The organism is Belnapia sp. F-4-1 (assembly GCF_000802185.1).
Taxonomy (GTDB): domain Bacteria; phylum Pseudomonadota; class Alphaproteobacteria; order Acetobacterales; family Acetobacteraceae; genus Belnapia.
In genome coordinates this window covers 5,327,053-5,381,014 of sequence record NZ_KN676113.1, presented here as the reverse complement: position 1 = coordinate 5,381,014, position 53,962 = coordinate 5,327,053, and the positions used below count along the sequence as shown (strand labels likewise).

The window sequence follows — 53,962 nt, the reverse complement described above, 5'->3', positions numbered from 1 at the left end:
TGCTTCGCTTGACTCATCCAGCCGCACCGCGTAGGTAGCCCGCCCTTGGCAAGGCCGGGCGCTGTGGCGCCGGACAGCCAGGAAACTTTGGTCCACAACGCTGCGCGTCCGGCACCGCGACCTTTGAGGTTGCTCAGGCCGGGTGCCGGTCAGGGCGCCCGCCGGCGAGCTACAGGCTCCGCCCGTGCGGGCTTCTGGCTTTGCGTGGCTGCGGGGCCCAGGACGGTACACGAAGGGGCGTCATGCCGACGATCAACCAGCTCATCGCCCAGGGGCGGGAGCCGAACGCGAAGCGGAACAAGGTTCCGGCGCTGCAGGGCTGCCCGCAGAAGCGTGGCGTTTGCACGCGCGTCTACACCACCACGCCTAAGAAGCCGAACTCGGCGCTTCGTAAGGTGGCCAAGGTGCGCCTGACGAATGGCTACGAGGTGGTGAGCTACATCCCCGGCGAGGGCCATAACCTGCAGGAGCACTCCGTGGTGCTCATCCGCGGCGGCCGCGTGAAGGATCTTCCGGGCGTCCGCTACCACATTCTCCGCGGCGTCCTGGATACGCAGGGCCTGCCGAAGCGTCGCCAGCGCCGGTCGCTGTACGGCGCGAAGCGTCCGAAGTAGGAGAGGCCGAGGCATGTCTCGCCGTCATAGCGCGCAGAAGCGCGAAGTCCTGCCGGATCCCAAGTTTGGCGATCTCGTGCTCAGCCGTTTCATGAACGTCCTGATGTACGACGGCAAGAAGAGCACCGCCGAGCGTATCGTCTACGCTGCCATGGACACGTTAAAGCGGCGCGTTGGCCCCAATGGGGACCCGCTGCGCATGTTCCATGAGGCCATGGACAACGTGAAGCCGGCCGTCGAGGTCCGCAGCCGCCGCGTTGGTGGCGCGACCTACCAGGTGCCGGTTGAGGTTCGCCCCGAGCGCCGACAGGCGCTGGCGATCCGCTGGCTGATCGAATCCGCGCGCAAGCGCGGCGAGAATACGATGGAGGAGCGCCTTTCCGGCGAGCTGATGGACGCGGCGAACAACCGCGGCACGGCCGTCAAGAAGCGCGAAGACACGCACCGGATGGCGGAGGCGAACAAAGCCTTCAGCCATTACCGCTGGTAATCCGGACCCGATCGAGGAACGACGACGATGGCGAAGGCGAAGTTTGAGCGGAACAAGCCGCACTGCAACATTGGGACGATCGGGCACGTCGACCATGGCAAGACGTCGCTGACGGCGGCGATCACCAAGGTTCTGGCGGAGACGGGCGGCGCGACGTTCACGGCCTATGACCAGATCGACAAGGCGCCGGAGGAGCGGGCCCGCGGCATCACGATCTCGACCGCGCATGTCGAGTACGAGACGTCCAACCGGCACTACGCGCATGTGGACTGCCCTGGCCACGCCGACTACGTGAAGAACATGATCACGGGCGCGGCGCAGATGGACGGCGCGATCCTGGTGGTGTCGGCGGCCGACGGCCCGATGCCGCAGACCCGCGAGCACATCCTGCTGGCCCGCCAGGTGGGCGTGCCTGCCCTGGTGGTGTTCCTGAACAAGATGGACCTGGCGGACCCCGACCTGGTCGAGCTGGTGGAGATGGAGGTGCGCGAGCTCCTCAGCAGCTACCAGTTCCCGGGCGACGACATCCCGATCATCAAGGGCTCGGCGGTGGCGGCCCTCGAGGACAAGACGCCCGAGATCGGCAAGAACGCCGTGCTCGAGCTGATGGCGGCGGTGGACAGCTACATCCCGCAGCCGGAGCGTCCGAAGGACATGCCGTTCCTGATGCCGATCGAGGACGTGTTCTCGATCTCGGGTCGCGGCACGGTGGTGACGGGTCGCGTTGAGCGCGGCATCGTCAAGGTCGGCGAGGAAGTCGAGATCGTCGGGCTGAAAAACACGGTGAAGACGACGGTGACGGGCGTCGAGATGTTCCGCAAGCTGCTGGACAGCGGCGAGGCGGGCGACAACATCGGCGCGCTGCTGCGCGGCACCAAGCGCGAGGACGTGGAGCGCGGGCAGGTGCTGGCGAAGCCCGGCTCGATCACGCCGCACACCGGCTTCAAGGCCGAGGCCTACATCCTGACCAAGGAGGAGGGCGGGCGCCACACGCCGTTCTTCACCAACTACCGGCCGCAGTTCTACTTCCGGACCACCGACGTGACCGGGATCGTGAAGCTGCCGGAAGGCGTCGAGATGGTGATGCCGGGCGACAACGTGACGATGGATGTTGAGCTGATCGCGCCCATCGCCATGGACCAGGGGCTCCGCTTCGCCATCCGCGAGGGCGGCCGCACCGTCGGCGCCGGCGTCGTCGCAAGCATCGTGAAGTAAGCCTTAGGCTCAGTCGAGGATCGGTCCGCTCACCATGGACAGCCAGAATATCCGCATCCGCCTCAAGGCGTTCGATCATCGCGTGCTCGATGGCAGCACGCGGGAGATCGTGAATACCGCGAAGCGGACGGGCGCCCGTGTACGCGGCCCGATTCCGCTGCCGACGGAGATCGAGCGTTTCACCGTCAACCGCTCGCCGCACGTCGACAAGAAGTCGCGTGAGCAGTTCGAGATCCGCACGCATCGCCGCCTGCTCGATATCGTCGACCCCACCCCGCAGACCGTGGACGCGCTGATGAAGCTCGACCTCGCCGCGGGCGTGGATGTCGAGATCAAGCTCTAAGGCCAGGGGAGACTATAGCCATGGCCGCCAAGACCGGCCGCACCGGCCTGATCGCCAAGAAGCTGGGCATGACCCGGATCTTCAACGACGATGGCAGCACGGTCCCCGTGACCGTCCTGCATCTCGACGAGGTGCGTGTGATCGCCCGCCGCAGCGCTGAGAAGGATGGCTATGACGCCGTCCAGCTCGGCATCGGCCGCGCGAAGCCCAAGAATGTCACCAAGGCCAATCGTGGCCACTTCGCCAAGGCTGGCGTCGAGGCACCGAAGAAGCTGGTCGAATTCCGTGTCGGTGCCGATGCGGCGCTCGAGCCGGGTGCGCGGCTGAGCCCCGCCCATTTCGTGAAGGGCCAGGTTGTCGACGTCACCGGCGTTTCGAAGGGCAAGGGCTTCGCCGGCGCCATGAAGCGCTGGAACTTCGCCGGCCTCGAGGCTTCGCACGGTGTGTCGATCAGCCATCGTTCGCATGGCTCGACCGGCAACCGGCAGGATCCGGGCAAGACCTTCAAGAACAAGAAGATGGCAGGCCATCTGGGTGTTGAGCGCATCACCACCCAAAACCTCGAGATCGCGGGTGTCGATCTCGACAAGGGTCTGTTGCTGATCAAGGGCGCGGTGCCCGGGTCCAAGGGTGGCTATGTGCTGGTGCGGGACGCGGTGAAGCGTGCGCGCCATGCCGAGGCTCCCTTCCCGACGGCCGCGGCGTAAGGACCAAGTACGATGCAGGTTCCGGTCATCACGCTGGATAACGGCACGGCAGGCGAGATCGAGCTGCCGGAGGCGCTGTTCGCAGCGCAGCCACGCGCCGATATCATGGCGCGGGTCGTTCACTGGCAGCTCGCCAAGCGGCGGGCGGGTACGCACAAGGTGAAGGGGATGGGTGAAGTCTCCGGCACCACCAAGAAGCCGTATCGGCAGAAGGGTACTGGCAACGCCCGTCAGGGCTCGCTGCGCGCGCCGCAGTTCCGTACTGGTGGCGTGGTGCATGGCCCGGTCGTCCGCGACCATGGCTATTCGCTGAACAAGAAGGTCCGTCGTCTCGGCCTCATCAGCGCGCTCAGCCAGAAGGCAGCCGAAGGCAAACTGGTGGTGCTCGACACTGCCGCTGCCGGCGAGGCAAAGACGGCCGTGCTGGCGAAGCAGCTCAAGGCGCTCGGCTGGACCAGCGCGCTCGTCGTGGACGCGCAGGTGGATGAGGGTTTCGGCCGCGGCATCCGCAACCTGCCGCACATGCACGTGTTGCCGACGATCGGCGCCAATGTGTACGACATCCTGAACCACGACGTCCTCGCGGTGACCCGCGCCGGCGTTGCGGCGCTGACGGAGCGGCTGGCATGAGCGAGACTCAGGAGAAGAAGCCGCTCCTCTCGCGGGAGCGCATGTACCAGACCATCCTCGCCCCGGTGGTGACGGAGAAGGCGACGCTGCTGACCGAGCAGGGGCAGGTCGTCTTCAAGGTGCCGCTCGAGGCGACGAAGCCGGAGATCAAGGCCTCGGTCGAGACGCTGTTCGGCGTGAAGGTGCTCGCGGTCAACACCCTCGTGGTGAAGGGCAAGACGAAGCGCTTCCGCAACCGTCCGGGCCAGCGCTCCGACTGGAAGAAGGCCATCGTGCGCCTGGCTGAGGGCCAGACCATCGATCTGACGACGGGGCTCGCCTAAGCCATGGCGCTCAAGAATTTCAATCCGATCACGCCGAGCCTCCGCGGCACCATCCTGATCAAGCGGGATGAGCTGTGGAAGGGCAAGCCGCTCAAGCAGCTGACCGAGGGCAAGTCGCATTCCGGCGGCCGCAACAACCACGGCCGCACCACCGTTCGGTTCCGGGGCGGCGGGCACAAGCAGAGCTATCGTATCGTCGACTTCAAGCGGCGGACGAAGCTTGGCGTGCCCGCGACCGTCGAGCGGCTGGAGTATGACCCGAACCGTACCGCCTTCATCGCGCTGGTGAAGTACCAGGATGGCGAGCTCGCCTACATCCTGGCGCCGCAGCGCCTGAAGGCCGGCGACCAAGTCGTCGCCGCCGAGCGGGCCGACATCAAGCCGGGCAACGCGATGCCGCTCGGCTCCATCCCCGTCGGCACCATCGTGCACAATGTCGAGCTGAAGCCAGGCGCCGGTGGCAAGATCGCGCGTTCGGCCGGCACTTATGTGCAGCTGGTCGGCAAGGATGCCGGCTATGCGCAGATCAAGCTGATGTCGGGCGAGCTCCGCACCGTCCGGGCCGAGTGCATGGCGACGGTGGGTGCGGTGTCCAACCCGGACAACTCCAACCAGCAGATCGGCAAGGCCGGTCGCTCCCGCTGGCTGGGCCGCCGTCCGCATAACCGCGGCGTGGTGATGAACCCGGTCGACCACCCGCATGGTGGTGGCGAGGGCCGCACCAGCGGTGGCCGTCATCCGGTTACTCCCTGGGGCAAGCCGACCAAGGGCGCGAAGACGCGTAACAACAAGCGGACGGACCGGCTCATTGTCCGCCGCCGCACCGCGACGAAGGGCTGAGGGCGATGCCGCGCAGCGTATGGAAGGGGCCGTTCGTGGACGGCTTCCTGCTCAACAAGGCGGAGGCCGCACGGGCTTCGACGCGCAACGAGATCATCAAGATCTGGTCGCGCCGCAGCACGATCCTGCCGCAGTTCGTCGGCCTGACCTTCGGCGTCTACAACGGGAAGAAGTTCATCCCGGTGCAGGTCTCGGAGAACATGGTGGGACACAAATTCGGCGAGTTCTCGCCGACGCGCACCTTCACCGGGCATTCGTCCGACAAGAAGGCGAAGCGGGGCTGATCCGATGAGCAAGCCGAAGCACGAACGCGGTCTCCCCGAGACCGAAGCGCAGGCCATTCTGCGGAATATCCGCGTCAGCCCGCGCAAGCTCAACCTGGTCGCCGGCCTGATTCGCGGTCGGCGCGCGCAGGATGCTATTGCGACGCTCGCTTTCAGCAAGCGCCGCATCGCCCAGACCGTAAAGAAGACGCTAGAGAGCGCGATCGCCAATGCCGAGAACAACCACCAGCTGGATGTCGACCAGCTCGTGGTGTCCCGTGCCGAGGTCGGCCGCTCGCAGGTGATGAAGCGCTTCTCCGCCCGCGGCCGTGGCCGCGCGGCCCGCGTCGAGAAGTGGTTCAGCCATCTGAAGATTGTGGTCGCCGAACAGCCGGCCGCGGCACCGGCCCAGCAGGAGGCCGCGTAACATGGGTCATAAAGTCAATCCGATCGGCTTCCGGCTCGGCATCAACCGTACCTGGGACAGCCGCTGGTTCGCCGACGCCGACTACTCCCGGCTGCTGCATGAGGACCTGAAGCTGCGCGACACGCTGCGCACGCGCCTCAAGGGCGCCGGCGTCAGCCGCGTGGTGATCGAGCGTCCGGCGAAGAAGCCGCGCGTCACGATCCATGCGGCTCGTCCGGGCGTCGTCATCGGCAAGAAGGGCGCCGATATCGAGGTGCTGCGCAAGGACTTGGCTCGCCTCGCCGGGGCCGAGGTTGCGCTGAACATCGTCGAAATCCGCAAGCCCGAGATCGACGCGACGCTGGTCGCCGAGAGCATTGCGCAACAGCTCGAGCGCCGCGTCGCCTTCCGTCGTGCCATGAAGCGTGCGGTGCAGTCGGCCATGCGCCTCGGTGCCGGCGGAATCCGGATCAACTGCTCCGGTCGCCTCGGCGGCGCCGAGATCGCCCGAATGGAATGGTACCGCGAGGGCCGCGTGCCGCTGCATACGCTGCGCGCTGATCTCGACTTCGGCACCGCCACCGCCAAGACCACCTATGGTACCTGCGGCGTGAAGGTCTGGATCTTCAAGGGTGAGATCCTGGCTCATGACCCGATGGCGCAGGACAAGCGCGCCGCCGAGCAGGCGCCGCAGCGCTGAGGGATGATGTGAGATGCTGCAGCCCAAGCGCACCAAGTTCCGCAAGGCCCACAAGGGCCGCATCAAGGGTCTCGCCAAGGGTGGATTCTCGCTGAGCTTCGGCGGGTTCGGCCTGAAGGCGCTGGAGCCGGAGCGGGTCACCGCCCGGCAGATCGAGGCCGCCCGTCGCGCCATCACCCGCGCGATGAAGCGCCAGGGCCGGGTCTGGATCCGCATCTTCCCGGATGTGCCGGTTTCGACCAAGCCTGCCGAAGTCCGCATGGGCTCCGGCAAGGGCGCGCCGGAGTACTGGGTGGCCCGCATCAAGCCGGGCCGCATGATGTTCGAGATCGACGGCGTGTCCATCGAGACGGCGCGCGAGGCGCTGACCCTCGGCGCGGCGAAGCTGCCGATCCGGACCAAGATCGTGTCGCGCCTCGGCGCGGCGGAGGCGTAAGACCATGACCAAGATCGCGGATATCCGCGCCAAGACCCCGGACGAGCTGAGCACTCAGCTCCTCGACCTGCGGAAGGAGCAGTTCAACCTGCGCTTTCAGCGGGCGACCGGGCAGCTCGAGGCGACCGGCCGCATCAAGTTGGTGCGGCGCGACATCGCCCGCATCAAATTCGTCCTGTCCGAGCGTCGCCGCTCGGCAGCTTCTCAACCCAAGGCTTAAGGGGAGACCGGCGGCTATGCCGAAGCGCGTCCTCACGGGCCGGGTGGTCAGCGACAAGATGGACAAGACGGTCACCGTCCTTGTCGAGCGTCGCGTGATGCATCCGCTCTACAAGAAGTTCATCCGGCGTTCGAAGAAGTACGCCGCTCATGACGAGGCCAATCTCTGTAAGGAAGGCGACCTCGTGCAGATCGAAGAATGCCCGCCGCTGTCCAAGCGGAAGGCCTGGATGGTGGTGCTCCGCAACGGTAACCCGTTGGCGGCCACGACCGAGGCGGTGTCGGCATGATCGGCGTTGAAGCCAACCTCGACGTCGCCGACAACTCCGGTGCGCGTCGCGTCCAGTGCATCAAGGTGCTCGGCGGCTCGAAGCGGAAGACGGCCTCGGTCGGTGACGTTATCGTCGTCTCGGTCAAGGAAGCCATTCCGCGCGCCAAGGTGAAGAAGGGTGAGGTGCACCGCGCCGTCATCGTCCGTACCGCTTATCCGGTGCGGCGCATCGATGGCACTGCAATCCGTTTCGACAATAACGCTGCGGTGCTCATCAACAAGCAGGGCGAGCCGATCGGCACCCGCATCTTCGGCCCGGTCGTGCGCGAGCTGCGGGCGCGGAAGTACATGAAGATCATCTCTCTGGCGCCGGAGGTCCTCTGACCATGGCGGCGAAGATCAAGAAGGGTGACCGGGTCCAGGTGCTGACCGGGCGCGACAAGGGCAAGCGCGGCGAGGTCATCGCCGTGATGCCGACCGAGAAGCGCGCCCTGGTTCAGGGCGTGAACGTGGTGAAGCGCCACCAGAAGCCGCAGGGCATGAACCAGCCTGGCGGCATCCAGGAGAAGGAGGCGCCGATCCATCTCTCCAACCTGGCGCTCCTCGACCCTAAGTCCGGCAAGCCGGCCCGCGTCGGGTTTCGCGTGCTGGAGGACGGGAAGAAGGTGCGGGTGGCGAGGCCTTCGGGCGAGGTGCTTGACGCATGAGCGATTCGAAGAAGGGCGGCGCCAAGAAGGGCGCCCCGGCCAACGCCAAGAAGCCGGAGGCCAACCGCGAGGAAGGCAGCCGCACCGTGACGACCGTCGCCGCGAAGCCAGGCAAGTCCGCCGCTTCTCCGGCCGAGCGCACGCGCCTTGCGACCTTCTATGCCGAGGTCGTCCGGCAGCGCTTGGTCGACGAGTTCGGCTACAAGAACCCGATGGAAGTGCCGAAGCTCGAGAAGATCGTCATCAACATGGGCGTCGGCGAAGCCGCGGCCGATGGCAAGAAGCTCGATGCCGCGGTGGCTGACCTGACGGCCATCGCCGGCCAGCGGCCGGTGCGGACCAAGGCGAAGAAGGCGATCGCCGGCTTCAAGATCCGCGAAGGCCAGCAGATCGGTTGCAAGGTGACGCTGCGCAAGGCGCGGATGTACGAGTTCCTCGACCGGCTCGTCACCATCGCTCTGCCGCGCGTTCGGGATTTCCGTGGCCTTCCGGGCACCAAGGGCTTCGACGGCCGTGGTAATTTCGCCATGGGCCTGAAGGAGCAGATCGTTTTCCCCGAGATCAACTACGATCGCGTGGACACGGTCCGGGGCATGGACATCCAGTTCGTCACCACGGCGAAGACCGACAAGGAAGCGAAGGCGCTGCTCAAGGCGTTCCAGCTTCCCTTCCAGAACTGATCTTGGAAAACCGCCCGGCGAGCCGGGCAGGTTCCGGAGGATAGAACCGTATGGCCAAGACTTCGGCAGTCGAGAAGAACAAGCGTCGGGCGAAGCTCTCGTCGACGCATGCTGCCAAGCGCGCGGCGCTGAAGGGTATCGTCATGGATCGCACCCTGCCGGTCGAGGACCGGTTCGATGCGACCCTGAAGCTCGCCCAACTGCCGCGCAACGGCGCCAAGGTGCGCGTGCGCCTGCGCTGCGAGCTGACCGGCCGCCCGCGCGGCAATTATCGCAAGTTCAAGCTCAGCCGGAACATGCTGCGGGAGCTCGCCAATACCGGCCAGTTGCCCGGCGTGACCAAGGCAAGCTGGTAAGGGAGCGGGGATATGTCTCTGTCCGATCCGCTCGGGGATCTGCTCACCCGTATCCGCAACGCCCAGCGGGCCCGGCAGACGCGCTGCGTCGCCCCGGCCAGCCGGCTGCGGACCGATGTGCTCGAGGTGCTGAAGCGTGAAGGCTACATCCGCGCCTGGCGGGTGGAGCAGGAGCGCCCTGGCGTCAGCCGCATCGAGATCGAGCTGAAGTATTCCGAAGGCGAGCCCGCCATCAAGGAGATCACCCGCGTCTCCAAGCCTGGCCGGCGCGTTTATTCGAAGATCAAGGAACTGCCGAAGTTCTACAACGGGCTCGGCATCTCCATCCTCTCCACGCCCCGTGGCGTGATGAGCGATACCGAGGCCCGCACCGCCAATGTTGGCGGTGAAGTCCTCTGCCGCGTGTTCTAAGGGAGGGATACAGCATGTCGCGCGTCGGCAAATATCCCGTCCCGGTCCCGAGCGGCGTCCAGGTGGCGTTGCAGGGCCGGACCGTGGTGGCCAAGGGCCGGAATGGCGAGCTGAAGCTCGACCTGACGGATGAAGTGGATGTGGAGATCGCGGACAACCAGGTGGCGGTGAAGCCGCGCCGGGACGATCGCCGCAGCCGCACCATGTGGGGCACCACCCGCAGCCTGATCAACAGCATGGTGACAGGCGTCTCCACCGGCTTCACCAAGTCGATGGAGATCAACGGCACCGGCTACCGCGCCGCGGTGCAAGGCAAGGATCTGGTACTGAACCTCGGCTACAGCCATGAGGTCCGCTACCCGATCCCCGAGGGCATCAAGATCACCTGCGAACGCCCGACGGCCGTGAAGGTCGAAGGCGCGGACAAGCGTCAGGTCGGTCAGGTTGCCGCTGAGATCCGCGCTTGGCGTGGTCCTGAGCCTTACAAGGGCAAGGGCGTGCGCTACACCGATGAGCAGATCCTCCGGAAGGAGGGTAAGAAGAAGTAATGGCCGACAAGCTCGCATTGCAGACGCGCCGGCGTTCCCGGCTGCGCTACCAGCTGAAGCTCAAGAGCGGCGGCCGTCCACGGCTTTCCGTCTTCCGCTCGGGCAAGCACATCTATGCCCAGGTGATCGACGACGCCCAGGGCCGCACCCTCGCTGCTGCGTCTTCCATCGAGAAGCCGATGCGCGAGTCGCTGAAGACTGGCGCCGACAAGGACGCCGCGACCCAGGTCGGGAAGCTGGTGGCCGAGCGTGCTCGTGCCGCCGGGGTCGACAAGGTCGTCTTCGACCGCGGGCCTTACCTGTATCATGGCCGGGTCAAGGCCCTGGCCGACGCCGCCCGCGAGGGCGGGCTGTCGTTCTGAGGATCGCATAGATGGCACGTACCCCTCATAGCGGTAGCGGCGGCGAGCATGGCGGCGAGGGCGGCGATCGCCGTCGTGGCCGTGGCCGTGGCCGCGAGAACGAGAACCGCCAGGAGCGCCAGGATGGCGATGAGCTGAAGGACAAGCTCGTCACCATCAACCGCGTCGCCAAGGTGGTGAAGGGTGGCCGCCGGTTCAGCTTCGCTGCGCTGGTCGTGGTGGGCGACCAGAAGGGCCGCGTCGGCTGGGGTGCCGGCAAGGCCCGCGAGGTACCGGAGGCGATCCGCAAGGCGACCGAGCAGGCGAAGCGGACCATGATCCGCGTGCCGATGCGCGAAGGCCGGACCCTGCACCACGACGTCATCGGCGAGTTCGGCGCTGGCCGGGTGATCCTGCGGGCGGCGCCCGCCGGTACCGGCATCATCGCCGGCGGCCCGATGCGCGCGATCTTCGAGACGCTGGGCATGGGCGATGTCGTGGCCAAGTGCCTCGGCTCGACCAATCCGCACAACATGATCAAGGCCACCTTCTCGGCCCTGACCCGCAGCACGAGCCCGCGTGCCGTCGCCTCCCGGCGCGGCAAGAAGGTTTCGGACCTGCTCGGGCCGCGCAAGGACCAGGCCCCGGCCGAGACCTCGGCCGCGGAGGCTCCGAATGTCTGAGACCAAGAAGACCGTGAAGGTGACCCAGACCGGGTCGCCGATCGGGCGCAAGCCGGGCCAGCGCGAGACGCTGATCGGCCTCGGCCTCAACAAGATGCACCGTTCGCGGGAGCTGGAGGACACTCCGGCGGTTCGCGGCATGATCCGCAAGGTGGCCCACCTCATCAAGGTGGAAGGCTGAGCGGGGAGCAAGACCCATGAAACTGAACGAGCTGCGCGACAATGACGGCGCGCGCTACAAGTCGAAGCGGCTTGGCCGCGGCATCGGCTCCGGCAAGGGCAAGACCTCCGGCAAGGGCGTGAAGGGCCAGAAGGCGCGCGAGGGCGTGTCGCTGAACGGCTTCGAGGGCGGCCAGCTGCCGATCTACCGGCGCCTGCCGAAGCGGGGCTTCGTCAACATCTTCCGCAAGGAGTATGCCCCGCTCAATCTCGGCCGCCTCGAGCAGGCGATCGCCGAGGGCAAGCTGCCGGGCGACCAGCCGATCGATGAGGCGGCGCTGCGCGCGGCCGGCATCGTCCGCACCGGGGCGAAGCTCGCCGGCGTGCGGCTGCTCGGCCATGGCACGCTGAGCCGGGCGGTGACCATCACCGTCTCCGGCGCCTCGGCCAGCGCGGTCGCGGCGGTGCAGGCGGCGGGTGGCACGATCACCCTGCTGAACCCGCCCGCCGCTACCGAAGAGGCCCCCGCGGAGGCGTGACGCTTGCGGCCCGCCGGGCCGCTCGCTACCTAAGTACAGGTTCGTGGCTGCGGCGCCACGGCCGGGGGGCTTCCCCTCGGTTGTTGGCGCCGCTGTCGTGAGGAGGGTTTAGGATCCATGGCCTCCGCAGCGGAGCAGCTTGCGGCCAATCTCAATCTCGGGGTGCTGTCGAAGGCGACCGAGTTGAAGCGGCGCCTCTGGTTCACCTTGGGCGCGCTTCTGGTCTATCGCCTCGGCACCTATGTGCCGGTCCCCGGCGTCGATGCCGGCGTGATGGGCGAGATCCTGCGCCAGCATGGTGGCGGGATCCTCGGCATGTTCGACATGTTCACGGGCGGCGCCCTGGGGCGCATGACGGTCTTCGCCCTCAACATCATGCCCTACATCTCGGCGAGCATCATCATCCAGCTGATGACGGCTGCCATCCCCTCGCTCGAGACCCTGAAGAAGGAAGGCGAGTCGGGTCGGAAGAAGATCAACCAGTACACCCGCTACCTCACCGTTCTGATCGCCATCTTCCAAGCCTATGGCATCGCCGTCGGGCTTGAGAGCATGCGCGGCAATTTCGGGCCGGCGGTGGGCGATCCAGGCGCGTTCTTCCGGGTCTCCTGCGTCATCACCCTGGTCGGCGGGACGATGTTCCTGATGTGGCTGGGCGAGCAGATCACCGCGCGCGGCGTCGGCAACGGCATCTCGCTCATCATCTTCGCCGGCATCGTGGCGAACCTGCCTCATGCACTGGTCTCGCTGCTGGAGCTTGGCCGTACCGGCGCCCTCTCGACCATCTTCATCATCGTCTTTATCGCCATCGCGCTCGCGGTGATCGCGCTCGTGGTCTTCGTCGAGCGGGCCCAGCGCCGCATTCCAGTGCAGTACCCGAAGCGCCAGGTCGGCAACCGCATGTTCGGCGGCGAGAACACCCACCTGCCGCTGAAGCTGAATACCGCCGGCGTCATCCCGCCGATCTTCGCGTCCTCCTTGCTGTTGCTGCCCGCGACCATCGCCGGATTCGCGGCTGACCCGGCTTCCGATGGCTGGCTCAGCACCATCAGCGGGGCGCTGGCCCACGGGCAGCCGCTCTACATGGCGCTCTACGTAGCCCTCATCATCTTCTTCGCCTTCTTCTATACGGCTGTAGTCTTCAACCCGGTGGAGACGGCGGACAACCTGAAGAAGTATGGCGGCTTCGTGCCGGGCATCCGGCCTGGCCAGCACACGGCCGACTATTTCGACCGGGTGCTGACGCGCCTGACTGCCGTCGGTGCCCTCTATCTCTGCCTGGTCTGCATTCTGCCCGAGTTGCTGATCAGCCATTACGGCGTGCCTTTCTACTTCGGCGGCACCTCGTTGCTGATCATCGTGTCGGTGACGATGGACACGGTGGCCCAGGTGCAGTCCCATCTCTTCGCGCACCAGTATGAAGGCCTGATCCGCAAGGCCCGTCTGGGTGGCCGCGGCGCACCGCGGCCGCGTTGAGGCAAGGGGAGGGGGGACACGCCATGAATTTGATCCTGCTGGGCCCGCCCGGGGCAGGGAAGGGAACCCAGGCCAAGCGCCTGGAGGACCGCCACGGGCTGAAGCAGATCTCGACGGGCGACATGCTGCGCGCCGAGGTGCGCTCGGGCAGCGAGGTCGGCCTGCAGGCCAAGGCGATCATGGAGCGGGGCGAGCTGGTCCCGGATGCCATCATCATCGCCATGCTGGCTGGCCGGGTCGCTCAGCCGGATGTCGCCCAGGGCTTCATCCTGGACGGCTTCCCCCGCACCGTCCCGCAAGCGGAGGCGCTCGATTTGATGCTGAAGGAGAAGGCCATGCCTCTCCACCACGTCATCGAGCTCCAGGTCGACGACGTGGCCCTGGTGGACCGCATCTCCGGCCGCTTCACCTGCGCCAAGTGCGGCGAGGGCTACCACGACCAGTTCAAGCCGGTAGCCAAGGCCGGCGTCTGCGATGTCTGCGGCAGCACGGAGTTCACCCGGCGGGCCGACGACAAGGCTGAGCTGGTCGCGGCCCGGCTCGAGGCCTATCACCGCCAGACGGCGCCCCTGTTGCCCTATTACGCTGCTCAAGGCGTGCTGCGGGTTGTGGACGGCATGGCGGAGATGAGCGAGGTCGCCCGGCAGATCGAGGCGATCCTCGGGGAGAAGGGTTGACGGCGAGGGGGCTCTCGGTATAGTCCGCGCCTCTCGCGGTCAGAGGCAGCCCCTGGGCCTGGGTCCAGGGTACTCCCGGCTGCGTTTCGCCGTTGGCATTTTGGGTTGATCATATCGTCGGACGGGGGTTCCCCATCTGGCGGGAGCAGGAGCGACAGGCTCCAGGAGCTGAGCAGTGGCGCGCATCGCCGGAGTGAACATCCCCACGAACAAGCGTGTGCAGATCTCGCTGCGCTACATCTATGGCATCGGCCCGAAGAACGCGGCCGAGATCTGCGGGAAGCTCAGCATCCCCGAGGACCGTCGGGTGAACCAGCTGACGGACGAGGAAATCCTCCGCATCCGCGAGCTGATCGACCGTGAGTACCGCGTGGAGGGCGACCTCCGCCGTGAAGTCGCGATGAACATCAAGCGGCTCATGGACATGGCCTGCTACCGTGGCCTGCGTCATCGCCGGGGCCTGCCGGTCCGTGGCCAGCGCACCCACACCAATGCCCGCACGCGCAAGGGCAAGGCCGTGGCCATCGCCGGCAAGAAGAAGGTGACGAAGTAGTATGGCCCGCGAACCCCGTGGCGGCGCCCGCACGCCGCGCAAGAAGGAACGGAAGAACATCTCTTCCGGCGTGGCCCATGTGCTCGCCAGCTTCAACAACACCATCGTGACGATCACGGATGCCCAGGGCAACGCGATCGCATGGTCCTCTTCCGGCAGCCAGGGTTTCAAGGGCAGCCGGAAGTCCACCCCGTACGCGGCGCAGGTCGCTGCCGAGGATGCCGGCCGCAAGGCCCGCGAGCACGGGATGGAGCAGCTGGAGATCATGGTGAGCGGTCCCGGTTCGGGCCGCGAGTCGGCGCTTCGCGCCCTGCAGGCGGTCGGCTTCTACGTCACCGCCATCCGGGACGTGACGCCCATCCCGCATAATGGTTGCCGCCCGCGCAAGCGCCGCCGCGTCTGAGACGCGTCGCGGTGGCCGCGTCCAGGGCGCGGCTGCCTGTTCTTGCTGAGGCTGGCTTAGGAGACTGTTCGTGATCGAGAGGAACTGGCGGTCGCTCATCCGGCCCGAGAAGCTGGGCGTCGAGGTCGGCGCCGACCCGGAGCGTAGCGCGACCATCGTCGCCGAGCCGCTGGAGCGTGGCTTCGGCATGACGCTCGGCAATGCGATCCGCCGCGTGCTGCTGTCCTCCCTCCAGGGGGCTGCGGTCACGGCGATCCGCATCGACGGCGTCCTGCATGAGTTCAGCAGCATTCAGGGCGTCCGCGAGGATGTCACGGATATCGTGCTGAACGTGAAGCAGCTTGCCATCCGGATGCAGGGCGAGGGGCCGAAGCGCCTCCAGCTCACTGCGACCGGCCCGGGCGAGGTGACTGCCGGCCAGATCCAGACCACGGGCGATATCGAGATCGCCAATCCCGATCTCGTCATCTGCACCCTCGACGACGGCGCCCGCCTGTCGATGGAGCTGACGGTCGGCACCGGCAAGGGCTATGTCCCGGCGGCGATGAACCGCCCGGAAGATGCGCCGATCGGCCTCATCCCCGTGGACGCCATCTACTCGCCCGTCCGCCGCGTCGCCTATCGCGTCGAGCCGACCCGCGTCGGCCAGGTGACCGACTACGACAAGCTGGTGATGAACCTCGAAACCGACGGCACCGTCGCCCCTGAGGACGCCGTGGCGCTCGCCGCCCGAATCCTGCAGGACCAGCTGCAGCTCTTCATCAACTTCGACGAGCCGCGCGAGCGCAAGGTGGAGGAGGAGCGGGACGACCTGCCCTTCAACCGCAACCTGCTCCGCAAGGTGGACGAGCTGGAGCTTTCCGTCCGCTCGGCGAACTGCCTGAAGAACGACAACATCGTCTATATCGGCGACCTCGTGCAGAAGACCGAGCAGGAAATGCTCCGCACGCCGAATTTCGGCCGCAAGTCGCTGAACGAGATCAAGGAAGTCCTGGCCTCGATGGGCCTCGGGCTCGGCCTCACCGTCACCGGCTGGCCGCCCGAGAACATCGAAGAGCTGGCGAAGAAACTCGAAGAGCCGTTCTGAGTCCGGCGGAGTAGGAAGCCCATACCATGCGACACGGGATTGCCGGCCGGAAGCTCGGCGTCACCTCCACCCATCGTCTTGCCATGTTTCGCAACATGGCGACGAGCCTGCTGAAGCACGAGCAGATCACCACCACGCTGCCCAAGGCGAAGGAGCTGCGCCCCTATGTGGAGCGCATCATCACCCTCGGGAAGCGCGGCGGCCTGCATGCGCGCCGCCAGGCTTATGCGCAGATCATGGACCAGAAGGTGGTGGACAAGCTCTTCACCACCATCGCGGAGCGCTACAAGGCTCGCAACGGCGGCTACACCCGCGTGCTGAAGGCCGGCATCCGCTACGGCGACGCCGCCAGCATGGCGGTGATCGAGCTGGTCGACCGCGATCCGACGGCCAAGGGCCAGGATAGCGGCCCCAAGCCGGAGCGCCCCGAGGCCGATCAGGCCGAGGCGGGCTGAGAGACGGAAGGGCGGCGGGGCAACCTGCCGCCCTTTTTCATGGCGCCTCCCGGGTCATTACCAGCTCCCCATGCGGGAGGTCGGGCAGCGCCTGCGCCGCCACCGCCTCCAGCGCCCCACCCCGCGCCACCCGCCAGAAGCGGAAGCCCAGTTCGCCCCCGAGCCAGCCGATCAGCGCGGGCAGGTCGCTTCGCACCGCCATCATGGGTGCGGACCATTCGGTGACGACCCGCAGCCCCGGCGAGCGTGCCATCAGCCCTGCCGCTCCGCGCAGGACCTGCGGCTCCGAGCCTTCCGCATCCATCCGCAGCAGGTCGAGCGAGGGCAGGTCGTCCAGCGCCGCGTCCAGCGTCACCGCCGGCACGGTCACGCGCTGGGAGTAATTCGGTGCCTCGCCCTCGAAGGCGAGATGCCCGCTGCCGATATGGTCCGGGTCGCTGCTGAAGCTGACCTCCCCCGGCACGTCCAGCGCCGCCACCGGATGCAGCGTCACCCGGTCCCCGAAGCCGTTCACCGCGATCGTCGCCCGCAGCAGCGGCAGCACCGCCGGATTGGCCTCGAAGCTGTGAACCAGCCCCTCCGGTCCTACCGCCTCCGCCATGGTCAGGGTGTGGTAGCCCATATTGGCCCCGACCTCCGCTACCCGGTCCCCGCGGCGCAGCAGCCGGCCTAGCACCGCCTCCACATCCATCTCCCAGGTGCCATGGACGGCGATATGCGGCGTGAGGCCGAGGTCGCGCGTATCGAGGTAGATCATCTGCCCGCGATGCGTCAGCGCCAGCGCCCGGTTTCCGCCAAGATAGCAGTAGGGCTGCGCGGGCCGGACCGGGGGAGGGGGCAGGGGCACGTTCCTTACCCGAAATCGGCGCAGCACCGTCTGCAAACTCAATGCCATGCCAGATCGAACCTCAGGGAACGCCGCAATCTCCCATCCCCGCCCGCCGCCGCACAAGCCTTGCCTGCCGCCTGGCCGCGGCGGACACTCCCTGCCGGGCCAGGACCCGCGGGAGGAAGGATACATGCGCCATTGGCTGTTAGCCGGCATCGTCGCTGCAAGCGTGGGCGCCGGGCAGGCTTCGGCGCAACTCCTGCTCTCGGCGAACGACAACAAGATGGTCCTGCACAACGGCGTCGCCCGCACCCTCCGCGAGGCCCCGCCCGACACCCTGACGGTCATCGACCTTGCCTCCGGCGCACCGCGCATCCGCGCTGAGATCGCCGTCCCCGCCAGCGTCGTCGGCCCGCCCGTCTCCGTCGCCATCACGTCCGACGAGCGCCTGGCCCTCGTCACCAACAACCAGCAGCGCGACCCGGCCGACCCGGCACGCCTCATCGCCGGCAACACCATGGCCGTGGTGGACCTCACCGCCTCGCCGCCCCGCCTCGTGGCGACGCTGCCGACCGGCGCGGCGCCTGCGGGCGTCTCCATCAACCGCGCCGGCACCCTCGCCCTCGTCGCCAACCGCGCTGAGGGCACGGTCGGCGTCTTCCGCATCGCCCATGGCCATGTGACCGCCATCGGCAAGGTGGATATCGGCCCGGTCTCCTCCGAGGTCTCGCATGTCGCCTTCACCCCGGACGGCCGCCGCGCCCTCGTCACCCGCAACGGCGACCATCAGGTCAACGTCCTGCAGATCGAGGGCGAGCGGGTGGTGAAGCTCGACCGCGACATCACCACCGGCGTCCGCCCCTATGGCCTCGCGGTCACCTCCGACGGCCGCTACGCCACCGTTGCCAATATCGGTCGCGGCAGCGGTGATGCCGACACCGTCAGCCTCATCGACCTGACCCGCGAGCCCTATCGCATCGTCGATACGGTGAGCGTGGGCCAGACGCCGGAAGGCATCCAGACCGGGCCGGATCCGCGCCTCGTCGCGGTCACGGTAATGAACGGCTCCAACAAGCCCCCCGGCTCGCCTTTCGGGGGGCCGGGCCTCGTGAAGCTCCTCCGCATCGACAACGGCCGCCTTTCCGTGGTCTCGGAGGCGCAGGTTGGCACCTGGGCCCAGGGCGCCGCCTTCTCGCCGGATGGGCGGATGCTTTTCGTCGGCAACATGGTGGAGCGGGACATCTCCGTCTTCCGCGTTGGCGAGGACGGCAGGCTGAGCGAGGCCGGCCCGCGCCTCCGCCTGGGCGGCGGCTCCGTGGCGCTGCGCGTGGCCGACCGCCCGAGATAACGGCTCGGTTGACCGGGCTGCCGCCCATTCCTAGCCTTGTCCCGACGTCCGGCAAGAAAGGCACCCTCATGGCCCATCGCGGCTTGCGCTTCGGCATCTTCCTCGCGCCATTCCACCGCGTCGGCGACAACCCGACCCTCGCCCTCGGCCGCGACCTGGAGCTGATCCAATGGCTCGACACCCTTGGCTATGACGAGGCTTGGATCGGCGAGCATCATTCCGCCGGCTGGGAGATCATCGCCTCGCCCGAGATCTTCATCGGCGCGGCGGCCGAGCGCACCAAGCACATCAGGCTCGGCTCCGGCGTCACCTCGCTGCCCTACCACCACCCCTTCCTGGTCGCGCAGCGCTTCGTCCAGCTCGACCACATGACGCGCGGCCGCGCCATGCTCGGCTGCGGCCCCGGCGCCCTGGTCTCCGACGCCTATATGATGGGCATCAAGGCCGAGGATCAGCGCCGCATGATGGATGAGAGCCTCGGCGCCATCATGAAGCTGCTGGCCTGCGAGGAGCCGGTGACGATGAAGACCGACTGGTTCGAGCTGAACCAGGCCCGGCTCCACCTCGCCCCCTATACCTATCCCCACTTCCCCATTGCGGTGGCCAGCGCCACCACCCCCTCCGGCGTGCTGACCGCCGGCAAGCATGGCGTCGGCCTGCTCTCCCTCGGCGCCGGCCTGCCGGGCGGCAACGCCAAGCTCGCCGAGCACTGGCGCCAGGGCGAGGCGGAGGCGGCGAAGCACGGCAAGACCATGCCGCGCGACGGCTGGCGCCTGGTCGTCAACATGCACTGCGCCGAGGAGGACGAGCGCGCCTTCCACGACGTCGCCCGCGGCGAGCGCATGGAGACGCTCAGCTATTTCAGCGAGACCCTCGGCCGCCCGCCGATGCGCAGCGAGAACCCGCTCGGCGACGGGCTGAAGGCCGGCACCACCCTGGTCGGCAGCCCGGAGACGGTGGCGAAGGGCATCGAGCGGCTGCTCGAATACACCGAGGGCGGCGCTGGCGCCGTGCTCTTCCGCGCCCATGAATGGGCCAACCGCGAGGACACGCTGCGGAGCTACGAGCTCTTTGCCCGATGGGTCATGCCCCGCTTCCAGGGCAGCCTGGCGATGCCGATGCAATCGCGCGAATGGTGCAGCGAGAACCGCAGCGGCATCTTCGGCCCAAGCATGAATGCGCTGCGCAAGGCCTTCACCGATGCCGGGCAGGAGGTGCCGGACCATATCCGGCTGCGCCTCCACACCGGCAAGGTCGATTTGTAGCCCTGGGCGCCCTGAGGTGTCGCTCGGGGCGCGTTTCTTTCGGCTGCACCGGATGCGCTGTCGAGGTCTGCCCGCATCATCTCCGGACGGAGCCCGGGTCGGGACCAGTGCGGCATCCGCCGGCGCCTGGGGCATGAGCAGGCTGTCCTCGCCTCAGGGCGGGCCGGCATCACGGGTCCTCCAGGTCGGTTACGAGGTTGCGTCCGGTGGGTTGCCTGGCGGTAACTTAACTGGTAGCGGCACCTTCTCATTCATGCGGGACACATGTGGCACTCCCAGTATTAAGGGCAGGAAGCTTCACTGGCGCGTCCCTGTCTGACTGCCTGATCCGCACGCGCGAACCGTGAGCGCTTCAGCTCCAACAGGGAACAGCGATGAGCATCACGGACCATCTCTCCGCGACGGACGTCATCCTCGACCTCGACGCGCCGAACAAGCGGACCGTTTTGCAGTTCCTGGCCACCGAGGCAGCCAACCGCCTGGGGCGGCCGGAAGGCGAAATTTCGGAGGCGCTGCAGGCGCGGGAGCGGCTGGGTTCGACGGCGCTCGGCCGGGGCATCGCCCTGCCGCATGCGCGGATCGAGGGGGACCTTCTGCCGGTCGTGCTTGTCGCGCGGCTGCGCCGACCCGTGGACTTCGAGGCACGGGACGAGGAGCCGGTGGACCTCGTCATCCTTGTCGTCTGGCCCGAGGCCTCGCCCGAGGGGTTCCTTCCCACTCTGTCGGAAATCTGCGGGTCGCTTCGGGAGCCGCAGGTGCTTCGGCGGCTACGCTCGGCGAGGGGGGCGGATGAGGTAGTGGCGCTTCTCGCCCGCCCATCCCCGGAAGCGGCGACGTGATGCCGCGAAGCGTCGGCGCCGCGCCTGCTTCCCAGAACGGGCGCTAGGCCGCCGCGATGCCTGAGGCCGCGTTGCTTCTCATCCTCCTTTCCTTGCCCTTCGCCGGCGCCGTCGCCGCTGGCCTGTTGCCGACGCATGCCCGGAACGCGGCGGCGGCACTGGCCGGCGTGGTCGCATTGGCCGCCCTGCTACTGGTCTGGGCCGCGTATCCGACCGTTTCGGCGGGTGGGGTGCTACGGGCGGAATTCGCCTGGATGCCGTCGCTTGGGCTGAACTTCACGCTGCGCATGGATGGCTTCGCCTGGCTCTTCGCCGGGCTGGTGACGGGCATCGGCGCGCTCGTCGTGCTGTACGCACGCTACTACATGGCCGAGGACGACCCGGTGCCGCGCTTCTTCGCCTTCCTGTTGGCGTTCATGGGCGCGATGACAGGGGTGGTGATCTCGGGCAACCTCGTGCAGCTCGCCTTTTTCTGGGAGCTGACGAGCCTCTTCTCCTTCATGCTGATCGGCTACTGGCACCACACGACGGCGGCGCGTGACGGCGCCCGCATGGCGCTGACCGTCACTGCCACGGGTGGTCTCGCGCTGTTCGCGGGCGTACTGGTGCTCGGCCACATCGTCGGCAGCTACGAGCTGGACGCGGTGCTGGCCGCAGGCGACCGCATCAGGCAGCACCCGCTCTACCTGCCGGCGCTGGTGCTGATCCTGCTCGGCGCGCTCACCAAGAGCGCCCAGTTCCCCTTCCATTTCTGGCTCCCGAACGCCATGGCCGCGCCGACGCCGGTCTCGGCCTATCTCCACTCGGCAACCCTGGTGAAGGCAGGCGTCTTCCTGCTGGCACGGCTCTGGCCGGTGATGGCCGGCACCGAAGCCTGGTTCCTGATCGTCGGCACGGCCGGGCTGGTGACGATGCTGCTAGGCGCCTATGTCGCCATCTTCCAGAACGACCTGAAGGGTTTGCTGGCCTACTCCACCATCAGCCATCTCGGGCTGATCACGCTGCTGCTCGGGCTGGACAGCGAGCTGGCCCTCGTCGCGGCGGTGTTCCACATCCTGAACCACGCGGCCTTCAAGGCATCGCTGTTCATGGCGGCCGGCATCATCGACCACGAGACCGGCACGCGCGACATCAGGCGCCTGTCGGGGCTAAACCGGTCGATGCCTTTCACAGGCCGGCTGGCCCTGGTCGCGGCTGCGGCGATGGCGGGCGTGCCGCTGCTGAACGGCTTCATCTCCAAGGAGATGTTCTTCGCCGAGGCGCTGTCGGCCGAGGCCCCACTTGGGCTGCTCAACATGCTGCCCTTCGCGGCGATGCTGGGCAGCGCTTTCAGCGTCGCCTACTCGCTCCGCTTCATCCACGGCGCCTTCTTCGGTCCCGACCCCGTGGGTCTGCCGAACACACCGCACGAGCCGGACACCTGGATGCGCTTCCCCGTCGAGATCCTGGTTCTGACCTGCATCGGCGTCGGCGTGCTCCCGGCCGCAACGGTGGGCCCTTTTCTCGACCTCGCCATGCGTTCCGTGCTGGGCGACGACGTGCCCTATTACAGCCTGTCGGTGTGGCATGGCCTGAACCTGCCGCTGTTGATGAGCATGGTCGCGCTGGGCGGGGGCGTGGCGCTCTATCTGCTGCTGCAGAGGCGGTTTCGGAGCGGGATCGAGGGCGAGCCACTGCTGCGTCGCTTCGAGGGGAAACGGATCTTCGAGCGCGCGATGGTCTTCCTTTCCTGGCGCCTTGCACGGCGGCTGGAAGGAATTGCCAGCACGCGCCGGCTGCAGCCACAGCTCCGGCTGATCGTCGTCGTCGCCCTCCTGGCGGGCGGCCTGGCGGTGTGGGTGCGCGGCTTGGGGCCGGGCAACCTGCCGCCCTCCGCCGTCGATCCCGTACTGGCCCTGGTCTGGGTGGTGGGCGGCGCCTGTGCGCTCGGGGCTGCGACGCTTGCGAAATTCCACCGCCTGGCGGCGCTGATCCTGGCGGGTGGAGTCGGGCTTGCGGTCTGCATCACCTTCGTTTGGTTCTCGGCCCCCGACCTCGCGTTGACACAGCTCACGGTCGAGGTCGTGACCACCGTCCTGCTGCTGCTCGGCCTGCGCTGGCTGCCCAAGCGCATCCAGATCCCCGGAGACGGCGGACCGGAGGTGCTGACGCACGCACGGCGCACGCGCGACCTCGCCCTCGCAGTGGGCGCGGGCGGGGGAATGGCGGCACTCTCCTACGCCGTCATGACGCGCACGCCGCCCGAGCTTCTGGCGCAGGATTTCCTCGCCCGTGCCTATACGGAAGGCGGCGGCACCAACGTGGTCAATGTCACGCTCGTGGATTTCCGCAGCTTCGACACGCTTGGCGAGATCTTCGTGGTGGCCGCCGTCGCCCTGGCCACCTACGCCCTGCTGCGCCGCTTCCGTCCCGCGCCGGACAGCCTGGAACCCCCCGTCCAGCAGCGGGACCAGCTTTCCGCGGATCCAGTAGGGCCGACGACGGCGCGGCCGGTCGCGGACTGGCTGCTCGTACCCTTCACCCTCACCCGGCTGATCTTCCCCGTTATGGCGCTGGTCGCCGCCTTCCTGCTGCTGCGCGGCCACGACCTTCCCGGGGGCGGCTTCTCCGCCGGCATGGTCGTTGCTATCGCCGTGATCCTCCAATACATGGTCGGCGGTACGGCCTGGACCGAGGACCGGCTGGCTTGGCTCAGGCCCCGCATCTGGATAGGCACGGGCCTGCTGCTTGCGGCTGGTACCGGCCTGGCCGCCCCCGGCTTCGGCCGCCCTTTCCTCACCTCCTATTTCGACTACCTGGAGCTTCCGTTCATTGGGAAGGTGCCAGTGGCGAGCGCGTTCCTGTTCGACATCGGCGTCTTCGCGCTGGTGGTGGGCGCGACGCTCCTGATGCTGGTCGCCCTTGCCCACCAGTCGGTACGCGGCCGCCGCGCCACCTCGCAGGCGCTCGCGTCGTCGGCGCGGGCCGGGCGGACGCAGGTCGCGGCGGGAAGCGACTGATGGAGCTCGTCGTCTCCCTCGCCATCGGCGTGCTCGCCGGTTCCGGCGTCTGGCTGCTGCTGCGGCCGCGCACCTTCCAGGTCACAATCGGCCTCGCGCTGCTGTCCTACGCCGTGAACCTGTTCATCTTCTCGACCGGCGGGTTGCGCATCGGCGCGGACGCCATCCTCGGGCAAGGCGAGGTCGGCACGCTTGCCGCCTTCACCGACCCGGTGCCGCAGGCGCTGGTGCTGACCGCGATCGTCATCGGCTTCGCCACCACCGCGCTGTTGCTGGTGGTGCTGCTTGCCGCCCGTGGCCTTACCGGGACCGACCACGTGGATGGCCGGGAGCGCGAGCGGTGACCGTTTGGACCGATCACCTCGTGATTGCGCCAATCGTCGTCCCGATGCTGGCCGGCGCCGCGACGGTGGTCGCAGGCAACGGTCGGCGCCGGTTGCTCGCAGGGCTCGGACTTGCCTCGACCGTGCTGCTGGTCCTGCTGTCGGCCATGCTGCTGGTCACGGCGGATGCGCCGGGTGTGCGGATCTACCGCCTCGGCGACTGGCCCGTCTCCTTCGGCATCGTCCTGGTGCTCGACCGGCTTTCGGCCATGATGGTCGCGCTCGCCTCCGTCCTCGGCCTCGCCGCCTTCGTCTTCTCGCTGGCGCGCTGGCACCGTGCCGGGACGCATTTCCATCCGCTGTTCCAATTCCAGCTCATGGGGCTGAACGGCGCGTTCCTGACGGGCGACCTGTTCAACCTCTTCGTCTTCTTCGAGGTGATGCTCGCCGCTTCCTATGGCATGGCGCTGCATGGCTCCGGCACGGCGCGCGTACGGGCCGGGCTGCACTACATCGTCATCAACCTGCTCGCCTCGCTGCTGTTCCTTATCGGTGTCAGCGTCGTCTACGGCATCGCCGGCACGCTCAACATGGCGGACCTGGCGGGCCGGGTTCCGGATGTAGCGCCTGAGGACCGGGCATTGCTGGAGGCCGGGCTCGCCGTGCTCGGCATCGCATTCCTCATCAAGGCGGCGATGTGGCCGCTGGGCTTCTGGCTGCCGGGCACCTATGCCGCGGCCAGCGCGCCGGCAGCCGCCATCCTGTCGATCCTCAGCAAGGTCGGGATCTATGCCGTGCTGCGCATCTGGCTGCTGCTCTTCGGCGACGGCGCGGGCGCCTCGGCGGCCTTCGGCGCCACCGCGCTGACCGCGGGCGGCTTGCTGACGGTCGCCTTCGGCTCTGTCGCCGTATTGGCGAGCCAGAATCTGACCCGCCTCGCCGGGGCAAGCGTGCTCGTCTCCTCCGGCACGTTGCTTACCGCCATCGGCATGGGCCAGGCTGCCGTCACCGGCGGCGCGCTGCTGTACCTCGCGGGCTCCGTGCTGGCGATCGGTGCCTTGTTCTTGCTGGTGGAGCTCGTTGAGCGCGGACGCGACATCGGCGCGGACGTGCTGGCCGTGACGCGCGAGGCCTTCGGCACCGGCGAGCACGAGGAGGACGGCGAACCTGGGGAGCGGGATGCCATCGGCGTGCCCATCCCCGCGACGGTGGCAACACTCGGCGTCTCCTTTCTGGCTTGCGCTCTGCTGATCGCGGGTCTGCCACCGCTGTCCGGGTTCCTGGCCAAGTTCGCCATCCTGTCGCCGCTCTTCGCTCCCAGCGGGGGCGCGCCGCCTCCGATCGCCTGGATGGTGGCGGCCGCGCTGATCCTGTCCGGTCTGGCGACGGTGGTGGCCATGGCGCGCGCCGGGATGGATGCCTTCTGGGCATCCCCGGCCGGGACGCCGCAGCGGGTCAGCATCGTGGAGTTCCTGCCGGTCGCGCTGCTTCTCGCCCTCTGCGTCGCGTTGACCGTCGGTGCAGGCCCGGCCTTGGACTACGCCACCGCGGCGGCGGAGGCGCTGCACACGCCGGCAAACTACCTGCGCGGCGTGCTAGGGACGCCGGAGGGCGGCCAATGAGGCGCGTCCTGCCGCATCCGCTCATTGCGCTCTTCCTGCTGGGCGCCTGGCTGCTGCTGGTGGAGAGCGTCTCGCCAGGTGCCGTGCTGCTCGGCGGCGTGCTGGCAGCCGGCGGCTCCTGGGCCCTGGCCTCGCTGGCGCCGCCCAGGGCGCGGTTGCGCCGCCTCGCCCTGGCGCCTGGCCTGCTGTGCGACGTGCTGGTGGAGGTGCTGCGCTCGAACTATGCAGTGGCACGAATCATCCTGAGCTCCACGAAGGGAGGCGCACGACGCTCCGGCTTCGTTCGCATTCGGCTCGACATGCGTGCGCCCTACGGACTGGCAGCGCTGGCCTGCATCCTCACCACGACGCCCGGCACGGTCTGGGTGGATTACGACTCGGCAGAGGGCACCATGCTGCTCCACGTGCTCGACCTGGTCGATGAAGCGGAGTGGGTGCGCATCGTCAAGGAAAGGTGGGAGCGGCGGCTGATGGAGATCTTCGAATGAGCGCCCTGCTGCTCGGATGGGCCGTCCTCCTGGCGCAGTTCCTGCTCGTGGCCGCGATGGGATGCGCCGTGGTCCGCCTGCTGCGCGGGCCGCGGGCGCAGGACCGCGTGCTCGCGCTCGACACCCTCTATGTCATCGCTGCCATGTTGCTGCTGGTGTTCGGCATCCGGACGGGCAGCCCGCACTATTTCGAGGCGGCGTTGCTGATCACGCTGGTGGGCTTCGTTGCGACGGCTGCGCTCTCCAAGTTCCTCATGCGCGGCGAGGTGATCGAGTGACGCACGCCGCCGAGCTTCCCGCCTGGGCGGCGCTGTCGGTCGCCGTTCTGCTGCTGTTCGGTGCCGGACTGGCGCTGGTCGGGGCTGTCGGCCTGCTGCGATTCGGGAGCTTTTACGAGCGCGTCCACGCCCCGACCCTCGCCACCACGTTCGGCATCGGCTGCGTGCTCGTTGCCTCGATGCTGTTCTTCTCGCTCGTGCAGTCCCGCTTCATCCTTCACGAGGTGCTGATTGCGGTGCTGGTGGTGATCACGACCCCGGTCACGCTCATGTTGCTGACCCGCGCAGCACTCTACCGCGATCGGATCGAGGGGAGGGAGGCCGTGCCCCCTCCGCCACGCTCCCGCCGATGACCGAGCCTCGGCGGTTTCGAGCTGCGGCCCGCGCCGCCGGATCAAGCGGGTCTGCATCCGTCTGCCGGGCTTGGAGCAGGCTTTTCGACCAGTCCCCGGCCGTCACGCCCACCGGGCTGCGCGATCGGACGCGTCGGTTCCGATCGGTGGAATCTGGCGCCGGCCCCTACCGGTACGGCGCCACCACCAATGCCGGCAGCGCCACCGCCGGGCGCGGCGCCGTGAGTCGCGCTCCGGCCGCCCCGGCCTCGAGCTGCAGCACCCGGTCATGGTGCTCGGCGAGGCCCGGCCGGTGGCCGATCGAGACCAGCGTTGCCTCCGCCAGCTCGGTGGAGAACAGCCCCATCAGCGCTGCCTGCCCGGCGTCGTCCAACGCCGAGGTCGCCTCGTCGAGCAGCACCCAACGCGGCCGGTGCAGCAGCACCCGGGCGAAGCCGATCCGCTGCTGCTGGCCGAGGCTGAGCGAGCGGTCCCACCGTCCCGTCTCGTCGAGCCGACCCGCAAGGCCCGGCATCCCGCAGCGGATCAGCGCCGCCTGCACCGCCGCATCGCTGAATCGCCCCGCCGGCGCCGGGTAGCAGACGGCATCTCGCAGCGTCCCCAGCGGCAGATAGGGCCGCTGGGGCAGGATCATCGTTTCCTCCCGCGCCGGCACGGTGATGCGCCCCTCGCCCCAGGGCCAGAGCCCCGCAGCCGCCCGGAACAGCGTGCTCTTCCCCGTGCCGCTCTCGCCCCGGATCAGCACCCGCTCGCCGGCGCGGATCTCGGCCGAGGCGCCGGCGATCAGCACGTTGCCGTCCGGCCCGCGCACCGTCAGCTCGTCGAAGGCCAGCACCTCGCCGCCTTCCTCCGTCTCGATGCCGCTCGCCGCCCCCAGCGCCTCGGCCGCATCCAGGCTGTCCTCCAGCGCCACGACCCGCTCCACATGGCTCCGCCAGTCGGCCAGCCGCGGCCAGCTCTCCTGGAACCAGGAAAGGGCGCGCACCACCTCGGTGAAGGCCTGCGCCATCTGCATCAGCGCGCCGAGCGTCAGAGCGCCGGCGAAATACTGCGGGCTCGCCAGCAGCAGCGGAATGACGGCAGCGACCATCCCGAAGCCGGAGCCGAGCCACATCAGCTGCCGCTCTGAGCGCAACAACTCATGCATCACGCCGACGACGCGCCCGAAGCTGCCGCGCAGCCCCGCCGCCTCATCCGCCCCGCCGCGGATCAGGGCCACCGCCTCGGCGCTCTCGCGCAGCCGCAGCAGGGCGAAGCGGTGGTCGGATTCCGCGTGGTTGCGGCGGATATTGATGCCGACCATCGGCCGCCCGATCAGCCAGGTGAGCGTTCCCCCCGCTAGCGCATAAAGGCCGGCGACCAGCACCAGGCTCCCCGGCACCTCCATCCCGCCGAGCCGCACCGCGTCCGAGAGCGCCCACAGCACGCCGGTGAAGGACACGAGCGTCAGCAGCGCCTGCAACAGCCCCGTCGCCAGGTCGACCGCCATGACCGTCGCCCAGCGGGTGTTCTCGCTGATCCGCTGGTCCGGGTTGTCCGCCGCATCCGGCATCAGCCCCATGCGATAGTGGCAGGCATCCGCCAGCCAGCGCTCCTGCAGATGATGCACCAGCCAGCGCCGCCAGCGCAGCGCCAGCATCTGCCGCGCCCAGAGCAGCGCCACGGCGATCGCCATGCTCAGCCCCGCCAGGATGAGGAAGGTCGAAACCTGTCCCGCGCTTGCCGCCGCCTGCCGCCCTTCGAGCGCATTGAAGAAGTCGCGGTGCCAGAGATTGAGGCGAAGCTGCGTGCCGATCTGCGCCAGGGTCAGGAGGAGTGTCGCCGCCGTCAGCCCCCAGGCCACGCCCCGTTCCTCGGAGCCGTACCAGCCTTGCGCCATGCGCCAAATGCGCCGGAAGGCGCTTTGGGAAGGGGGCTGGATGCGGGAAGCGGCCAAGGCGAAATCTCCCGTCTGAAATCAGTACGGGATGAGATATACAAAGTGGTATGAGGGTCGCAAGGAAATTGAGGCAGGATTGCGGCGGAAGCATGGCGAGTGTGGCTCCCATGTACGCAACCGCTCCAAGCAGAGGCCTGGGACTTCAGCACCTAAACAGTTGATTTTGTTGATAGTTTTGCCGCCTGCCAAAGAAAAGGGCCGGCTTTCGCCGACCCCTTCACGCCATCAGAATGTGGCAGGAACTTGTCACATGGTGGCGCCCATCGGCCAGGGCGCGAACTCCGCCCCACCGAAATCGAATTCCTCGCTCTTCGTCCGCTCACCGCTCGCCGTCCGCAGCATGTGCTGGAAGATGCGTTCGCCCACCTGCTGCACCGTCTCCTCGCCGGTGACGATGGTGCCGCAATTGATGTCCATGTCGTCCACCATCCGCTCATACATCGGCGTGTTGGTGGCGAGCTTGATGGAGGGTGTCGGCTTGCAGCCGAAGACGCTGCCCCGCCCGGTGGTAAAGCAAAGAAGGTTCGCGCCCCCTGCCACCTGGCCCGTCGCCGCCACCGGGTCGTAGCCCGGCGTGTCCATGAAGACGAAGCCCTTCTGCGTCACCGCCTCCGCATAGCGCACGACATCGACGAGGTTGGTCGAGCCCGCCTTCGCCATGGCACCGAGCGACTTCTCGAGGATGGTCGTCAGCCCGCCGAGCTTGTTGCCGGGGGAGGGGTTGGCATCCATCTCGGCCCCGAGCTTGGATGTGTAGTCCTCCCACCAGTGCATCACGTCGACCAGCTTCTGCCCGACCTCCTGGCTGACGGCCCGGCGGGTGAAGAGATGCTCGGCGCCATAGGTCTCCGGGCTTTCGGAGAGGATCACCGTCCCGCCATGCCGCACGACGAGGTCGGAGGCCGCCCCCAGCGCCGGGTTGGCCGTGATGCCCGAATAGCCGTCCGAGCCGCCGCATTGCAGCGCGACGCAGAGCTCGCTCGCCGGCACCGCCTCGCGCTGCACCCGGTTGGCCTCGGCCACCACCTCGCGCACGAAGTCGATGCCCGCCTGCACGGTCTTCCGGCTGCCGCCCATTTCCTGGATGTCCATGCTGCGCAGCCGCCCGGCCAGCCGCTGCTCCTCCAGCAGACCGCCGATCTGGTTCACCTCGCAGCCGAGGCCGATGCCGATGACATGGCTGAAATTCGCATGCCGCGCGAAGCCGCCGAGCGTCCGCCGCAGCAGGTTGAGGGGCTCCCCCTGCGTCATGCCGCAGCCGGTCTTGTGGGTCAGGGCCACGACGCCATCCACGTTCGGCCACTCCGCCAGCGGGTCCTCGCCGGTCAGCGGGTTGCGCCGGAAGGCCTGGGCGATGAGGTCCGCCACATGCGCCGAGCAATTAACGCTGGTCAGGATGCCGATGTAATTGCGCGTCGCCACCCGCCCATCCGGTCGCCGGATGCCCTGGAAGGTGGCCGGCCCCGCCACGTAGTCGGTCGGCCTCGCATCCACGCCCCAGGCATAGTCGCGGGAGAAGTCGCCCATGGCGAGGTTGTGGGTATGCACCCACTGCCCGGGCGTTACCGGCTCCGTGGTGAAGCCGATGATCTGCCCGTAGCGCGTTACCGGCTCGCCCTGCGCGTGGAAGCGCACCGCCACCTTGTGCCCGGCCGGGATGCGCGCCGCGGCGAGGACGTTCGGCGCGACGGGCGTCCCGGGCGGCAATACCTGCCGGGCGATGACGACGCCATCCTCCGGATGCAGGCGGATGACGGGCGGCTGGGTCATGGCATCCATCGGCGAAACTCCCTTTGATGACAGTTTAGCCCCCTTCCTCCGGCCCCGCACCCGAGGTTTCGCCACCGACCCCCCTGGGCCTCGGCCCGATCCCGCCGCATCATGCCCGCCCGGGCCAGGCGGCCTGCAATGGGAGGGAATTCGGCATGAAGGGCGTGGTCTTCCTCGGCGACCGGCAACTGGCCTTGCAGGACTTCCCGGACCCGACCCCCGGGCCCGACGACGTGGTGCTGGAGATCAAGGCCTCCGGCATGTGCGGCAGCGACCTGAAATTCTACCGCGCCCCGGCCGGCGGCGCCTCCGCCTCGCTCGGCTTCACCAAGGGGCTCTCCGGCCCGATCATCCGGGGGCACGAGCCCTGCGGCGTGGTAGTCGCCGTCGGCAAGAACGTCTCGCCGAAGCAGGCGCGGGTCGGCCAGCGGGCGATGCAGCACCACTACGTCGGCTGCGGCGTCTGCCCGCAATGCTCGACCGGCTGGATGCAGCTCTGCGACGACGGCGTCGACCAGGTCTACGGCGCCACCGGCCACGGGGCGCATGCCAACTACATGGTCTGCCCGGCCCGGACGGTGGTGACCCTGCCGGAGGAACTCTCCTTCGAGACCGGTGCCGCCATCTCCTGCGGCACCGGCACCGCCTGGGGGGCGCTGCAACGCCTCGGGCTGCAAGGCGACCATACCATCGCGATCTTCGGCCAGGGTCCGGTCGGCCTCTCCGCGACGCAGCTCGCTTCGGCCATGGGTGCCCGCGTGATCGCGCTGGACACCAGCCCGGAGCGCCTGGCCCGCGCCAAGGAATTCGGCGCCGACCTCGTCATCAACCCGGTCGAGACCAATGATGTCGTGGGCGCCATCAAGGACGCCACGCATGGCCTCGGCGCCCATCTCTCCCTCGACGCTTCCTCCTCGCCCCAGGCGCGGGCCCAGGCGGTGCGCTGCATCCGCACCTGGGGCAAGGCCTGCTATGTGGGGGAGGGGGGCGATGTGACGCTCGATGTCAGCCCCGACCTGCTGCGCCGGCAGGTGACGCTGATCGGCTCCTGGACCTTCTCGACCGTCGGCCAAGCCGAATGCGCCCGCTACATCGCCGATCGCGGCATCGCGGTGGACAAGCTCTTCACCCATCGCTGGCGGCTGGACCAGGCGGAGGAGGCCTACAAGCTCTTCGACCAGCAGAATTCGGGCAAGGGCGTCATCCTGCCGAACTGAACCGCCCGCAGGTGGATCGCCGCATTGCCGGCGAAGCGCTCCGCCAGCCGCGGGTCGGTGGTGGCCAGCGAAGCGCCCTCCTGAATGGCGAAGGCAATTGGAAGCAGTTACAGGTCGGATGGTGGCATGCAGCGCCATCCGAAGAGGACCAATCGCCATGCCGCCGATCCGGCCCACCGACACCGACATGCTTGGCGTCATCGACGTGCAGCCGACATTCATGCCCGGAGGCGCCCTCGCGGTGGCCGGGGGCGAGGAGGTCGTCCCGGCCATCAACCGCCTGCTGGCCGGCCCCTTCGCCCAGGCCTTCGCCACCCAGGACTGGCACCCACCCGGCCACTCCTCCTTCGCCTCCAGCCACCCCGGCCGCGCGCCCTTCGACAGCATCGCCATGCCCTACGGCCCGCAGACCCTCTGGCCCGACCATGCCATCCAGGGCAGCGCCGAGGCCGCGCTGCATCCCGGCCTCGACCAGCGCCGCATCGAACTGATCATCCGCAAGGGCTTCCGCCCCGCCATCGACAGCTACTCCGCCTTCTTCGAGAACGACCGCGCCACCGCCACCGGCCTCGACGGCTGGCTCCGAGCCCGCGGCACCCGCCGCCTCTTCCTCGCTGGCCTCGCCACCGACTACTGCGTCGCCTTCTCCGCCGAGGATGCCGCCCGCCTCGGCTACGAGGTCTGCGTCATCGAGGATGCGTGTCGTGGCATTGGCTTGCCCCTGCCCGAGGGTGGGAACACCATCGCAGCGGCGAAGGCGAGGCTGACCGCGGCCGGCGTGCGCTTCATCACCACGGCCGACCTCGCCGCCTGAAAGGCGGGCAGGGATGGGCGAAGCGCGGCTGCTGCTGGAACTGGCCGGCGAGGCTGCGCTGCTGCTGTGGGGCCTGCACATGGTCCAGAGCGGCGTGCAGCGCGCCTTCGGCAGCCGCTTGCGCCAGGCGCTCGGCATCGCCCTCGGTGGGCTGGGCCGCGCCTTCCTCGCCGGGCTCGGGGTGACGGCGGCGCTGCAAAGCAGCACCGCGACGGCGCTGATGGTCGGCTCCTTCGCCGCCTCGGGTGCGGTTGCCCTGGCCCCGGCGCTGGCGGCGATGCTCGGCGCCAATCTCGGCACCGCGCTGATCGTCCAGCTTCTCTCCTTCGACGCGACCGCCGCCTTTCCCACGCTGGTGCTCGTCGGCGTGCTCGCCTTCCGGCGCGGAAGCCGGGCGCGGACGCGCGACCTCGGCCGCGTCGCCATCGGCCTCGGGCTGATGCTGCTGGCGCTGCACGAGCTGGTCGGCAGCATGGCCCCGGTCGAGGCCTCGCCGACGCTCCGCGCGCTGCTGACGGCGGTGGCGGACCAGCCCCTGCCCAACCTGCTACTCGCCGCCGCCATCGCCTGGGCGGCGCATTCCAGCATCGCCGGCCTGCTGTTCGTCGCCGGTCTCGCCGGCAGCGGCGCGGTCGCCCCGGCCGCAGCCCTGGCGATGGTGCTCGGCGCCAATCTCGGCAGCGCGCTGAACCCGCTGCTGGAAGCCGGCGGCGACCGTGGCGACCGCGCCCGCCTCCGCGTCCCCGCCGGCAACCTGCTGAACCGGCTGATCGGCTGCGCCCTCGGCCTCCTGCTCCTGCCGCAGGCGACCGGCTGGCTCCAGGCGCTCGACCCGGCGCCGGCGCGCTTGGTCGCCAATGCGCATCTCGCCTTCAACCTGGCGACCGGGCTGCTCGCCCTGCCGCTGGTGCCGGCGCTCGCCGCGCTGCTGCGCCGCTGGCTGCCGGAGCGGTCCGCCGCCGCCGATGCCGGCACGCCGCGTTACCTGGATGAAGCCGCGCTCACCACCCCATCCGTCGCCCTCGCCAATGCGGCCCGCGAGGTTCTGCGAATCGCCGACCAGTTGGAGGCGATGCTGCGTGGCTCAGCCGCCGCCTTCCGCGGCCAGGACCGCGAGGCCGCGCGCGCCATCAACCGCATGGACGATGTGGTGGACCGGCTGCACCGCGCGGTCCATTCCTACCTCGCCCGCATCCCGCGCGAGACATTGGGCGACGAGGAAAGCCGCCGCCTCGCCGAGATCCAGGCCTTCGCCATCGCCCTCGAGCACGCCGCCGATGTGGTGGAGCGGGACCTGGTGCGCCATGCCGCCAAGCGCCTGCGCCGCGGCCTCGCCCTCGGCGCCGAGTCGGCGCGGGAGATCGAGGCCCTGCACGCTACCCTGCTGGAGCAGCTTCGCCTGGCGATCGCGGTCTTCATGATGGAGGATCCAGAGGCCGCCCGCCGCCTGGTCCGCGGCAAGGAAGGCCTGCGCGCCGCCGAGCGCGACGCCGCCCGGCGCATGGCCGATGCCGGCGCCCTCACGGCCGCCGAAGGTGGCCGCGCCGCCGGCCTGTTGCTGGATGCGGTGCGCGATCTGCGCCGTGTCGGCGGCCATCTCGCCGCCGTCGCCCATCCGCTGCTGGAGCGGCGCGGCGAACTCCTGCCGAGCCGCCTCGCGCAGGACGAGGACTAAGCTTCGCTCGCGCCGGCAATGACGCCCTGAGCGTGTCCACTCAGGGCGATCACGGTCTTGACCTTAGTCGTCCCCGCCGACGCGCCAGGTCTGCGTCCGGCTGCCCGGCTTGGCGCCGCCGCCATCGCGGAAGTCGCCATCCCGCCACCGCCGGTCGCTCCGGGTCTGCTCGCTGATCGCGGCCGGCATCGCCCGCCGCCGCGTCTGGTTCGCGTTGGCCCCGGCCGGCCGCTGCTGCGACTGGCCACCGCCCGGCTGGCCCTGCGGCCGCGACGCCCCGCCGCGCCCGCGGCCCTGGCCACCGCCCCGATGCCCTTGGGGCCGCCCGGCCGGACGCCCGGTCTGCACTGGCCGCGTCACCGGGCTCGACTGGTCCTGCCGATGGTCCTCGGCCGGGATCGGCGTGCGGATCAGCTTCTCGACCGCCCAGAGCTTGTCGAGCTCCTCCGCCGCGACCAGCGCCACCGCCTCGCCCGAGGCGCCCGCGCGGGCGGTACGGCCGATGCGGTGCACATAGCTCTCCGGCACGTCCGGCAGGTCGTACTGCACCACATGGGTGACGTTATCGACGTCGATGCCGCGGGCAGCGATGTCGGTCGCCACCAGGATCGGCGCGCTGCCCTCGCGGAATTCCTGCAAGGCCCGCTCGCGCTGGCCCTGGCTCTTGTTGCCATGGATGGCATTGGCCTGCAGCCCATCCTGGGCCAGCTGCTTCACCACCCGGTCGGCGCCGTGCTTGGTGCGGGCAAAGACCAGGGTGCGGCCGACGCCCTCGCCCTTCAGCAGCTTGGCCAGCAGCATGCGCTTCCGCGCCGTCTCGACATGCAGCACGCGCTGCGCCACGCGCTCGGCAGTGGTGGCGACCGGCGCCACCTCGACCCGGGCCGGGTCCTTCAACAGGTCGCCCGCTAGCCGGCCAATCTCGGTCGGCATGGTGGCGGAGAAGAACAGGGTCTGCCGCGCCTTCGGCAGGGCCGGGATCAGCTTGCGGATGGCGGGCAGGAAGCCCTTGTCCAGCATCTGGTCGGCCTCATCGAGCACCAGCGTCTCGACGCGATCGAGCCGCGCCGTGCCCGCCGCCATATGGTCGAGCAGGCGGCCGGGTGTGGCCACCAGCACGTCGATGCCGGCCGCCAGCGCCCGGCGCTGCCCGCCATGCGGCACGCCGCCGAAGACGGTCGTGACGCTGAATCCGAGATGCGCGCCATAGGCCTTGAAGCTGTCGGCGATCTGGGTGGCGAGCTCGCGCGTTGGCGAGAGCACCAGCACGCGGCTGCCGCCACGCGGCGGCCGGCCGCCTTTGGCGATGAGTTGGTTGAGGATCGGCAGCGCGAAGGCCGCCGTCTTGCCCGTCCCCGTCTGGGCGATGCCGAGCAGGTCGCGCCCTTCGAGCACGAGCGGGATGGCCTGGGCCTGGATCGGGGTGGGGGTGGTGTAGCCGGCCTCATCGAGCGCGCGCAGGAGGGGTGCGGCGAGGCCAAGATCGGTAAAGCTTGTCACGAAATCGGTAATCCCAGACACGCGGCGCCTGACGCGGACCCGGTCATGGGTCGCCGCGGGGTTTCAGGTGGAGACCCCGCGTGGCTGGGTCGATCCGGAAGATGGCTTCCTGTGCGCCGGCAGTTCGACCGGGTCCCGCTTCGCCCAGCAAAGGCAGCCCAAGGGGCCGCGCGCGGACTGAAACCGGGACAGGGTGGCCGCTCACGCGGCCGGGCACCACCGGGGCATGTCGCCGCCGGTACCGCCTACATGCGCCCTCGCAGCTGCGAAAGCAAGGGCTTCACGCCGCCCGCATATGCTCCTTCAGCCGCGGCATCAGTTCGACCAGGTTGCAGGGCCGGTGCCGGGCATCGAGCTGGAAGAGCAGGATATCGTCCCAGGCATCCTTGCAGGCCCCGGTCGAGCCGGGGAGGGCGAAGAGATAGGTCCCGTTCGCCACGCCCCCGATCGCCCGGCTTTGCATCGTGCTGGTGCCGATCTTGCGGTAGCTGAGCATGCGGAACAGCTCGCCGAACCCCTCGATCTCCTTCTCCAGCACCCGCTTGAAGGCTTCCGGCGTCACGTCGCGCCCGGTGATGCCCGTCCCGCCGGTGGTGATGCCGCAATCGATGTTCGGATCCTCGATCCAGCGCCGCATCACCGCCTCGATCGCATCCGCCTCGTCGCGGACGATCTCCCGCGCGACGCAGCGATGCCCCGCACCCTCGATCCGCTCCTGCAGGGTCTGCCCCGAGCGGTCGGAGGCGAGGTCCCGCGTGTCGGAGACGGTAAGGACGGCGATGTTCACCGGGATGAAGGGCAGGCTTTCGTCGATCGGCATGGCGGGCGCTCCGTGATCTCGTCGGGCGCTACCGTAGCGCAGCCGGCCGCCGGCGCAGCATGGCGACGACATCTTCAGGCCCGGCGAATTTCGGCACGCTCCCGGCCGCCATCTGGTCAAGGCTCGGCGCCGGCAGGCCGAGCCGGCTCGCATAGATCCAGGAATAGGCCATCACGCGTTGCACGAAGGCCCGCGTCTCGTCGATCGGGATGGCTTCGATGAACAGGAAAGGATCGTCCCGGTGCCCGCTCGCCGGCAGCCATTTCTGCAGGTTGCCCGGCCCCGCATTATAGGCCGCGAGCAGCCGGATGAGGTTGCCCTCTACCCCCTCGTGCCGCGCCAGGTAATGCACGTAGCGCTGGCCGAGATCGAGCGAGAAGCCGGGGTCGTGCAGCCGGTCCCGGTTCTCCGCCGAAAGCGATGGGTCGCCCGCCACATAGCTCGCCGTCGCCGGCATGAGCTGCATCAGCCCACGCGCCCCGGCCGGCGAGACCGCTGCAGCATCGAAGCGGCTTTCCTGCAAGGCGAGCGCATAAAGCAGCGACGGATCGACCCGGAACCCGCCTTGCGGCTGCAACCTGGGCAGCGGGAAGCGTGCGAAATCCCGCGGCCGGCCGTCCGCTCCCTGGCTTGCCGCCGCAAGCTGCGAGGCAAGGCCGTTCATCCCGGCGGCCGAGGCCACGGAGAGCATCGCCCGCACCAGCGCCGGGTTGTTCCTGGCCTGGCCCCAGAGCTGCCGCAACTCCGCCTCGGCCCGCCCTGCCTGGCCGATCTGCAAAAGGGCGAGCGCTCGCCAGCCGCCAGCCGTCTCGGCCAGCGCCGCCGTTTCCGCCTCGCCGGCCAACTCGCCCTCCCAGGCGAATTTGTTCGGCAGGCCCAGCGCCCGCCGCGCCACCTGGCCGTAGAAGGTCCGCGGCTCCTGCGCCGCCTGCGTCATCCAGGAGACATAGAGCTGCGGCTGCCGCGCCCGGACCGCCGCCCGCCCGGTCCAGAAGGCCGCCGCCGAGCGTAGGGCCGGCGCCGCCGCCTCGGTTCGCGCCGCCCGCTCGAAATAGGGCAGGGCGAGGTCGTAGCGTTCCATCCCCCAGGCCGCGAGCCCCGCGGCGAAGGCGGCGATGCCGTTCTCCCCCCTGCCGGCGGACTGCCGCAGCGTCTCGGCGGCGATGCGGAAGGCCTCCTCGTCCCGCCCGGCACGGAACAGGCCGATCGCCAGGTCGGCCCGCAGCAGCGCCGCATAGGCCGGCGAGAGCCCGCGCGTCCGCCCGATCAGCGCCAGCGCCGCCGCCGCATTCCCTTCCCGGGCCTTGTCCCGCACCGCCCGGTCGAGCACCGGGTTGCGGGTGACTGCGGCGCCGTCGCGCTCCTCGGGCGCCAGGGACTGGTCGGGCGAAAGCACCTCCGCCGCTTCGGGCGGGGCCGGAAGCGCCGTCCCGCGGGGCAGCATCTCGGCGAGCCGGGCATGGATCCGCGGCGCGTCCGGGTGATCCGTATGGTGCGCCAGCCAGGTTTGCAGCGCCGCCGGATTCGGCTGCCCTGCCGGCCGAAGCCAGCGATCAGCCAGCACTTGGCCGAGCAGCCTCCGGTCCTCCAGCCGCTCCGTCTCGCGCTCCGCCGCGGCAAAGTCGCCCGCCGCCTGCGCCTGGAAGATGCGCCGGAGCCGCGCCGCCTCGGAGGGCGCCAGCACCTGCGGCAGCCCGGCCATCCCGCCGGGCGAGGCGGGACGGGGCAGGATCATCGCGGTCTGGCCGAAGGAGGCCGGAATGGCGGTCGAGGCTGGGGCCCTTTGCGCCTGGGCTGAGGCCGTGGCCCCCGCCGTCAGCGCCGCCCCCAGCAGGACCCCGCGGAGCAGGGGGCGAAGGAGGCAACGGGCCATGGGGCTGATCGCGCGCATGGCACGTTCCCGTTAGCGGTCGCGAGCACTGAAGCGCAACCCCTCAATTGCGGTATCAGGATGAGATACGTTCCACCTGGGAGTGAATTGCCCGACATGCCATGGCCACTGGCATGTATAACAAATCCGTTGGCATCTAATCTTTGCCGTCGATTTTCCGTCGCAGCATCAGCAGGTCGTTCCAGGCCTCGCGCTTGGCCGTGGGTGTGCGCAGCAGATAGGCTGGATGGAGGGTGGCGAGCGCCGGCAAGGCTTGTTCTTCATTGGTCGTTACTTGATGCCAACGTCCGCGTAGCCGCGTGATGCCTTCCCGCGAGCGCAGCAGCGCCTTGGCCGAAACGCCGCCCAGCAGCACCAGCAGCCGCGGCCGGGCCAGCTCGATATGCCGCAGGATGAAGGGCAGGAAGAGCGCGATCTCCGCATCGGTCGGCGTCCGGTTGCCGGGCGGGCGGAAGGGCAGGATGTTGGTGATGTAGAAGTCCCGCTCCCGGCTAAGCCCGACCGAGGCCAGCATCCGGTCGAGCAACTGCCCGGAGACGCCGACGAAGGGCCGGCCCAGCCGGTCCTCGTCCGCCCCCGGCGCCTCGCCGATGAACATCAGCCCGCTCTCCGCCACGCCATCGGCGAAGACGAGGTTCATCGCCGTCTCCTTGAGCGGGCTGCCCTCGAACTGCGCCATGGCCTCGCGCAACGCTGGCAGGCTGTCGGCCCCGGCCGCCAAGGCCTGCGCCCGGGTCCCTGCCAGGCTCGCCGGCAGGAGTTGCGGCTGCGCCCGCAATGGGGCAGGGGAGGAGCCAGGAGCCGGGAAGGGGGCACGCGCTGCCGGCGCCTCGGGACGTTCCGGCAGCCGCGCTGCCCGGTCGTGCGGCTCCGCGTCCAGCGCCTCGTCCACGCCCCAGTCGAGCTGGAGCCTGAGGGCCGCGATCAGCGCTTCCTGTGTCTCCGCCTCCATCCGCGCCCCCGTCAACGGCCTATATTCCTGCCCCCGGGGTTCCGTGCAACCCGAAGCGACGCTACATGCGAGGGCGAACCAGGAGGAGCCAGGCATGTCCGGTGCCGAAGAGCGCGAGGCAATGGAATTCGACGTCCTGATCGTGGGAGGAGGGCCCGCTGGCCTCGCCGCCGCGATCCGGCTGAAGCAGGTCGCGCCCGATGCCACGGTCTGCCTGGTCGAGAAGGGCAGCGAGATCGGCGCCCACACCCTGTCGGGCGCGGTGCTCGAAATCCGGGCCCTCGACGAGTTGCTGCCCGACTGGCGCGAGGACCCGCCGGCGCTGGCGACGCCCGCGACCGACGACCGCTTCATGCTGCTGACGGCGACCCGCGCGGTGAAGCTGCCGACGCCGCCGCAGATGAACAACCATGGCAATTACATCGTCTCGCTCGGCAATGTCTGCCGTTGGCTCGGCGCCAAGGCCGAGGCGCTGGGCGTCGAGATTTATCCGGGCTTCGCCGCCTCCGAGACGATCATCGAGGACGGGCAGGTGAAGGGCGTCGTTGCCGGCGTCGCCGGCATCCAGAAGGATGGCACCAAGGGCCTGGCCTACGAGCCGGGGATGGAGCTGCGCGCCAGCTACACCCTCTTCGCCGAAGGCTGCCGCGGCTCGCTCACCAAGCAGCTCTTCGAGCGCTACGACCTGCGCCAGGGCGTCGCCCCGCAGACCTACGCGCTCGGGATGAAGGAGCTGTGGGAGATCCCGAAGGAGAACCACAAGCCCGGCCTCGTCTGGCACTCGACGGGGTGGCCGCTGACCTCGGACACCTATGGCGGCTCCTGGCTCTACATGCTGGGCGAGAACCTGGTCTCCATCGGCTTCGTCGTCGGCCTCGACTACTCCAATCCCTGGCTATCGCCCTTCGACGAGTTCCAGCGCTTCAAGACGCACCCCGAGGTGCGGAAGATGCTGGAGGGCGGCAAGCGCGTGGCCTACGGGGCGCGGGCGCTGAACGAGGGCGGCTTCCAGGCCATCCCGAAGCTGGTCTTTCCGGGCGGCGCGCTGATCGGCGACTGCGCCGGCTTCCTCAACGTGCCGAAGATCAAGGGCACGCATACCAGCATGAAGACCGGCATGCTCGCCGCCGAGGCTGCCGCCGCGGCGATCGCGGAGGAGACGCGCGTGCCGGTGCTCGACAGCTACCCCACCGCGCTCGAGGCGAGCTGGGTCTGGGAGGAGCTGAAAGGCGTCCGCAACATCCGCCCGGGCTTCGCCAAGTACGGCTTCTGGGGCGGCCTCGCCAATGCGGCGCTCGACACCTACGTCTTCCGCGGCAAGGCCCCCTGGACCTGGCCGCACCATGCCGACCACGAGACGCTGAAGCCTGCGAGCCAGGCCAAGCGCATCGTGTATCCGAAGCCGGATGGCGTGCTGACCTTCGACCGCCTTTCCTCGGTCTTCCTCTCCAACACCAACCATGAGGAAAACCAGCCCGCCCACCTCCAGCTCCGTGACCCGGACCGCTGGAAAGGCGTGAACTGGGACCAGTTCCGCAGCCCCGAGAGCCGCTACTGCCCGGCAGCGGTCTACGAGGCGGTCGGGCCGGATGCGGAGCGCGAGTTGAAGGGCACGCCGGATCCCGAGGCCACCGGCCCCGGCGGCGATGTCGAGGCGGGCGACGGCGGCGCGCGCCTCGTCATCAACGCGCAGAACTGCGTCCACTGCAAAACCTGCGACATCAAGGACCCGACGCAGAACATCGACTGGCGCACGCCGGAGGGCGGCGGCGGGCCGAACTATATCGGCGGGATGTGACGGAGCAGGGTAGCGGCACCTTCGGGCGCCGCTACCCTTCGATGCATTCCAGCCCGCGCCGGGCAAAGGCGATGGACAGGTCGCCCACCGTCAGCGCATCCGCCGAGGCCGCCGTCCCCGTCCGCGCCCGCACCGCGATCCCCTCGAAGATCACCGCGAAGCGGAACATGGCGAAGGCCCGGTGGAAGGGCTCCAGCCGCGGCGCCGGCGTCCGGCGGCAGGCGTAGTAATGCGCCACATACTCCTCCTCGCCCGGGATCCCGAGCGCCGCGAGGTCGAGCCCCCGCATGCCGCCATACTCCTCCGGCGTGCTCCGCCAGGGGATGGTGCTGAAGGCGAGGTCGGCCAGCGGATGCCCGATGGTCGAGAGCTCCCAATCCAGCACCGCCACCACCTGCGGCCCGTTGGGCGCAAACATCACGTTGCCCGGCCGGTAGTCGCCATGGACGATGCTCGCCTCGCCGTCATCGGGCGGGATGTGCGCCGCGACCCACCCCGCCAGCTTGGCGAGTTCCGGAATGTCGCGGAAGCGCTGCCCCTCCCACTGCCTGGTCCAGCGCCCGACCTGCCGCTCGAAGTAGTTGCCCGGCCGCCCGAAGCCCTCCAGCCCTGCCGCCTGCCAGTCCGCGTCGTGCAGCCGCGCCAGCGTCTCGGCGAAGGAGAGGTACATCGCCCGCCGCTCCGCGACGGCCGCCCCCGGCAGGTCGCAGGTGCCGAAAACCCGGCCCGCGACGCGCTCCATGACGTAGAAGGGCGTCCCCACCACTTCCGCCCCCTCGTGGAAGAGCACCACCGGCGGCACCGGCACCGCGCTGCCCGCCAGCGCTCGCAGCACGCGCGCCTCCCGGTCGACGGCATGGGCCGAGGGCAGCACCTCGCCCGGCGGCTTCTTCCGCAGCACCAACCGGCGGTTCGCATAGGTCACGAAGAAGGTCGGGTTGGACTGCCCGCCTGAGATGCGCTCGACTGCCATCTCCCCCTGCAGCCCCGGGATGGCGCTCCGCAGGAAGTCATCCAGCCGCGCGGCCTCGAATTCAGGCGCCTCGCCCATACGCACATCCTCCCAATCCGGCGTGAGCATGGCCGGGGCGAGGGGAGGGGGCAACCGTTCCGCCCCGCTTGCGCTAAGCTCGCCGCATGAGCGCCAACACCCTCGCCCTGATCGGCTTCCTTGCCGCCTGCTTCCTCGTCGCCTGCTCCGGCGCGGTCTTCCGCCCGGACAACTGGTACGAGCGGCTGGCCAAGCCGAGCTGGAACCCGCCCAACTGGGTCTTCGCCCCAGCCTGGACGGTGCTCTACATCCTGATCGCCATCGCCGGCTGGCTGGTCTGGCGAGAGGCCGGCTTCATCCCCGCGCTTGGCCTTTATGCCGTGCAGCTGGTGCTGAACGCCGCCTGGTCCGGCATCTTCTTCGGAATGAAGCGCCCGGACCTCGCCTTCGCCGAGCTGGTGCTGCTTTGGCTCTCCATCCTCGGCTGTATTCTGCTCTTCGCACCGGTCAGCGCCACCGCGGCCTGGCTGATGGCCCCCTACCTTGCCTGGGTCACCTTCGCCGGCGCGCTGAACTACGCGATCTGGCAGCGCAACCCGCGCGCCGCCTGATCAGCTTCGCTTCCGGCTCATGCCGGAGGCGACCAGCGCCGCCTCCACCCCCGGCTGCACCTGGCGGATCTCGGCCAGGGTGCGGGCGCCCTCGATGACACGGCTGGCGATGCCGCCCGCCGCTTGCCGCGCCTGCACCTCCGGGTCCCGCGCCGCCGCCATCAGCGCCGCCTCCAGCCGCTCGCGGATCGGTGCCGGCAGCCCCGCCGGCCCGGCCCAGATGATGAGCTGCCGGGTCGCCGTCTCGTAGCCCTGCTCGATCAGCGTCGGTACCTCGGGAAAGTCCGGCCAGCGATCGACGCTCGCGCTCGCCAGCATCCGGAGCTGCCCACCCCGCACCAGCCCGATCATCTCGGATGTGCCGGAATAGGTATCCACATGCCCGCCGGCCACCTGGCTCGCCGCCTCGGTGATGCTGCCGAAGGGCACGTAGCTGATCTGGATGCCCGCCAGCCGCGCCAAGTCGAAGAAGCTGACCGCCGAGCCTGGGTTGGTGCTGGCGACCGTGATCGTCCGCCGCCGCCCCTCCGCGATGAAATCCTGCAGCGTGCGGACATTCGGCATGGAGGGACCGACCGGCAGGCCGACCCGCAGCTCCGAGGTGCAGCCGAGGAAGTCGAAGCTTTCCCAGGGCTTGTAGGGCAGGTCCATGGTCAGCGGAGCCACCACCAGCGCCGAAAGCCCAACAAGGCCAAAGGTATAGCCATCCGGCCGCGACTGCGCGATCCGCCCCGGCCCCAAGGTTCCGCCTGCCCCCGGCGTGTTCCGCACGGGGATGGCGACGCCAAGCGTCTTCTCCATATGCGCGGCGATGGCGCGGGCCACCACATCCGTGCCGCCGCCGGGCCCGAAGCCGGTGACGAGGCTGATCTCCCGGCTCGGCCAGCGATCCGCCTGGGCCAGGGCAGGCGTGGCGAGCGCCATCCCGGCGATGAGCGTTCTGCGCTTCATTGTTTCCTCCCTGTCAGGAAGGGCTTTGCCCTCCCCGAACCCTTCCCGTCAGGCCGAAACCCGGTCTGGACCGGTCCGTGCCTGGAGCATGACCCGCGATCACTGGATCAAGGATCCTGCTCCAAGCAATCATTTCGTCCCATGATTCACGCCTCCGGCCGCTCCAGCCTTTGGCGATCATGCTCTAGCGCCCGACCCAGCGGGGGGCGCGCTTCTCCACGAAGGCCTTCGGGCCTTCCTGGAAGTCCTCGGTCTGCTTGATGCGCTCGCTCGCCGAGCGGCTCATCTCCCAAAGCGCCTCGTCATCCAGCACCAGCGCCTGCCGGGCGATGCCAAGGCTCTCCCGCACCGCCAGCGGCGCATTGGCGGTGACGCGCCGCGCCAGGTCCAGCGCCGCCTCCCGCACCTCGCCCTGCGGCACCACCGCATTCACCAGCCCATGCTGCAAGGCGAGCGCCGCCGGTATCGGCTCCCCGGTGGCGATCATCTGCAGGGCGATCGCCTTCGGCAGCGCCCGCGGAAGCCGGAACACCCCGCCCGCCGCGGCGACCAGGCTCCGCTTCACCTCCGGCAGGCCGAATGTCGCCGTCTCTGCCGCCACGGCCATGTCGCAGGCCAGCAGCAACTCCAGCCCACCCGCCAGCGCATGCCCCTGCGCCGCCGCGATCCAGAGCTTGGTCCGTGGCGCCTTGACGAAGCCGCCGAACCCATACCTCGCCCCGGCCAGTGCCGTGCTCCGTCCCGCCGAAACCTCCTTGAGGTCGGCCCCGGCGCAGAAGGCGTGCGGCCCCGCCCCGGTCAGCACCACGACCCGGATCTCCGGGTCCGCCTCCGCCCGGTCGACCGCAGCCTCCATCCCGGCGCTGACCGCGGCATTCACCGCATTCCGTGCCTCGGGCCGGTTGATGGTGACGAGCGCGACATGCGGCTCCACCATCTCGAACAGCACCGCATCGCTCATGCCACGCCTCCCGCCGGGGCCAGCCCCGCCGCCTCTGCCATGACCTCGATCGCCGCCGGCTGGCGCGACCGCACATTGAGCGCATCCGCCCCGCTTTCCGCCCAGGCGCGGAACCGCTCCTTGATCCGCGCCGGCGGGCCGACCAGCGACTTCATGTCCACCCAATCGTCCGGCACGGCGGCGATCGCCTCCTCCTTCCGCCCGGCGAGGTAGAGCTCCTGGATGCGCGCCGCGGCCTCGCCGAAGCCGCGCCGCTCCATCATGTCGCGGTGGAAATTCTTGTCCTTGTGTCCCATGCCGCCGACATAGAGCGCGATCTCCGGCTTCAGCTTCGCCAGCGCCCCGCGCACGTCGTCCGAAACCTCGACATGCGCGCTGGCCTGGATGGTGAAGTCCGCCCGCGTCTTCGGCCTGCCCGTCGCCTTTTCGGCACGGCGGAACCCTTCCTCCAGCAGCGGCTGGAAATGCCCGATGGTGCCGGGCACGAAGCCGAGCGCCAGCCAGCCATCGGCGATCTCGCCGGTCAGCCGCACCATCGCATCCGTCTCCGTGCCCAGATAGACGGGGATGGCGGGGTTCATGTGCAGGATCGACTTCAGCGGCTTGCCGATGCCGAGTGCGCCGGGCCCGGTATAGGGCAGGGGGATCTCCGGCCCGTCATGCGTCACTGGCGCCTCGCGCGCCCAGATCTTCCGCATGATCGCCACATAGTCCTTCACCCGGTAGTAGGGCTTGCCCCACGGCTGGCCGTACCAGCCCTCGACGATCTGCGGCCCGCTGACGCCGAGCCCGGCGATGAACCGCCCGCCGCCCGCGAGGCTGTCCACCGTGCCTGCGCACATCGCCGCATTGGCCGGCGTCCGCGCGGCGAGCTGCATCACCCCGGTCCCAAGCTTGATGCGCTTCGTCACCGCCGCCAGATAGGCCAGCGGCGAGACCGCGTCCGACCCATAGGCCTCCGCCGTCCAGACGGAGTCGTAGCCAAGCTCCTCCGCCCGCTGGACGAGCGCGACAGGCACGTCCAGCTGCGCCTTTGAATATCCGATCGAGAGCCCGAGCTTCATCCCCACACCTCCTCCGGCATCGGCAGGCCGGCGAAGACCTCCGGCCCCAGCGCCCCGTCGGGCGCGATCCCCATCCGCTCCAGCACCCACATCAGCTGCCGCGTGTGCTGCCCGCTATGCCAGACGGTGCGCTCAAAGAATTCGTGCAGCGACTGCCGGCCGTAATAGACCTGCGCCGCCTCCGTCCAATCCCGCCCGCGCCCCGGCCCGTCGAACCAAGCCGCGAGCCGCCCCTTCACATCCGCCGCATAGGCCAGCAGCGCGGCCCGCTCCGCCCTGGGCGGCAGCCGGAAATAGGCCTCGTAGCGCAGCGGGATGCCCGCCTCGTGCTCGAGGAAGGCATCGACGATGTTGACGATGTGGTAGACGAGGTCGGCATGGCTGCGTGGCCGGTCCGGCAGCAGCGTGCCGAGGCTGTCCTCCGGCAGCTGCGCCGCGAAGCGCGCCGCCCCGGCGAGGATCGCCTCCTGCCGCCGCCGCAGCTCCGTCACGGGCAGCACCTGCGGCGCACCGAGGTCGATCCCGACCAGCTCCGCCACGTCCCGCAGCACCTGTCCGTTCGCCCAGGCGTCGTCCCGCGTCACGATGGGCACCTGCCGCAGCCCGAAGCGCTCCAGCTCGGCATAGGCCGCCCCATCCGCCAGCACGTTGCGGGATTGGAAGGGGATGCGGTGCCGCGCCAGGAATTCCTTGGTACGCAGGCAGCTGGTGCAGCCGGTCATCCAATAGACCCGCACATCGTCGGGCATGGCGGCGTTCCTCCGGGATTTTCCCGCAGTCTATACGCCTCGCGCCATCCGACCAGCCCGACCGCAGGGGCTTCCCCGCCGGCCCCATCCATGGTTCTTCCCGCCCCCGAAAGCATCCCGGAGGGAACCACCAATGAACCGCAGAGCCATCCTCGGCCAGGCGACGCTTGCCGCCACCTTGGCAACGCCCGCCCTCGCGCAATCCACGCCGGCGTTGCGCTGGCGCCTGACCAGCAGCTACCCGACCTCGCTGGACGCCATCCACGGCGCCGCCCACGTCTTCGCCCGCACCGTGGCCGAGCTGACCGAGGACCGCTTCCAGATCCGCGTTTTCGGCCCCGGCGAGGTCGTCCCCGCCCTCCAGGCGCTCGACGCCGTCCAGGCCGGCACGGTGGAGTGCTGCCACACCACCTCCTCCTTCTATGTCGGCAAGAACCCGGCCTTCGCCTTCGCCACCGGCGTGCCCTTCGGCCTCAACACCCGGCAGCAGAATGCCTGGATGTACGAGGGCGGCGGCATCGACCTGCTGAACGAGCTCTTCCGCCAGTACAACACCTATGCCCTGCCGCTCGGCACCACCGGGGCACAGATGGGCGGCTGGTTCCGCAAGGAAGTGAAGACCGTCGAGGACCTGCGCGGCCTCAAGATGCGCATCGCCGGCCTCGGCGGCACGGTGCTCCAGCGCGTCGGCGGCGTCCCGCAGCAATTGGCCGGCGGCGACATCTACCCGGCGCTCGAGCGCGGGACCATTGATGCGGTCGAATGGCTCGGCCCCTATGACGACGAGAAGCTTGGCTTCAACAAGGTCGCGCCATTCTACTACTATCCCGCCTGGTGGGAGGGCGCGGCCAACACCACCTTCGTCGCCAATCTCGAGCAGTGGAACGCCCTGCCGAAGAGCTACCAGGCCGCCATCCGCACCGCCGCCGCCGAGGCGACGCACTGGATGGTCGCCCGCTACGACACCCGCAACCCGGAGGCGCTGCGCCGCCTGCTCGCCGCCGGCACCCAGCTCCGCGCCTTCCCGCGCGAGGTGATGGACGCCTGCTACCGCGAGGCCATGGCGCTGGAGGCGGAACTCGCCCAGAAGAGCCCGGAATACGCCAAGATTCACGCCGCCTGGTCGAAGTCGCGCGACGACATGCGGGCTTGGTTCCGCGTCGCCGAGCTGTCCTTCGACAACTACATCGCCCAGGCCGCGCAGCGGCGGTGAGGGGAGGGGCCCCGCGCCCCTTCTAATCCCTCAGGGCGCGCCGCGCCGCGGCGCTCAACGGCGTCCACAGATAGGCGAAGGGCGTCCGCCTTTCGCCGAGGATGTAGAGCTCCGCCGGCATGCCCGCGACCGGCGCGAGATCCGGCACCGACTCCAGCTGCCCAGGGTCGAATTCCAGCCGGACGAGGAAATACGGGTCGCCGTTGTTCTGCGGCACCTGCACATCGGCGCCGACGACGATCACTCGCCCTTCCAGCATCGGCACGTTGCGCGTGCGGTAGCTGCTCAGCCTGATATTCGCCCGCTGCCCCACCGAGACCTGCTCGATATCGGTCGGCTGCACCCGGCCTTCGACCACCAGCCGGTCGTTCAGCGGCACCAGGTCGAGGATCGGCTGCCCGGTCTGGATCGTCGCCCCTGGCGTGAAGGCCTGGATATTCGTCACCTTGCCGGCTTCGGGCGACAGCACCTCGCGCCGCGCCAGCACGTCCTGCGCCGAGCGCAACTGCTGCAGGGCCGCGGCCGTCGTCGCCTCGGTGGTCTGCATGTCGTTGGCGATGTCGGAGAGCCGGGCGAGCCGCAGCCCCTCCAGCTGCCGCTGCGCCTGGATGATGCCTTCGCGCAGCTGCGCCTCCTGCGCATTCGCCTGCCCGATCGTGGCGACGAACCCCGCCTCCTGCTGCTGCAGGTTCAGCACGGTGAAGCGCGAGGCATAGCCCTGCGTCAGCAGCCTGTTGTAGCCGGCGATCTGCTCCCGCACGGCCATGAGCTGCCGCCCGGCGCCGTCGCGCTGCGCCTGGGCGCCTGCCACCTGCTCCTGCAACTGGGTGATGGCGCGTTCCTGCACGCCGACCTGCCCGTCGAAGGCTGCCCAACGCGCGGCGAACAGCGCCTGCTCCGCCTTGAGGAAGACCTGGATCGCCGGGTCGGCTCCCGCCGCCGCCTCCAGATCGACCGGGAAGGCCAGCTGCCGCTGCTCCGCCTGCTCGGCCCGCAGCCGGGCGACGCGCGCCCGCCCGCTCCAGTAGGCGGCCTTGGCCTGCCCCGCCGTCGCCTCCGCCTGCGTCACGTCGAGCTGCAACAACGGCTGGCCCGCCTGCACCACGGAGCCTTCCTGCACCAGCAGGCGCCGCAGGATACCCGGCTCCAGCAGGTTCACCGTCTTCCGCCGCCCCTCGGGGACGAGCTGCCCGCCGGCCAGCACCGCCCGCTCGGCGACGGTCATCGTTGCCCAGCCGCCGATCGGCAGCAGGGTGATGGCCAGCGTCAGCAGCGAGCGCCGCACCAGCCGGTGGACCGGCGGGCTCTGCACCGCCCGCTCCAGCTGCTTCTGCAGCGAGTCCTGGGGAAAGGCCGAAGGGAGGGCCGGGGGCAGCGCCACAGGCGCCCCATGCTTAACCAGCTGCTGCACGATGCCGCTCCATGTCACTCTCATCGGGCCCGCCCGCGAGCCATTCGAAGGCGCCGCCGGCCTCCAGCCGCAGCCGGTGCCCGGCAAGGTCGGCCCAGGTTGCCGGCTCATGCGTCACCACCAGCACGATCGCGCCGGCGGCGCTCGCCCCGCTCACCGCGGCCCGCATCGCCTGCCGCGCCGCGCCGTCGAGGCCGATCTCCGGCTCGTCCAGCACCAGCAGCCGCGGCATGCCGTAGAGCGCCCGCGCCAGCCCGACCAGCCGCCGCTGCCCGGCCGAAAGCCCGGCGCTGGTCCCGGCCGGGGTCTGATAGCCCTGGGGCTGCCGCCCGATCATCTCATGCGCACCCGCCATCCGCGCCGCAGCCACCACCAGCTCCGCCGGGGCACCCGGCCCGCGACCGATATTGGTGAAGATGTCCATCTCCAGCAGCTGGACGTCCTGCGGCAGGTAGCCGATCCGCGCGCCGAGCGTGCCGCGGTCGCAAAACCAGGTGTCCTGCCCGTCGAGCAGTACGCGCCCTTGATCCGGCGGCACCAGCCCGAGCACGAGCCTCAGCAGAGTCGTCTTGCCCGCGCCGTTGCCGCCCTCGACCAGGAGCACCTCGCCCGGCGCCAGGGCGAGGCCGAGCCCCGCCAGGACCGGCCGTTCCCGCCCCGCCGGGTGGAAGCCGAGGCCCTCGACGACCAGCCCCGGCCGCGCCTCGGCCAGAGGCTGCCGGGCGATAACCTGCGCCTCCTCCGCCAGCGCGCGGCGCAGCCGCGCCCAGGCCTGGGTGCCGGCCTGCCAGGCCTCGAAATGCTGCACCAGCCCGGCGAGCGGCCGCAGCGCGAACTGCCCGAGCAGCACGGCGCCGAGCACCAGCCCGATCGTCCCGCGCCCCTCGATGACGTGGAGCACGCCGGAGGCAACCAGCCCGATCATGGTCAGCGCCGCGACCAGCATCTGCAATTCGCGGATCGCATCGCCCCGCGCCGCGGCCATGTCGGCGAGGCCGAGCGCCGCCTCGTGGCGCCGCTGCCAGCGCCCGAGCAGGGCCGGCAACTGGCCGAGCCCGCGCACCAGGTCCCCATGCACCAGCTGGCCGGCCAGTTCATGGCCCGCGGCCGCAAGCTCCGCTTCGGCCGTCGCCGCGGCCGGGCCCGCCACCCGCCGCAGCACCAGCCCGAGCAGGGCCGTCGTCGCCATTCCGGCCAGCAGGATCCAGCCGAACCCCGCATGCAGATGGAAGACGAGCCCCAGCGCCGCCGCCGCCCCGATCAGGTCAAGCAGCCCCGCCACCGCCTCGCCGGTGACGAAGCGCTGCGCCGCCGCGACATCGCCCAGCAGATCAAGCCCCGCCACCATGTCGCGCCGCGCCGCCCGCCGGATCGCCGCCTGCAAGGCTTCCGCCCGCAGGGCGAGGCCCAGCCGCTCCGCCATCGCCTGCAGCAACGTCTCCCGCCGGTGCCGGTAGTAGGCGGCAAGCAGCGTCGCCATGGCGAAGACCAGCATCAGCGCCAGCACGGTGTCGGCGTTCTTGCTTTCCAGCACGCCATCGGTGATGTGCGCGATGCTGAGCACCAGGTCGAACAGCCCAAGCATCCCGCCCAGGCTGAGCAGCAGGATCGCCAGCACGCTCCCCGGCCCAAGCCCCATGGCCCGCAGCCAGCCGCGGCGCTGCGGCATCGTCGCGCTCATGCCGCCGCCGCCTTGTGCCCGGCCAGGCGCGGGGCCTGCGCCGCCGCCGCAACCCGCGACGGCCCATCCTGCGCCCCGGCCGGCACCAAAGAGCCGTTCCGCAGCGCGAGCACCCGGTCCGCCGCGCCGACCAGCGCCGGCCGGTGCGTGGTGAAGACCACCGCCACCCCCTCCTGCCGCAGGGCGCGGAGCAGGCCGATCACCTGCGCCTCGCCCGCCACATCCAGCCCGCCCGCCAGCTCGTCCAGCACCAGGACCCGCGGCCGGCCGTAGAGCGCCCGGGCCAGGGCCAGCCGGTGCTGCTGCCCCATCGAGAGCGGCCAGGCCCCGGCCACCGGCGTCGCATAGCCGAGCGGCAGGGCCGTCACCGCCTCATGCACGCCGGCCCGCCGCGCCGCATCGAGCACCAACGCCATGTCCGGCGTGCCGAGGCGGGCGATGGCCTCCGCCACCGTGCCCCGCCCGAGCAGCGGCTGCTGCGGCAGGAAGCCGACATGCCGCGCCAGGTCCTCGCGATCCCACTGATGCACTGCATGGCCGTCCAGATAGACGCCGCCCGCGCCAGGCGGATAAAGCCCCATCAGCACCCGCAGCAGCGTCGACTTGCCGCAGCCCGACGGCCCGACGATCGCCACCGCCTCGCCCGGCTCCAGGGCGAGGTCGACATTGCGCAGCAGCACCGGCTGCATCCCGCGGAAACCGAAGGTCAGGTGCTCCGCCACCAGCCGCGCCCGCGGGCAGGGAAAGGGCGTGCCGCGGTGGACGCTCGGCGTCTCCGCCAGCAGCCGCCGCAGCCGCTGCCAGGCCACCATGGCCTCGGCCACCTCCCGGCTGCCGCCGACGAAGGCGGCAAAGGGCGCGGCCAGGGCGAAGGCAAGGAAGAAATACTCCATCCCCGCGCCACGCCCGGCCATCCCGCCCAGCACCAGGAAGGCCATCAGGAAGAGAAAGGCGCCGCCGAACAGGCCGAGTACCGCATCCAGCGCCAGCCGCAGCCGGCTCGCCCGCCGCCGTGCCAGGAAGGCCTCCCCTGCCGCCTCCGCCCCGGTCGCCAGCAGATGCCCCGCCAGCCGCGGCAGCATCCCCATGGCGAGGATCGCCTCGCCCGCCCGCATTGCATCGGCGGCGAGACCCTGCGCCTGAGCGCCCGCGGTCCGCGCCAGCTCCATCTCCCGCCGCAGCGCCTGGACCAGCGCATGGCTCAGCAGCCCCGCCACGCCATAGAAGAGGATGGTCAGCACCGCGAAGGCCCAATGCACCGCGAAGGCCAGCAGGATCAGCAGCGGCAGGGCGAGGATCTGCACCAGCGCCCGCGCCGCCAGCCCGGCGACGCCCCGCCGCAGCACCGCCAGATCCTCGAGCGCCGCGCTGCCGAGCGCCTCCGGTCGCCCGGCCCGCTGCGCCAGGGCCAGCGCCGCCGCCACGCCCAGCCGCCCGGCGACGAAGCGCGAGAGCCGCCGCAGCCCCGCCGCCTGCTGCAGGCCGAGCGCGCCGGCGACCACCAGCAGCAGCGCCCAGAGGCAGAGCACGGTGCCGAGGGTGTCGAGGCTCCGCGTCTGCGGCACCGAGGTCAGCAGGGCCGCCCCCGCCTCGACCATGGCGAAGCCCGCCCCGGCGGCGAACAGCCCCAGCATCACCAGGAACGCCACCAGCCGCCGGAGGCCGAGCCTGAGCGGCCCCATCGCCTCCGACAGCGTGGTCTGGAGGCCGCTTTCCAGCGTCGCGCGGGCCAAGGGGCTAGATCCCGTAGCGGGCGAGGATAAAGGCCATGACGCCGCAGCCGAGGCCCGCCAGCAGGCCGATCAGCACCACCTGCCAGACGTCGACCCCGCCTTTCGCCCCGGCCTCCGGCGGCGTCACGAGCTGGGCGAGCTTCTCGTCCAGCCGAGTGATCCAGAGCTCCATCGTGTCCAGCCGACGCTGCATCTCCTGCCCGGCCTGGGCCAGGGCATCGAGCGCATTGCGATCCGGCAGGCCGGCCATGCGGCGCCGCATGGCCTCCATCTCCCCGCGCATGGCCGTGTGCTCGGCCACCAGCGTCTCCGCCACGATCTGGATCTGCGCCGTGGCCGTGGCCGGCACCAGCGCCTCTTCCTGCCGGCGCGCATGCACGGGCACCTGCATCGTCCTGCCGTCCCGGCCATGGGCGATGACGGAAAGGTCGCGCAGCTGGCGGAACCACTGACGCTGGAGCGGGAATTCGAAGGCATGGCTGCCATCGCCGATGCCGTGCTTGGCAAGGTCCGGCCGCGGATTGCTCGCAACCACGGTGGCCACCACCTTACCTTCGAGGCGAAGCTCGACCTTCACGCGGTATCCGGGATGGGCGGCATCCCAGACCCAGCCGTAGAGCCGGTCGGCCGTCGCGTTGTCGATCAGCCCGCGAATATCGGAGGGCGCGACCATCTCCCCGGCCAGCGGGGCGTCCTCGGCCAGGGTGGCATCCATCGGCATAGGCGAAGATTCCCTTGGAGCAGCCCCGGAGCGGGGGAGATCGCTCGATCGCAACAGCGGGCCAGGCGATACCGGCCCTGAGCTAGCAGCTTGTCGGATTCCCATCTGGCCTGAAATGGGCGAATCTGGCGGGCATGACAGGGTTCATTCCGTTCAGCCGCGAGCAGGCCTTTCTGCTGCCGCCGGATGCCAAGGACTGGTTGCCGGCGGACGACGTGGCGCACTTCGTAGTGGCGGCGGTGGACCGGGTGCCGCTCGGCGCCTTTGCGGTGCGGCCGATCCCGGGCGGCAAGGCGCAGTATCACCCGCGCCTGCTGCTGGCGCTGCTGATCTACTGCTATGCGAACGGCATCTTCTCCTCGCGGCGGATCGAGCGGGCGACCCACCGCGACATTGGGGTGCGCTACGTGGCGGCGAACCTGCACCCCGACCACGACACCATTGCCGCCTTCCGCCGGGCCAACCGCGCTGCCTTCGAGGCGGCCTTCCTGCAGGTGCTGCTGCTGGCGCGCGAGAGCGGCCTGCTGCGGCTCGGGACGGTTTCGATCGACGGCACCAAGCTCGACGCCAACGCCTCCAAGATCCGCTCGGTGCGGTATGACCGCCTGGTGGGAGGGCGCGGCC

62 protein-coding genes are annotated in these 53,962 nt (G+C 69.6%); 46 read left to right on the top strand and 16 right to left on the bottom strand.

Annotated elements, in window-relative coordinates; all coding sequences use genetic code 11:
* The first annotated feature begins 242 nt into the window (after window positions 1-242).
* From rpsL to rplQ, 30 genes are all read left to right on the top strand, one after another.
* Window positions 243-614 (top strand): 30S ribosomal protein S12, encoded by a 372-nt coding sequence (gene rpsL, locus LH62_RS25445; protein ID WP_043337543.1) that lies wholly within the window; start codon window positions 243-245, stop codon window positions 612-614.
* 13 nt (window positions 615-627) lie between these two features.
* The gene (gene rpsG / locus LH62_RS25440; protein ID WP_043337545.1) at window positions 628-1,104 is read left to right on the top strand and encodes a 30S ribosomal protein S7; all 477 of its coding nucleotides are present in this window, start codon (window positions 628-630) and stop codon (window positions 1,102-1,104) included.
* Window positions 1,105-1,131: 27 nt separating this feature from the next.
* The gene (gene tuf / locus LH62_RS25435) at window positions 1,132-2,319 is read left to right on the top strand and encodes an elongation factor Tu (protein WP_043358413.1); all 1,188 of its coding nucleotides are present in this window, start codon (window positions 1,132-1,134) and stop codon (window positions 2,317-2,319) included.
* Window positions 2,320-2,353: 34 nt separating this feature from the next.
* On the top strand, window positions 2,354-2,662 hold the full coding sequence (gene rpsJ, locus LH62_RS25430; protein WP_007004401.1) for a 30S ribosomal protein S10: 309 nt from the start codon (window positions 2,354-2,356) through the stop codon (window positions 2,660-2,662).
* A 20-nt stretch (window positions 2,663-2,682) separates the two neighbouring features.
* Window positions 2,683-3,369, top strand: a complete 687-nt coding sequence (rplC, locus tag LH62_RS25425; RefSeq protein ID WP_043340454.1) for a 50S ribosomal protein L3 — start codon at window positions 2,683-2,685, stop codon at window positions 3,367-3,369.
* Between the two features lie 12 nt (window positions 3,370-3,381).
* A complete protein-coding gene (gene rplD / locus LH62_RS25420) occupies window positions 3,382-3,999 on the top strand; it encodes a 50S ribosomal protein L4 (RefSeq protein WP_043364853.1) in 618 nt (205 codons plus the stop codon).
* Complete coding sequence (locus LH62_RS25415; protein ID WP_043364852.1) at window positions 3,996-4,322, top strand: 50S ribosomal protein L23; 327 nt, start codon at window positions 3,996-3,998, stop codon at window positions 4,320-4,322. Before rplD ends, LH62_RS25415 begins: the two co-directional genes overlap by 4 nt.
* A 3-nt stretch (window positions 4,323-4,325) precedes the next feature.
* Window positions 4,326-5,162, top strand: a complete 837-nt coding sequence (rplB, locus tag LH62_RS25410) for a 50S ribosomal protein L2 (protein ID WP_043364851.1) — start codon at window positions 4,326-4,328, stop codon at window positions 5,160-5,162.
* A gap of 5 nt (window positions 5,163-5,167) precedes the next feature.
* Window positions 5,168-5,446 carry a 30S ribosomal protein S19 gene (gene rpsS / locus LH62_RS25405; RefSeq protein WP_043340447.1) on the top strand — a complete coding sequence of 93 codons (279 nt, stop codon included), beginning with the start codon at window positions 5,168-5,170 and terminating at the stop codon, window positions 5,444-5,446.
* Between the two features lie 4 nt (window positions 5,447-5,450).
* Entirely contained in the window at window positions 5,451-5,852 is a 402-nt protein-coding gene (gene rplV / locus LH62_RS25400) for a 50S ribosomal protein L22 (RefSeq protein ID WP_043364850.1), read from the top strand.
* Window position 5,853: 1 nt separating this feature from the next.
* Window positions 5,854-6,531 (top strand): 30S ribosomal protein S3, encoded by a 678-nt coding sequence (gene rpsC / locus LH62_RS25395; RefSeq protein WP_043340443.1) that lies wholly within the window; start codon window positions 5,854-5,856, stop codon window positions 6,529-6,531.
* A gap of 13 nt (window positions 6,532-6,544) precedes the next feature.
* Window positions 6,545-6,967, top strand: coding sequence for a 50S ribosomal protein L16 (rplP, locus tag LH62_RS25390; protein ID WP_043340441.1), 423 nt, complete (start codon window positions 6,545-6,547; stop codon window positions 6,965-6,967).
* Between the two features lie 4 nt (window positions 6,968-6,971).
* Window positions 6,972-7,187: a 50S ribosomal protein L29 gene (gene rpmC / locus LH62_RS25385; RefSeq protein ID WP_043340439.1), complete on the top strand. Its 216-nt coding sequence runs from the start codon at window positions 6,972-6,974 to the stop codon at window positions 7,185-7,187.
* A gap of 16 nt (window positions 7,188-7,203) precedes the next feature.
* Entirely contained in the window at window positions 7,204-7,476 is a 273-nt protein-coding gene (gene rpsQ / locus LH62_RS25380; RefSeq protein WP_043364849.1) for a 30S ribosomal protein S17, read from the top strand.
* The gene (rplN, locus tag LH62_RS25375; protein ID WP_043364848.1) at window positions 7,473-7,841 is read left to right on the top strand and encodes a 50S ribosomal protein L14; all 369 of its coding nucleotides are present in this window, start codon (window positions 7,473-7,475) and stop codon (window positions 7,839-7,841) included. The genes rpsQ and rplN overlap by 4 nt, the downstream gene beginning before the upstream one ends.
* A 2-nt stretch (window positions 7,842-7,843) precedes the next feature.
* Window positions 7,844-8,164, top strand: a complete 321-nt coding sequence (rplX, locus tag LH62_RS25370; protein ID WP_043364847.1) for a 50S ribosomal protein L24 — start codon at window positions 7,844-7,846, stop codon at window positions 8,162-8,164.
* Window positions 8,161-8,844, top strand: a complete 684-nt coding sequence (gene rplE / locus LH62_RS25365) for a 50S ribosomal protein L5 (protein ID WP_082012772.1) — start codon at window positions 8,161-8,163, stop codon at window positions 8,842-8,844. The genes rplX and rplE overlap by 4 nt, the downstream gene beginning before the upstream one ends.
* Before the next feature lie 50 nt (window positions 8,845-8,894).
* The gene (gene rpsN / locus LH62_RS25360; RefSeq protein ID WP_043340433.1) at window positions 8,895-9,200 is read left to right on the top strand and encodes a 30S ribosomal protein S14; all 306 of its coding nucleotides are present in this window, start codon (window positions 8,895-8,897) and stop codon (window positions 9,198-9,200) included.
* A 12-nt stretch (window positions 9,201-9,212) separates the two neighbouring features.
* Window positions 9,213-9,611, top strand: coding sequence for a 30S ribosomal protein S8 (gene rpsH / locus LH62_RS25355; protein WP_043364846.1), 399 nt, complete (start codon window positions 9,213-9,215; stop codon window positions 9,609-9,611).
* Between the two features lie 14 nt (window positions 9,612-9,625).
* The gene (gene rplF, locus LH62_RS25350; protein ID WP_043340427.1) at window positions 9,626-10,159 is read left to right on the top strand and encodes a 50S ribosomal protein L6; all 534 of its coding nucleotides are present in this window, start codon (window positions 9,626-9,628) and stop codon (window positions 10,157-10,159) included.
* A complete protein-coding gene (gene rplR, locus LH62_RS25345; protein WP_043364845.1) occupies window positions 10,159-10,521 on the top strand; it encodes a 50S ribosomal protein L18 in 363 nt (120 codons plus the stop codon). The genes rplF and rplR overlap by 1 nt, the downstream gene beginning before the upstream one ends.
* 11 nt (window positions 10,522-10,532) lie before the next feature.
* Window positions 10,533-11,183: a 30S ribosomal protein S5 gene (gene rpsE, locus LH62_RS25340; protein ID WP_043364844.1), complete on the top strand. Its 651-nt coding sequence runs from the start codon at window positions 10,533-10,535 to the stop codon at window positions 11,181-11,183.
* On the top strand, window positions 11,176-11,364 hold the full coding sequence (rpmD, locus tag LH62_RS25335) for a 50S ribosomal protein L30 (protein WP_043340421.1): 189 nt from the start codon (window positions 11,176-11,178) through the stop codon (window positions 11,362-11,364). Before rpsE ends, rpmD begins: the two co-directional genes overlap by 8 nt.
* A 16-nt stretch (window positions 11,365-11,380) precedes the next feature.
* Window positions 11,381-11,881 (top strand): 50S ribosomal protein L15, encoded by a 501-nt coding sequence (gene rplO, locus LH62_RS25330; RefSeq protein ID WP_043364843.1) that lies wholly within the window; start codon window positions 11,381-11,383, stop codon window positions 11,879-11,881.
* Between the two features lie 117 nt (window positions 11,882-11,998).
* Window positions 11,999-13,357: a preprotein translocase subunit SecY gene (gene secY, locus LH62_RS25325; RefSeq protein ID WP_043364842.1), complete on the top strand. Its 1,359-nt coding sequence runs from the start codon at window positions 11,999-12,001 to the stop codon at window positions 13,355-13,357.
* 23 nt (window positions 13,358-13,380) lie between these two features.
* The gene (locus LH62_RS25320; RefSeq protein ID WP_043364841.1) at window positions 13,381-14,034 is read left to right on the top strand and encodes an adenylate kinase; all 654 of its coding nucleotides are present in this window, start codon (window positions 13,381-13,383) and stop codon (window positions 14,032-14,034) included.
* Window positions 14,035-14,209: 175 nt separating this feature from the next.
* Complete coding sequence (gene rpsM, locus LH62_RS25315; protein ID WP_043340414.1) at window positions 14,210-14,587, top strand: 30S ribosomal protein S13; 378 nt, start codon at window positions 14,210-14,212, stop codon at window positions 14,585-14,587.
* 1 nt (window position 14,588) lies between these two features.
* Window positions 14,589-14,990, top strand: coding sequence for a 30S ribosomal protein S11 (rpsK, locus tag LH62_RS25310; protein ID WP_043364840.1), 402 nt, complete (start codon window positions 14,589-14,591; stop codon window positions 14,988-14,990).
* A 70-nt stretch (window positions 14,991-15,060) separates the two neighbouring features.
* On the top strand, window positions 15,061-16,077 hold the full coding sequence (locus tag LH62_RS25305; protein ID WP_043364839.1) for a DNA-directed RNA polymerase subunit alpha: 1,017 nt from the start codon (window positions 15,061-15,063) through the stop codon (window positions 16,075-16,077).
* 26 nt (window positions 16,078-16,103) lie between these two features.
* Complete coding sequence (rplQ, locus tag LH62_RS25300; RefSeq protein WP_043364838.1) at window positions 16,104-16,532, top strand: 50S ribosomal protein L17; 429 nt, start codon at window positions 16,104-16,106, stop codon at window positions 16,530-16,532.
* 37 nt (window positions 16,533-16,569) lie between these two features.
* Here the strand turns inward: rplQ and LH62_RS31305 are convergent, their stop codons facing one another.
* Window positions 16,570-17,379: an FkbM family methyltransferase gene (locus tag LH62_RS31305; RefSeq protein ID WP_160299891.1), complete on the bottom strand. Its 810-nt coding sequence runs from the start codon at window positions 17,377-17,379 to the stop codon at window positions 16,570-16,572.
* 172 nt (window positions 17,380-17,551) lie between these two features.
* Here LH62_RS31305 and LH62_RS31300 point away from each other — a divergent pair, with 172 nt between their 5' ends.
* From LH62_RS31300 to mnhG, 9 genes are all read left to right on the top strand, one after another.
* Window positions 17,552-18,709: a YncE family protein gene (locus LH62_RS31300; RefSeq protein ID WP_043364837.1), complete on the top strand. Its 1,158-nt coding sequence runs from the start codon at window positions 17,552-17,554 to the stop codon at window positions 18,707-18,709.
* Between the two features lie 68 nt (window positions 18,710-18,777).
* A complete protein-coding gene (locus LH62_RS25285) occupies window positions 18,778-19,974 on the top strand; it encodes an LLM class flavin-dependent oxidoreductase (protein WP_201445585.1) in 1,197 nt (398 codons plus the stop codon).
* 374 nt (window positions 19,975-20,348) lie between these two features.
* Window positions 20,349-20,813 (top strand): PTS sugar transporter subunit IIA, encoded by a 465-nt coding sequence (locus LH62_RS25280; protein ID WP_043364836.1) that lies wholly within the window; start codon window positions 20,349-20,351, stop codon window positions 20,811-20,813.
* 56 nt (window positions 20,814-20,869) lie between these two features.
* On the top strand, window positions 20,870-23,812 hold the full coding sequence (locus LH62_RS25275) for a monovalent cation/H+ antiporter subunit A (RefSeq protein ID WP_043364835.1): 2,943 nt from the start codon (window positions 20,870-20,872) through the stop codon (window positions 23,810-23,812).
* Window positions 23,812-24,156 carry a Na+/H+ antiporter subunit C gene (locus LH62_RS25270; RefSeq protein WP_043364834.1) on the top strand — a complete coding sequence of 115 codons (345 nt, stop codon included), beginning with the start codon at window positions 23,812-23,814 and terminating at the stop codon, window positions 24,154-24,156. Before LH62_RS25275 ends, LH62_RS25270 begins: the two co-directional genes overlap by 1 nt.
* Window positions 24,153-25,757 (top strand): monovalent cation/H+ antiporter subunit D, encoded by a 1,605-nt coding sequence (locus tag LH62_RS25265; RefSeq protein WP_043364833.1) that lies wholly within the window; start codon window positions 24,153-24,155, stop codon window positions 25,755-25,757. The genes LH62_RS25270 and LH62_RS25265 overlap by 4 nt, the downstream gene beginning before the upstream one ends.
* Window positions 25,754-26,245: a Na+/H+ antiporter subunit E gene (locus tag LH62_RS25260; RefSeq protein ID WP_043364832.1), complete on the top strand. Its 492-nt coding sequence runs from the start codon at window positions 25,754-25,756 to the stop codon at window positions 26,243-26,245. Before LH62_RS25265 ends, LH62_RS25260 begins: the two co-directional genes overlap by 4 nt.
* The gene (locus LH62_RS25255; protein ID WP_043364831.1) at window positions 26,242-26,523 is read left to right on the top strand and encodes a K+/H+ antiporter subunit F; all 282 of its coding nucleotides are present in this window, start codon (window positions 26,242-26,244) and stop codon (window positions 26,521-26,523) included. The genes LH62_RS25260 and LH62_RS25255 overlap by 4 nt, the downstream gene beginning before the upstream one ends.
* The gene (gene mnhG, locus LH62_RS25250) at window positions 26,520-26,876 is read left to right on the top strand and encodes a monovalent cation/H(+) antiporter subunit G (RefSeq protein WP_043364830.1); all 357 of its coding nucleotides are present in this window, start codon (window positions 26,520-26,522) and stop codon (window positions 26,874-26,876) included. Before LH62_RS25255 ends, mnhG begins: the two co-directional genes overlap by 4 nt.
* A gap of 166 nt (window positions 26,877-27,042) precedes the next feature.
* Here mnhG and LH62_RS25245 read toward each other — a convergent pair whose 3' ends face one another.
* Window positions 27,043-28,755, bottom strand: a complete 1,713-nt coding sequence (locus LH62_RS25245) for an ABC transporter ATP-binding protein/permease (RefSeq protein ID WP_144404625.1) — start codon at window positions 28,753-28,755, stop codon at window positions 27,043-27,045.
* 306 nt (window positions 28,756-29,061) lie between these two features.
* Window positions 29,062-30,594, bottom strand: coding sequence for a UxaA family hydrolase (locus LH62_RS25240; protein ID WP_201445584.1), 1,533 nt, complete (start codon window positions 30,592-30,594; stop codon window positions 29,062-29,064).
* A gap of 146 nt (window positions 30,595-30,740) precedes the next feature.
* Here LH62_RS25240 and LH62_RS25235 point away from each other — a divergent pair, with 146 nt between their 5' ends.
* From LH62_RS25235 to LH62_RS25225, 3 genes are all read left to right on the top strand, one after another.
* Window positions 30,741-31,802 (top strand): zinc-binding dehydrogenase, encoded by a 1,062-nt coding sequence (locus LH62_RS25235; RefSeq protein ID WP_043364829.1) that lies wholly within the window; start codon window positions 30,741-30,743, stop codon window positions 31,800-31,802.
* Between the two features lie 157 nt (window positions 31,803-31,959).
* Window positions 31,960-32,616, top strand: coding sequence for a bifunctional nicotinamidase/pyrazinamidase (gene pncA / locus LH62_RS25230; RefSeq protein WP_043364828.1), 657 nt, complete (start codon window positions 31,960-31,962; stop codon window positions 32,614-32,616).
* A 13-nt stretch (window positions 32,617-32,629) separates the two neighbouring features.
* Entirely contained in the window at window positions 32,630-34,291 is a 1,662-nt protein-coding gene (locus LH62_RS25225) for a Na/Pi cotransporter family protein (protein WP_043364827.1), read from the top strand.
* Window positions 34,292-34,354: 63 nt separating this feature from the next.
* On the opposite strand, the gene LH62_RS25220 is transcribed toward LH62_RS25225, so the two are convergent.
* The 4 genes from LH62_RS25220 to LH62_RS25205 form a co-directional block, all read right to left on the bottom strand.
* Complete coding sequence (locus LH62_RS25220; RefSeq protein WP_043364826.1) at window positions 34,355-35,791, bottom strand: DEAD/DEAH box helicase; 1,437 nt, start codon at window positions 35,789-35,791, stop codon at window positions 34,355-34,357.
* A 280-nt stretch (window positions 35,792-36,071) separates the two neighbouring features.
* Entirely contained in the window at window positions 36,072-36,611 is a 540-nt protein-coding gene (gene moaB, locus LH62_RS25215; protein ID WP_043364825.1) for a molybdenum cofactor biosynthesis protein B, read from the bottom strand.
* A gap of 28 nt (window positions 36,612-36,639) precedes the next feature.
* Window positions 36,640-38,502, bottom strand: a complete 1,863-nt coding sequence (locus LH62_RS25210; protein WP_236552626.1) for a lytic transglycosylase domain-containing protein — start codon at window positions 38,500-38,502, stop codon at window positions 36,640-36,642.
* A gap of 136 nt (window positions 38,503-38,638) precedes the next feature.
* On the bottom strand, window positions 38,639-39,469 hold the full coding sequence (locus tag LH62_RS25205) for a uracil-DNA glycosylase family protein (protein WP_369796816.1): 831 nt from the start codon (window positions 39,467-39,469) through the stop codon (window positions 38,639-38,641).
* Window positions 39,470-39,548: 79 nt separating this feature from the next.
* Here LH62_RS25205 and LH62_RS25200 point away from each other — a divergent pair, with 79 nt between their 5' ends.
* Complete coding sequence (locus LH62_RS25200; RefSeq protein WP_043364822.1) at window positions 39,549-41,252, top strand: electron transfer flavoprotein-ubiquinone oxidoreductase; 1,704 nt, start codon at window positions 39,549-39,551, stop codon at window positions 41,250-41,252.
* A gap of 31 nt (window positions 41,253-41,283) precedes the next feature.
* On the opposite strand, the gene LH62_RS25195 is transcribed toward LH62_RS25200, so the two are convergent.
* A complete protein-coding gene (locus tag LH62_RS25195; protein WP_236552625.1) occupies window positions 41,284-42,357 on the bottom strand; it encodes a phosphotransferase family protein in 1,074 nt (357 codons plus the stop codon).
* Window positions 42,358-42,389: 32 nt separating this feature from the next.
* On the opposite strand from LH62_RS25195, the gene LH62_RS25190 reads away from it, so the two are divergent.
* Window positions 42,390-42,854, top strand: coding sequence for a TspO/MBR family protein (locus LH62_RS25190; RefSeq protein WP_043364818.1), 465 nt, complete (start codon window positions 42,390-42,392; stop codon window positions 42,852-42,854).
* Here the strand turns inward: LH62_RS25190 and LH62_RS25185 are convergent, their stop codons facing one another.
* From LH62_RS25185 to LH62_RS25165, 4 genes are all read right to left on the bottom strand, one after another.
* The gene (locus LH62_RS25185; RefSeq protein ID WP_052214903.1) at window positions 42,855-43,805 is read right to left on the bottom strand and encodes a tripartite tricarboxylate transporter substrate binding protein; all 951 of its coding nucleotides are present in this window, start codon (window positions 43,803-43,805) and stop codon (window positions 42,855-42,857) included. It abuts the gene before it with no gap.
* A 184-nt stretch (window positions 43,806-43,989) separates the two neighbouring features.
* Entirely contained in the window at window positions 43,990-44,766 is a 777-nt protein-coding gene (locus tag LH62_RS25175) for an enoyl-CoA hydratase-related protein (protein ID WP_043364815.1), read from the bottom strand.
* A complete protein-coding gene (locus tag LH62_RS25170; RefSeq protein ID WP_043364814.1) occupies window positions 44,763-45,830 on the bottom strand; it encodes an LLM class F420-dependent oxidoreductase in 1,068 nt (355 codons plus the stop codon). Before LH62_RS25170 ends, LH62_RS25175 begins: the two co-directional genes overlap by 4 nt.
* Window positions 45,827-46,579 carry a glutaredoxin domain-containing protein gene (locus LH62_RS25165; protein ID WP_043364813.1) on the bottom strand — a complete coding sequence of 251 codons (753 nt, stop codon included), beginning with the start codon at window positions 46,577-46,579 and terminating at the stop codon, window positions 45,827-45,829. Before LH62_RS25165 ends, LH62_RS25170 begins: the two co-directional genes overlap by 4 nt.
* A 133-nt stretch (window positions 46,580-46,712) precedes the next feature.
* Between LH62_RS25165 and LH62_RS25160 the strand changes: the two genes are divergently transcribed.
* Window positions 46,713-47,792, top strand: a complete 1,080-nt coding sequence (locus LH62_RS25160; protein ID WP_043364812.1) for a TRAP transporter substrate-binding protein — start codon at window positions 46,713-46,715, stop codon at window positions 47,790-47,792.
* A 22-nt stretch (window positions 47,793-47,814) separates the two neighbouring features.
* On the opposite strand, the gene LH62_RS25155 is transcribed toward LH62_RS25160, so the two are convergent.
* Genes LH62_RS25155 through LH62_RS25140 form a run of 4 tightly spaced genes read right to left on the bottom strand, consistent with a single transcriptional unit; the run spans window position 47,815 to window position 53,332 of the window.
* On the bottom strand, window positions 47,815-49,203 hold the full coding sequence (locus tag LH62_RS25155) for an HlyD family type I secretion periplasmic adaptor subunit (protein WP_160299890.1): 1,389 nt from the start codon (window positions 49,201-49,203) through the stop codon (window positions 47,815-47,817).
* Entirely contained in the window at window positions 49,187-50,884 is a 1,698-nt protein-coding gene (locus LH62_RS32560; RefSeq protein ID WP_043364810.1) for an ATP-binding cassette domain-containing protein, read from the bottom strand. The genes LH62_RS25155 and LH62_RS32560 overlap by 17 nt, the downstream gene beginning before the upstream one ends.
* A complete protein-coding gene (locus tag LH62_RS32555) occupies window positions 50,881-52,617 on the bottom strand; it encodes an ATP-binding cassette domain-containing protein (protein ID WP_052214902.1) in 1,737 nt (578 codons plus the stop codon). The genes LH62_RS32560 and LH62_RS32555 overlap by 4 nt, the downstream gene beginning before the upstream one ends.
* A gap of 4 nt (window positions 52,618-52,621) precedes the next feature.
* A complete protein-coding gene (locus LH62_RS25140) occupies window positions 52,622-53,332 on the bottom strand; it encodes a hypothetical protein (RefSeq protein ID WP_160299889.1) in 711 nt (236 codons plus the stop codon).
* A gap of 140 nt (window positions 53,333-53,472) precedes the next feature.
* On the opposite strand from LH62_RS25140, the gene LH62_RS25135 reads away from it, so the two are divergent.
* Window positions 53,473-53,962, top strand: a 490-nt coding sequence (locus tag LH62_RS25135; protein ID WP_144404692.1) for a transposase, incomplete at its 3' end; no start/stop codon positions are given.

What these genes read in the sequence shown, in the direction of transcription:
- rpsL (WP_043337543.1), top strand. Translation starts at nt 243, where the DNA reads ATGCCGACGATCAACCAGCTCATCGCCCAGGGGCGGGAGCCGAACGCG.
- rpsG (WP_043337545.1), top strand. Translation starts at nt 628, where the DNA reads ATGTCTCGCCGTCATAGCGCGCAGAAGCGCGAAGTCCTGCCGGATCCC.
- tuf (WP_043358413.1), top strand. Translation starts at nt 1,132, where the DNA reads ATGGCGAAGGCGAAGTTTGAGCGGAACAAGCCGCACTGCAACATTGGG.
- rpsJ (WP_007004401.1), top strand. Translation starts at nt 2,354, where the DNA reads ATGGACAGCCAGAATATCCGCATCCGCCTCAAGGCGTTCGATCATCGC.
- rplC (WP_043340454.1), top strand. Translation starts at nt 2,683, where the DNA reads ATGGCCGCCAAGACCGGCCGCACCGGCCTGATCGCCAAGAAGCTGGGC.
- rplD (WP_043364853.1), top strand. Translation starts at nt 3,382, where the DNA reads ATGCAGGTTCCGGTCATCACGCTGGATAACGGCACGGCAGGCGAGATC.
- LH62_RS25415 (WP_043364852.1), top strand. Translation starts at nt 3,996, where the DNA reads ATGAGCGAGACTCAGGAGAAGAAGCCGCTCCTCTCGCGGGAGCGCATG.
- rplB (WP_043364851.1), top strand. Translation starts at nt 4,326, where the DNA reads ATGGCGCTCAAGAATTTCAATCCGATCACGCCGAGCCTCCGCGGCACC.
- rpsS (WP_043340447.1), top strand. Translation starts at nt 5,168, where the DNA reads ATGCCGCGCAGCGTATGGAAGGGGCCGTTCGTGGACGGCTTCCTGCTC.
- rplV (WP_043364850.1), top strand. Translation starts at nt 5,451, where the DNA reads ATGAGCAAGCCGAAGCACGAACGCGGTCTCCCCGAGACCGAAGCGCAG.
- rpsC (WP_043340443.1), top strand. Translation starts at nt 5,854, where the DNA reads ATGGGTCATAAAGTCAATCCGATCGGCTTCCGGCTCGGCATCAACCGT.
- rplP (WP_043340441.1), top strand. Translation starts at nt 6,545, where the DNA reads ATGCTGCAGCCCAAGCGCACCAAGTTCCGCAAGGCCCACAAGGGCCGC.
- rpmC (WP_043340439.1), top strand. Translation starts at nt 6,972, where the DNA reads ATGACCAAGATCGCGGATATCCGCGCCAAGACCCCGGACGAGCTGAGC.
- rpsQ (WP_043364849.1), top strand. Translation starts at nt 7,204, where the DNA reads ATGCCGAAGCGCGTCCTCACGGGCCGGGTGGTCAGCGACAAGATGGAC.
- rplN (WP_043364848.1), top strand. Translation starts at nt 7,473, where the DNA reads ATGATCGGCGTTGAAGCCAACCTCGACGTCGCCGACAACTCCGGTGCG.
- rplX (WP_043364847.1), top strand. Translation starts at nt 7,844, where the DNA reads ATGGCGGCGAAGATCAAGAAGGGTGACCGGGTCCAGGTGCTGACCGGG.
- rplE (WP_082012772.1), top strand. Translation starts at nt 8,161, where the DNA reads ATGAGCGATTCGAAGAAGGGCGGCGCCAAGAAGGGCGCCCCGGCCAAC.
- rpsN (WP_043340433.1), top strand. Translation starts at nt 8,895, where the DNA reads ATGGCCAAGACTTCGGCAGTCGAGAAGAACAAGCGTCGGGCGAAGCTC.
- rpsH (WP_043364846.1), top strand. Translation starts at nt 9,213, where the DNA reads ATGTCTCTGTCCGATCCGCTCGGGGATCTGCTCACCCGTATCCGCAAC.
- rplF (WP_043340427.1), top strand. Translation starts at nt 9,626, where the DNA reads ATGTCGCGCGTCGGCAAATATCCCGTCCCGGTCCCGAGCGGCGTCCAG.
- rplR (WP_043364845.1), top strand. Translation starts at nt 10,159, where the DNA reads ATGGCCGACAAGCTCGCATTGCAGACGCGCCGGCGTTCCCGGCTGCGC.
- rpsE (WP_043364844.1), top strand. Translation starts at nt 10,533, where the DNA reads ATGGCACGTACCCCTCATAGCGGTAGCGGCGGCGAGCATGGCGGCGAG.
- rpmD (WP_043340421.1), top strand. Translation starts at nt 11,176, where the DNA reads ATGTCTGAGACCAAGAAGACCGTGAAGGTGACCCAGACCGGGTCGCCG.
- rplO (WP_043364843.1), top strand. Translation starts at nt 11,381, where the DNA reads ATGAAACTGAACGAGCTGCGCGACAATGACGGCGCGCGCTACAAGTCG.
- secY (WP_043364842.1), top strand. Translation starts at nt 11,999, where the DNA reads ATGGCCTCCGCAGCGGAGCAGCTTGCGGCCAATCTCAATCTCGGGGTG.
- LH62_RS25320 (WP_043364841.1), top strand. Translation starts at nt 13,381, where the DNA reads ATGAATTTGATCCTGCTGGGCCCGCCCGGGGCAGGGAAGGGAACCCAG.
- rpsK (WP_043364840.1), top strand. Translation starts at nt 14,589, where the DNA reads ATGGCCCGCGAACCCCGTGGCGGCGCCCGCACGCCGCGCAAGAAGGAA.
- rplQ (WP_043364838.1), top strand. Translation starts at nt 16,104, where the DNA reads ATGCGACACGGGATTGCCGGCCGGAAGCTCGGCGTCACCTCCACCCAT.
- LH62_RS31300 (WP_043364837.1), top strand. Translation starts at nt 17,552, where the DNA reads ATGCGCCATTGGCTGTTAGCCGGCATCGTCGCTGCAAGCGTGGGCGCC.
- LH62_RS25285 (WP_201445585.1), top strand. Translation starts at nt 18,778, where the DNA reads ATGGCCCATCGCGGCTTGCGCTTCGGCATCTTCCTCGCGCCATTCCAC.
- LH62_RS25280 (WP_043364836.1), top strand. Translation starts at nt 20,349, where the DNA reads ATGAGCATCACGGACCATCTCTCCGCGACGGACGTCATCCTCGACCTC.
- LH62_RS25275 (WP_043364835.1), top strand. Translation starts at nt 20,870, where the DNA reads ATGCCTGAGGCCGCGTTGCTTCTCATCCTCCTTTCCTTGCCCTTCGCC.
- LH62_RS25270 (WP_043364834.1), top strand. Translation starts at nt 23,812, where the DNA reads ATGGAGCTCGTCGTCTCCCTCGCCATCGGCGTGCTCGCCGGTTCCGGC.
- LH62_RS25260 (WP_043364832.1), top strand. Translation starts at nt 25,754, where the DNA reads ATGAGGCGCGTCCTGCCGCATCCGCTCATTGCGCTCTTCCTGCTGGGC.
- LH62_RS25255 (WP_043364831.1), top strand. Translation starts at nt 26,242, where the DNA reads ATGAGCGCCCTGCTGCTCGGATGGGCCGTCCTCCTGGCGCAGTTCCTG.
- LH62_RS25245 (WP_144404625.1), bottom strand. Translation starts at nt 28,755, where the DNA reads ATGGCGCAAGGCTGGTACGGCTCCGAGGAACGGGGCGTGGCCTGGGGG.
- LH62_RS25240 (WP_201445584.1), bottom strand. Translation starts at nt 30,594, where the DNA reads ATGGATGCCATGACCCAGCCGCCCGTCATCCGCCTGCATCCGGAGGAT.
- LH62_RS25235 (WP_043364829.1), top strand. Translation starts at nt 30,741, where the DNA reads ATGAAGGGCGTGGTCTTCCTCGGCGACCGGCAACTGGCCTTGCAGGAC.
- pncA (WP_043364828.1), top strand. Translation starts at nt 31,960, where the DNA reads ATGCCGCCGATCCGGCCCACCGACACCGACATGCTTGGCGTCATCGAC.
- LH62_RS25225 (WP_043364827.1), top strand. Translation starts at nt 32,630, where the DNA reads ATGGGCGAAGCGCGGCTGCTGCTGGAACTGGCCGGCGAGGCTGCGCTG.
- moaB (WP_043364825.1), bottom strand. Translation starts at nt 36,611, where the DNA reads ATGCCGATCGACGAAAGCCTGCCCTTCATCCCGGTGAACATCGCCGTC.
- LH62_RS25210 (WP_236552626.1), bottom strand. Translation starts at nt 38,502, where the DNA reads ATGCGCGCGATCAGCCCCATGGCCCGTTGCCTCCTTCGCCCCCTGCTC.
- LH62_RS25200 (WP_043364822.1), top strand. Translation starts at nt 39,549, where the DNA reads ATGTCCGGTGCCGAAGAGCGCGAGGCAATGGAATTCGACGTCCTGATC.
- LH62_RS25190 (WP_043364818.1), top strand. Translation starts at nt 42,390, where the DNA reads ATGAGCGCCAACACCCTCGCCCTGATCGGCTTCCTTGCCGCCTGCTTC.
- LH62_RS25185 (WP_052214903.1), bottom strand. Translation starts at nt 43,805, where the DNA reads ATGAAGCGCAGAACGCTCATCGCCGGGATGGCGCTCGCCACGCCTGCC.
- LH62_RS25175 (WP_043364815.1), bottom strand. Translation starts at nt 44,766, where the DNA reads ATGAGCGATGCGGTGCTGTTCGAGATGGTGGAGCCGCATGTCGCGCTC.
- LH62_RS25170 (WP_043364814.1), bottom strand. Translation starts at nt 45,830, where the DNA reads ATGAAGCTCGGGCTCTCGATCGGATATTCAAAGGCGCAGCTGGACGTG.
- LH62_RS25165 (WP_043364813.1), bottom strand. Translation starts at nt 46,579, where the DNA reads ATGCCCGACGATGTGCGGGTCTATTGGATGACCGGCTGCACCAGCTGC.
- LH62_RS25160 (WP_043364812.1), top strand. Translation starts at nt 46,713, where the DNA reads ATGAACCGCAGAGCCATCCTCGGCCAGGCGACGCTTGCCGCCACCTTG.
- LH62_RS32560 (WP_043364810.1), bottom strand. Translation starts at nt 50,884, where the DNA reads ATGAGCGCGACGATGCCGCAGCGCCGCGGCTGGCTGCGGGCCATGGGG.
- LH62_RS25140 (WP_160299889.1), bottom strand. Translation starts at nt 53,332, where the DNA reads ATGGATGCCACCCTGGCCGAGGACGCCCCGCTGGCCGGGGAGATGGTC.